We start from the raw sequence: 57671 nt of genomic DNA on the forward strand, positions 1-57671 counted from the left end.
GTGCAGGCCGAGGCCGAGCCGCCGCGCAGCCGCACCGGCGCGACGCTGGTCGCGCTGGCCATCGCGGCGGCGGCGCTGCTGGGCCTGGGCGCGGTCGCGCCGCCGGCCTTCATGGCGCATTTCACGGTGTTCGTGCTGGCGATCTTTGTCGGCTACCAGGTGGTGTGGAACGTCACCGCCGCGCTGCATACACCGCTGATGAGCGTGACCAATGCCATCAGCGGGATCATCGTGGTGGGCGCGCTGGTGCAGCTGGGCAAGCCGTCGCTGGTGACGGCGGTGATTGCCGGCAGCGCGGTGCTGCTGGCCACCATCAATATCGCCGGCGGCTTCCTGGTGACGCAGCGCATGCTCAAGATGTTCCAGCGGGACTAGAGGGGGAGACAAGGATGCCATCCGGAATCAGCAATATCGCTTACCTGGGCGCCAGTGCGCTCTTCATCCTCAGCCTGAGCGGGCTGAGCCACCCCGGCACCGCGCGCCGCGGCAACCTGCTGGGCATCGCTGGCATGGTGATCGCGGTGCTGACCACCGTGCTGGCGGGCAGCCCGGACGGCATCGCCATCATCATCGGCGCAATGCTGGTGGGCGGCATCGCCGGTGCCCTGCTGGCCAGGCGCGTGGAAATGACGCAGATGCCGCAACTGGTGGCGGTGCTGCACAGCTTCGTCGGCCTGGCCGCGGTGCTGGTGGGCTACGCCAACTACCTGGATACCCATGCGCTCACCGGCGCGGAGAAGGCCATCCATGAAGTGGAAACCTACCTTGGCATCCTGATCGGCGCGGTCACGTTCACGGGCTCGATCATCGCCTTCCTGAAGCTGCAGGGCACCATGGGCGGTAAGCCGATGTTGCTGCCGGGCCGGCATGCCTTGAATGCCATCGCGCTGCTGGTTTGCGTGTGGCTGGGCTATGCCTTCCTGAGCGCGCCCGACGCGCAGCAGGGGCTGGTGCCGCTGGCGGCGATGACGGTGATTGCGCTGCTGGTCGGCGCGCACCTGGTGCTGGCCATCGGCGGCGCCGACATGCCGGTGGTGGTGTCGATGCTCAACAGCTACTCCGGCTGGGCCGCGGCGGCCACCGGCTTCATGCTGGGCAACGACCTGCTGATCATCACCGGCGCGCTGGTGGGATCGAGCGGCGCCATCCTCAGCTACATCATGTGCAAGGCGATGAACCGCAAGTTCCTGTCGGTGATCCTGGGCGGCTTCGGCGCAGTGCAGGCACAGGGCGCGGCGACGGAGCAGGGCGAGGTGCTGCCGGTGTCCAGCGAGGAAGTCGGCAACCTGCTCAAGGACGCCAGCGACGTGATCATCGTGCCGGGCTACGGCATGGCGGTGGCGCAGGCGCAGGGCACCATCAGCGAGATCGCGCGGCGGCTGCGGGCGCAGGGGGTCACCGTGCGCTTCGGCATTCACCCGGTGGCGGGCCGCCTGCCCGGGCACATGAACGTGCTGCTGGCCGAGGCGCGCGTGCCGTACGACATCGTGCTGGAGATGGAAGAGATCAACGACGACTTCGAGAAGGCCGACGTGGTGCTGGTGGTGGGCGCCAACGACATCGTCAACCCCGGTGCGCTGGAAGACCCAGGCAGCCCCATTGCCGGCATGCCGGTGCTGGAAGTGTGGAAGGCCCGCACCGTGGTGGTGTCCAAGCGCAGCATGGCGGCCGGCTATGCGGGCGTGGACAACCCGTTGTTCTACAAGGACAACACGCGGATGTGGTTCGGCGACGCCAAGGGCAGTGTCGATGCCCTGCTGAGGCAACTGGAGGAAGCGCCGGCCTGAGTTGCTGAACAGTTCAGGCGGCCGCGAAGCCACCGCCGCCCCGCGTTGGTCGGGGCGGCGGTGGCTTTTGTTGTCTGGATGGGCCCAGCCATAGACAATCTTGGAAGCCCGGCAGGCGATTCATGCCAGCTCCGCGATATATAAACGATCACGAATAGATACGATAAAAAACTTTAAGACTAGTCAAATTAAGCTTCAGGTAGCATCAATCCACGACTTCATGTGCCGCAATGCAGCTCGGGCTATGAAAAGGCCTTCCTGACCTTCGGCATTTTGCAGGGCGTGTGCATTTTCGTGCTGGCACTGCTGCTGGTGAAGCCCAAGGCGCCCAAGGGCGCGGTGGCGGCCAAGGCGGTACTGTGGTGGTGCCGCTGGCATCGGTCCTGTCGGCGCATGGTGGCTGGGGAGCCGTGTTCTCGGTGGCGGCGGTGGTGACGATTGCGGCAGGGATCTTGGCCAAGGTGTTCCTGGCGCCCATGCGCAAGCGCTTTATCATCGGGCATGCCGAGGCAGTGCGCGTGTCCGACGGCGCGTGCCTGGCTGGCATGTCGCCGCGTAGGCGGAAGGGTAGAGGGGGAGCCTCGCGTAGGCTGCCGGGCTTCCGGAGTGGGGGCAGGACATTCCCATAGTGGGTGCGCTGGTGTTCGCGGAGGACGTCAGTGCGCGGCAATGTGTTCCAGAGGGCCACAAAGTCGCTGGAATTTTGGTATGTAGTATATCTTCATGCGTAATTCCGACTAGATTTCCAGGCTTCGACATGGCCCGGAAATCTGTGCCGATTGTGCATAAATGGCGTGCTTTCAGGAATTGGGCTGATTTAGCCGTAGTTGCCTGCAAAATTGCTGCGCCGCATCGACGAAACTTGAAGACCAAGGGGAAATTCTTCTTGCTTCGTTCTGATATATCACATACCGTATGTCATCAAGATCGAATGAAACGATCGGGCGCCGCAAGGCATACGGGTAGCAACAGCGAAGGGCGAGAAGGCGAGAGTGCCCCGCCCCGTAAAGAGTTCAACGAGGAGACCAAGACATGTCCGAAGTCGTCGAAGCCAAGCGGGTCGGGAGCACCACGCGGAAGACACGCTGAATTAGAAGAATTCCAACCCCAGTCAATTTGTATAGAAGGAATCAACCATGGCAGAAGTCGGAAACGAACTGCAGCGTCACGCCACGGAAGAACATCAGGCACAAACCGATGGTTTTCATCTGGTCATCGACGCGCTGAAGCTGAACGGCATCGAAAACATCTACGGCTTGCCCGGCATTCCGGTCACCGATCTGGCCCGTCTGGCGCAGGCCAACGGCATGCGCGTCATCAGCTTCCGTCACGAGCAGAACGCAGGCAACGCAGCAGCGATTGCCGGCTTTCTCACGCAAAAGCCGGGCGTTTGCCTGACCGTTTCTGCGCCGGGCTTCCTGAACGGGCTGACGGCGCTGGCGCATGCGACCACCAACTGCTTCCCGATGATCCTGATCAGCGGCTCGAGCGAGCGCGAGATCGTCGATTTGCAGCAGGGGGACTACGAAGAGATGGACCAGCTGGCCATCGCGCGTCCGCACGCCAAGGCTGCTTTCCGCGTGCTGCACGCTGAAGACATTGGTGTCGGGATCGCGCGTGCCATTCGTGCCGCCGTGTCGGGCCGTCCGGGCGGTGTGTACCTGGACCTGCCGGCCAAGCTGCTGGGCCAGTCGATGGAAGCCGAGAAGGGCCGCAAGTCGCTGATCAAGGTGGTGGATCCGGCCCCGCGCCAACTGCCTGCACCGGACTCGATCGACCGTGCTGTCGCGCTGCTGAAGAGCGCCAAGCGCCCGCTGATCCTGCTGGGCAAGGGTGCCGCGTACGCACGCGCCGAAGCGGATATCCGCACGCTGGTCGAGAAGACGGGCATTCCGTACCTGCCGATGTCGATGGCCAAGGGCCTGCTGCCCGATACGCATCCGCAATCGGCCTCGGCCGCACGCTCGTATGTGCTGGCTGAAGCTGACGTGGTGTTGCTGGTCGGCGCCCGCCTGAACTGGCTGCTGTCGCACGGCAAGGGCAAGACCTGGGGCAAGCCGAAGCAATTCATCCAGATCGACATCGCGGCGACCGAGATGGACAGCAACGTCGCCATCGCCGCGCCGGTAGTGGGTGACATTGGTTCGTGCGTGTCGGCAATCCTCGACAAGGTCGGCAATGACTTTGCCAAGCCGGGCGCCGAGTGGCTGAACGCGGTGGCCGACCGCAGGGACACGAACCTGGCGAAGATGGCCGAGACCCTGGCCAAGTCCAGGGATGTCTCGCCGATGAACTTCCACGGCGCGCTGAGCGTGCTGAAGGATGTGGTCAAGGCCAACCCGGGCATCTCGTTCGTCAACGAAGGCGCCAACACGCTGGACTACGCCCGTGCCGTGATCGACATGTACGAGCCGCGCAAGCGCCTGGACGTAGGCACCTGGGGCGTGATGGGCGTGGGCATGGGCTACGCGGTCGCCGCGGCGGTCGAGACCGGCAAGCCGGTGCTGGCGCTGTGCGGTGACAGTGCGTTCGGTTTCTCGGGCATGGAAGTCGAGACGATCTGCCGTTACAACCTGCCGGTCTGCATCGTCATCTTCAACAACAACGGCGTCTACAAGGGTATCGACGTGAATCCGACCGGCGGCAAGGATCCGGCGGTCACGACGTTCGTCCCGGGCGCGCGCTACGACAAGATGATGGAAGCGTTCGGTGGCGTCGGCCACAACGTCACCACGCCGGCGGAACTCGAGGCTGCGGTGAACGAAGCCCTGCGCTCGGGCAAGCCCACGCTGGTCAACGCTGTCATCGATCCGGCTGCCGGCACGGAAAGCGGTCGTCTGACCAATCTGAATCCGCAAAGCTCGGCCAAGAAGTAATTCACCCGAATTTCACCCCTCTGATCCAATAGGAGAACGAAAGTGAACCTCCCACTCAACGGCATCAAGATCATCGACTTCACGCACGTCCAGGCCGGTCCCGCCTGCACGCAGCTTCTCGCGTGGTTCGGTGCGGACGTGATCAAGGTCGAGCGCCCCGGTTCCGGCGACGTGACGCGCACCCAGCTGCGCGACATCCCGGATGTCGATGCGCTGTACTTCACCATGCTCAACAGCAACAAGCGCAGCCTGACGCTGGACACCAAGAAGCCGGACGGCAAGAAGATCCTGGAGCAGCTGATCCGCGAGTCGGACGTGCTGGTCGAGAACTTCGGCCCGGGCGCGCTGGACCGCATGGGCTTCTCGTGGGAACGCATCAACGAACTGAACCCGAAGATGATCGTGGCTTCGGTCAAGGGCTTCAGCGACGGCCACCACTATGAAGACCTGAAGGTCTATGAGAACGTGGCCCAGTGCGCCGGCGGCGCGGCCTCGACCACCGGCTTCTGGGATGGCCCGCCGACGGTGTCCGCCGCGGCGCTGGGCGATTCCAACACCGGCATGCACCTGGCCATCGGCATCCTCACCGCGCTGATCGGCCGCGACAAGACCGGCAAGGGCCAGAAGGTGGCCGTGTCGATGCAGGATGCGGTGCTGAACCTGTGCCGGGTCAAGCTGCGCGACCAGCAGCGCCTGGACCGCCTGGGCTACCTGGAAGAGTACCCGCAGTATCCGCACGGCAGCTTCAGCGACGTGGTGCCGCGCGGCGGCAACGCGGGCGGCGGCGGCCAGCCGGGCTGGGTGCTGAAGTGCAAGGGCTGGGAAACCGACCCCAACGCCTATATCTACTTCACCATCCAGGGCCATGCCTGGGAGCCGATCTGCAAGGCGCTGGGCAAGCCGGAATGGATTTCCGATCCCAACTACGCCACCGCCAAGGCTCGCCAGCCGCATATCTTCGATATCTTCAACACCATCGAGGAATGGCTCGCCGACAAGACCAAGTACGAGGCCGTGGACATCCTGCGCAAGTTCGACATCCCGTGCTCGCCGGTGCTGTCGATGAAGGAAATCGCCGATGATCCGTCGCTGCGAGCCAGCGGCAGCATCACCGAGGTGCCGCACAAGGAGCGCGGCACCTACCTTACGGTGGGCAGCCCGATCAAGTTCTCCGACCTCAAGCCGGAGATCACCGGGTCGCCGCTGCTGGGCGAGCATAGCGAAGAGGTGCTGGCCGGCCTGGGCTACGGCGCGGACGACATCAAGCGCCTGCGCGAGTCCCAGGTGATCTGACGCTGCCCGCCGGCACTTGTGCCGGAGTGTACGCCGGGGTCTCGCGCATAGCGGGCCCCGGCGTTTTTGCTTGCAGCGTGGCCATGTGGCACGCTACCTTGATGGCCATGACAGGCCGGCGCCGACCGGCCCTGGTAATAACGAGGGAATCCCCATGACAGACCAGATCGATTACGCGCAACTGGTGTCCGCCATCGGCGACGCCATCATCATCTCCGACGCCAAGGGCGCCATCACGCTATGGAATCCCGCGGCCGAGCGCATGTTCGGCTTTACCCAGGCCGAGGCCATGGGCAAGTCGCTCGACCTGATCATCCCTGAGCGCCTGCGCGGGCGGCACTGGGAGGGCTACGACAAGACCATGGCGACCGGCATCACGCGCTACGGCCACGATCTGCTCAAGGTGCCCGCGGTCGACAAGGACGGCAAGGCCATGTCGATCGCCTTCACCGTGGCGCTGCTCAAGGATGATGCGGGCGCTATCACCGGCATCGTCGCCGTGGTCCGCGACGAGACCGTGCGCTTCCAGGAGGAGCGGGCGCTGAAGAAGCGGCTGGTGGAGCTGGAAAACCAGGTCAAGGAACAGGCCTGAGGCGCGTGCCTTTTCCGTGATCCAGGGCCAGCCGCGCAGCGCGTCGGCCCGGTGGCCAGGCCTGGTCCTGGCCGTTTCCTGTTTGCGCGGCGGCCCCGGCCGGGGCCGCCGCGCAGGTTCGTTTGTCCCCCCGAGTTTTCCCGAATAGGTGGCCGGCATGCGCTTCCAGCGCCGCTTTGGCGTAGCCGATCCTGGTCTTTTTGGTACCAAAATCGTTGACTGAGTACCGAATGCCTCCTACATTGGGAGCCCTGACAAAGACAGATCCGAGGAGACAACATGAGCCGTCAAGCTTCGGCCGCTGCGGTAGTCCATGGCGGCGCTACGGTGGGCCAGCTCTATGCGGCCGCGCTGCGTGCCCGGCCCGGCGTGCCCGCCATCGTCGGCGACGACACCACGCTGAGCTATGAGGCGCTCGCGCGGCAGTGCGCGCGCGTCGCGCGGCTGTTTGCCGCCCGCGGCCTGGCGCGCCAGGATGCCGTGGCCTTCCTGGTGGGCAACCGCGCCGAAGCGGTCGCCGCCATCATCGCCGCGCAGCTGGCCGGGCTGAAGAACGTATCGCTGCATCCGATGGCATCGGAAGCGGATCACGCCTTCGTGCTGCAGGATGCCGGGGTGCGGGCGCTGGTGGTGGACAACGCCCGCTTCACCGAGCGCGCGCGCGTGCTGGCAGCTGGCGCCGGCCTGCAGGTCCTGCCGCTGGACGATGGCGAGTTCGGGCCTGGCCTGGCCAATGCGGCGGCTGCGTTCGATGACGCGCCCGTGGTCCCCGGCGACGACCCCACGGAAATCAGCCGGCTGGCCTATACCGGCGGCACCACTGGCCGTTCCAAGGGCATCCTGCATACGCACCGCACCACGGTGACGGTGCTGCAGTACATGCTGGCCAGCTACGAATGGCCGGCGCAGATCCGCTACCTGGTGACCACGCCGATCTCGCACGCGTCCGGCAGCCTGTTCCTGCCGACGCTGCTGCGCGGCGGCACCATCTACCTGTGCGACAAGTTCAGCCCCGCCGATTTCCTGCGCCGCGTGGCCGAACAGCGGATCAACCTGACCTTCCTGGTGCCCACGCAGATCTATGGCCTGCTCGATTGCGACGGGCTGGACGCGGCCGACCTGTCCAGCCTGGAGCTGGTGCTCTACGGCGCCGCGCCGATCGCGCCGGTGCGCCTCGCTGACGCGCTGCGCCGCATCGGCCCGGTGTTCGGGCAGGTCTACGGCCAGGCTGAAGTGCCGATGTGCATCAGCTACCTGAGCCAGCGCGACCACGATCCGGACAACCCCGAGCGCCTGCGCTCGTGCGGCAAGGTGATCCCGGGCAACCAGGTCAAGCTGCTGGACCCCGACCTGCGTGAAGTCGCGCCGGGCGAGGTGGGCGAGCTGTGCGTGCGCGGTCCGCTGGTGATGGAGGGCTACCTGAACCGGCCCGAGGAAGACGCCAAGGTCTTTGCCGGCGACTGGCTGCATACCGGCGACATGGCCCGTTGCGACAGCGAGGGCTTCCTGTACATCGTCGACCGCGCCAAGGACATGATCATCAGCGGCGGCTTCAACGTGTACCCGAGCGAGGTGGAGCATTGCCTGGCGCTGCACCCGGCCATCGCCATGTCCGCGGTGATCGGCATCCCCGACCCCAAGTGGGGCGAGGCGGTCATCGCCGTGGTCGCGGCCCGGCCCGGTGCCGCGCTTACCGAGGCCGACGTGATCGGCCACGTGACGCAGCACAAGGGTGTGGTCAATGCGCCCAAGCAGGTGGTGTTCGTGGATGAGCTGCCGCTGACCGCGCTGGGCAAGATCGACCGCAAGGCCATCCGCGGCCGCTACTGGGGCGGCCAGGAGAGGCAGGTGGCCTGAGCGCGCCCACCGCATGCCGCACGGCCCCGCAAGAGGGCCGGCGGCCTGCCAGACCGACAACAATGGAGGAGACCATCATGGCAATCCGCTCACGTTTCAACGCTATCCGCCCAACCCGGGCGCTCCACGCCGCGCGGGCATGCCTGCTGGCGCTGGGCCTCGCCTGCGCCAGCGTGCACGCCGCCGACACCTACCCGGCCAGGCCGATCCGCTTCGTGGTGCCGTTCGCGCCGGGCGGCGTCACCGACCTGACCGCACGCACCTTCGCCAAATACATGGGCGACGCCCTGGGCCAGCCGCTGGTGGCGGAGAACAAGCCGGGCGCCGGCGCGACCATCGGTGCCAACTTCGTGGCACGATCGGCGCCGGACGGCTACACGCTGCTGCTGGGCACCAACGTCACCCATGCGATCAACCCGCGCCTGATCGCGGCGACGCCCTACGACCCGCTGAAGGACTTCCAGGCGGTGGCCGTGTTCGGACTGAATGGCAATGTGCTGCTGGTGAACAACAACTTCCCGGCCAAGACCTTTGCCGAGTTTCTGGCATACGTCAAGGCCCGGCCCGGCAAGGTGAACTACGCGTCGGGCAGTGTCGGCAGTTCGGCGCACCTGTCGGCGGAGTTGCTCAAGCAGGACGTGAAGGGGCTGGAGTACACGCACGTGCCCTATGGCGGGCCGTCCGAAGCCATGGCCGCGCTGATAGGCGGGCACGTGGACTTCCTGTTCGCCAACATCGGCGCCGCGGTCACGCAGGTGAAATCGGGCAAGGTGCGCGCGCTGGCGGTAACCACCGCGAAACGCGCGCCGCAGTTGCCGGACGTGCCCACTATCGCGGAATCGGGCGTCCCCGGTTTCGAGGTCGTGGGATGGATGGCGGCCTTCGTGCCCAAGGGCACGCCGGCGCCAGTGGTGACGCGGCTGAACGAGGTCATCAACCAGGCCCAGAAGAACCCGGATCTGCGCACCACGCTGGATGCCGCGGCGCTGATCCCGGTAGTGGCGGCGCCCGACCAGGCCAGCCGCTTCGTGCAGGATGAATACGTCAAGTGGGGCCGCGTGATCCGCGCCGCCAACATCCCGCCGCAATAGCAGGGCAGGCGCCGCGATCCGCGGCTAGGACGTGCCGGCGCCGGCTTCGGGCCGGCACAGCAGGCCGTTCAGGATGATCTCGTAGAACTCGCTGAAGGCATCGCCGATCTTCAGGCCGGTTTCCTTCAGGAACTGCTGATTGCGCAGCCGGTACGCCGCGCCCAGGATCGCTTCGGAAACCAGCCGCGGATTGTGCGGCGCCATCAGCCCTTGCCGCATGCCTGCCTCGAGCAGGCTCTCCAGCCCGCGCACGCGCGCCAGCTGGTAGTCGTCGAATATCGCCCGGCCGCTGTCGATCGCATCCAGGTCCGCCAGCGCGGCCTTGCTCAGTCCCGACGTGTTGAGCGCGGCATGCAGGTAGGCGGACACTGCCCGCGCCGCATCGCTTTCGCGGCGCGCCGCGGCAAAGCCCCTTTCCAGGTTGTCAGCGAGCACGTCGCGGCAGATGCCGACGAACAGCGCTTCCTTGGTCGGCGCGATCTCGTACAGGCGCCGCCGCGAGCAGCGCATGCGTCGGGCAATCTCGCCGATGGTCAGCGACGACACGCCTTCGGTGCTCAGCAGCCGGGTCAGTTCGTGGACAAATTCTTCATCGGTGCGTCGAGTCGGCATGAAACGGGTGGCAAGCCGGGCAAGCGCCGGGCGCGTGAGTGTAGATGCCGAATCTTACGACGACTGCGCGGTGCAGGCATGGCGATGGATCGCAAGCAGGCTTCCATCAGGCGAGGCCGCTCGCGCGCCTCGCCGTGAACTGACCGGCCCCCTCAGTTGAGATGACCGACCGCGCGCAGGTATTCGTTCTTCTTCTCGAAGATCAGCGCGCTCAGAAAGGCGGCGTCATAGGCGGCCAGCAGGTGCGCGTGGTGTTCTTCGATATAGCGGGCCACGCGCGCCTTCTCGCATTCGATGCCGCACAGCCATTCATACATCTCGGCGTCCCAGCGGAAGCGCAGGCCCAGCTCGATAAACGCGGCGTTGTAGGCGGCGAGCTGGGTGTCGCGCGGAATGGGTTGGTTATCGGTGCCGACCGTGATGGCAGCCTGGCGGCTTTCCTGCTGGATCTGGTTCATGCTCGTCTCCTGAGATGCGCTGTAGCGGTTGGGTTGAGACAAGCATAGGGACCGCGAATGATTTACGATAATTAAAGTTTCATAGCAAAACCATAATCAATCGTTTATGCATTCTGGCGGATCAAACCTTCCACGCCGGTTATTCGCTCGATCAGTCCCGCGCCTTCCTCCATCAGGAACTGCTTGAACGCCAGCGCCACCGGTGGCAGCCGCTTGTTCTTGCGGTGCACCACATACCAGTTGAGCATCACCGGGAAGCCCTCGATGTCCAGCACGGCGAGCTTGCCGGCCTGCAATTCCAGGCCGACCGTGTGCGCCGACAGGAAGGCGATGCCCATGTTGGCGATCACGGCCTGCTTGATGGTCTCGGTGCTCTTGATCTCCATCGCGATGCGCATGTTCGACAGACGCCCGGCAAAGCCCTCCTGCATCGAATTCCAGGTATCCGAGCCTTTCTCGCGTGAAACGAAGGCTTCATCAGCCAGCTCGGCCAGCGGGATATTGCGCTGGCCGACCAGCGGGTGGGTGGGCGCAGCCACGATGACATAGGGGTGGGGGGCGAAGGCCTCGTTGATGGTGTCCATGCCTTCGGGCGGGCGCACCATCACCGCCAGGTCGGTCAGGTTGCCGGCCAGCTGGTGCAGCAATTCCTCGCGGTTATGCACGGCAAGGTTCAGGGTCACGCCTTCATGGCGGTTCATGAACTCGGCCAACAGGCGCGGAAAGAAATAGTCGCCGGCGCTGATCACCGCCACGTTGAGCCGGCCGCCGGAGATGCCCTTGAGCTGGGACATGGCGTCTTCGGCCTCGCGGAACTGCTGGATGATGCTGCGGCTGTAATGCAGCATCTCGTGGCCCGCCGGGGTCAGGTAGATCTTCTTGCCCAACTGCTCGAACAGGGGCAGCCCCACGTGGTGCTCCAGCTGCCGCACCTGGGTCGATACCGCGGGCTGCGTCAGGTGCAGTTCCTCGGCAGCGCGTGAAAAGCTCATATGGCGGGCAACGGTCTCAAAGACCTTCAACTGCCGCAGTGTGGCGTTCCTCATCCTCGTCCCGTGCAATATATAAACGATTGGCTATATAAACGATAAAAAACTTTATGCAGTGCTGATCTTAGATTCAAGTAGCATCAATCGTCGGATTTGCCTGCCCCGCCCCGAATCCGGCTCTCCGGCTTGCGCCAGGAGCCCGCCAATGGCCACAAGCATGGCCGATAACAACGATGGCTGCCTACAGCCACGACAAAAAATACACAAGGAGACTACCGTGACCGGACTGAATGCAACGGTGCGTGCAACGCGGCACCCCGCCATGGCTGAAGAGACCCGTCGCAGCCACGCCGGTGCCGGGCAGGGGGGCAGGTCGTGAATATCTCGCTCCCCCAACTGAAGGCCTTCGCCGCAGTGGCGCGGCACAAGAGCTTTACGCGTGCCTCGGTTGAGCTCGGCCTGACGCAATCCGCGGTCAGCCGCAGCGTGCGTGAGCTGGAAGATGAGATCGACCAGCGCCTGTTCGACCGTACCACGCGCCAGGTGGAACTGACCGATGCCGGCCAGCACCTGTCGCAGCGCATCTGCCACCTGATCGAAGAGGTCGAGCAGACCCTGCGCGACAGCCAGAGCGCCAGCCGTCCGTGCCAGGGCCTGGTGCAGATCGCTTCGGATCCGGTGCTCAGCTCGATGTCGGTGCCGACGTGGCTGGCCGGCTGCCGGCAAGCGTGGCCGGCAATTGCCATCCACCTGAAGGACCGCTCGCAGGAGTCGGTGCTGCAGAGCGTGCGCAGCGGCGAGGTGGACTTCGGCATTGCCACCGATCCGAAGCCAACCGACGACCTCTATTGTGAACCGCTGTGCGTCGATGCCTACCACGCCGTCCTGCCCGCCCAGCACCCGCTGGCCATGCGCGACGCGGTAGGGTGGGGCGACCTGAGCGATGCCCGCGTGCTGGCCCTGGACCAGCAGTGCGGCATGCAGCCCGCGGTGGAGAAGGCGCTCAGCAGCTATCACGTGCGCGCGGGCTCGCTGCAGTTGCTCGGCCACTTTGCGGCAGTGTTCGGCATGGTGGCGCTGGGCCTTGGCATCGGCGTGGTGCCGTCGCGTGCCCAGGTGGGCGGCATGAACCCGGCGGCGGTGATGCGGCCGCTGCGACCGCAGGTGACTTCCACGGTGATGCTGGTTCGGCGCAAGAGCCGTTCGCTCAAGCCCAATGCCGCGGCAATCTGGGATGCCTTGCGCGGCCAGGAGTATCAGGAGTCGCCGGTGGTGCGTCGTGAAACCACCATGGTGTGAGCTAATCGACTCATCTGAGGGCATGGCGCGGGCATTCGTTGTATTAGTGCAAAACTTCTATTGATATATCACATACAGGATATTTACACATAGTGCAGTGCAGCATATAATGAAAACTCCTGATCACAACGCTATTGGAGTTTTCAAATGGAAGTCGCTCTTCTCTTCGCTCTTGGCCTGGGCCTGATTGCTGCCGGTGTCGGCGTGACCACGCTGCTGGCCACGCGCCTGCCGATGGATGTGCTGGTGACCGCGCAGGAGCACGGTCGCTTCGCCGGCCTGGGCTCGAACCAGGAAGGCGATGGCGTGGGCCGTGCCAGCCCGTCGCGCATCGTTCCCGCTGCCGGTGAGCTGGCCTACGCGTAATGCGCGCCGGCGCCATGCGCCATCGCGCTGAACCGCGCAACCAGCAAGGGTTGTAGCGGCCGGCATCCCTTGTGGCAGTACCTCGGTTGATTCCTGATCTGCGGCATGCGCCGCGAGCCAGGGCAGGGTTCTGCACGAACCTGCGGCCGCCACCATCTTCCTCCCCGATCGCTGCCAGCGATCGCTCTGCACGACCCCTCTTCCTGCGCCCGGTGCCAAGCCGGCAGGCTCGCTGCTGTGTCTTTAACGCCGCTTTCGGCGTCGTTCCCAAGCCATACGCGCGTGACCAGACATTAATGTATGCATCTAGGGACTTTCCCCAATTCATCGTTTTCCCGGTTTTTCCGAGGCGCGATCCCCGGCATTCTTGCAGATGCCATCAGTCGGCTGATTCATGTGCCGATGCATGGCAACTGCTTGATTTCCAAAGACTCCGGATGCTGTCGGACCGGCCATTGATGCAGTATGTGCACCAGTCGCACTGCAGCAACGGCCAACCAGGCGTCGCTCACCGCGGTTCCATGCTGCAGAGCCGCGACGAATACGCTTGACTTACCTGATATATCACATACCGTATAGCACTAGAACGGCTCAGCTGTTCTTTGACTGAGAGTCACGCAGAGGCGTCTACAGGCGCCCATCTTCCACCTTGGCGGCAAGCCGCTATAAGGAGACATCATGGAATTGCAGCAGCAGAGGGAGTCCACGTCGCGCTTTGCGTCGCCGTGGGTGCAACTGGTATTCGGCGTGATCTGCATGGCGATGATCGCCAACATGCAATACGGCTGGACGCTGTTCGTCAACCCGATCGACGACAAGTACCACTGGGGCCGCACCGCGATTCAGGTGGCCTTCACCATCTTCGTCGTGACGGAAACCTGGCTGGTCCCGATTGAAGGCTATCTGGTCGACAAGTACGGCCCGCGTCCGGTAGTGGTGGGCGGCGGCCTGCTGTGCGCCATTGCCTGGGCCCTGAACTCGGTGGCGTCCTCGCTGCCCATGCTTTACTTCGCGGCGGCGATCGGCGGCCTGGGTGCGGGCGCGGTGTATGGCACCTGCGTGGGCAACGCGCTGAAGTGGTTTCCCAATCGCCGGGGGCTGGCAGCGGGGATTACCGCAGCCGGTTTCGGCGCGGGCTCGGCGCTGACCGTGGTGCCCATTGCCAACATGATCAAGACTTCGGGCTATGAGGCTGCGTTCCTGTGGTTCGGTCTTGGCCAGGGCCTGATCGTGTTCGTCCTGGGCATGGCCCTGTACCCGCCGTCGGCCAAGATCCTGAGCGAGGTCAAGTCCACGCTGAAGGCTGCCGCAACCTACAACGCTTCGCCGCGCGAGGTGCTGAAGTCGCCGATCTTCTGGGTCATGTACGCGATGTTCGTGATGATGGCCGCCGGCGGCCTGATGGCAACCGCCCAGCTCGGCCCGATCGCCAAGGACTTCGGCCTGCACGACGCCCCCATCTCGATCCTCGGCCTGACCTTGCCGGCGCTGACCTTCGCACTGACCATCGACCGCGTGCTCAATGGCCTGACGCGCCCGTTCTTCGGCTGGATCTCCGATCATATCGGCCGTGAACGCACCATGTTCTTTGCCTTCGGGGTCGAGGCCATCGGCATCCTGCTGCTGTCCAAGTACGGCCACCATCCGGTTGCCTTCGTGGTGCTGACAGGCGTGGTGTTCTTTGCCTGGGGTGAGATCTACAGCCTGTTCCCTGCCACCTGCGGCGACACCTTCGGGCCGAAGTTTGCCGCCACCAACGCGGGCCTGCTGTACACCGCCAAGGGCACGGCCGCGCTGCTGGTGCCGTTCTCCAGCGTGATCACCACTGCCACCGGCAGCTGGCATGCGGTCTTCATGGTGGCCTCCGGCATGGCGGCATTGACCGCGGTGATGGCGCTGTTCGTGCTCAAGCCGATGCGCGAGGCCCATGCCCGCAAGTATGTGCATGCCAATGCCTCGGCACCGATCGGTTATCGTACCGTGCCGGAAGACCTGACCTGATGAAGAAAGCAGTACGGCGCCTCCGGCGCCGGCAGGACCCGGACGTGGCGGCTGCGATGCCTGCACAGGCGCCGCGCCCGGTAGCACAATACGAAAAATAGAAAGAGCGACAGGGAGGCGGCCCGCCGGGCGCCTTCCTGATCGCACATCGGATACCCACAAACAGAATCCAGGCACGCCATGAACCAGGTTGTCATTCCTCTCGAGGCGACGGGGCTCGGCCGGCAGCGCAAGCGCCGCCAGCCCAAGGGCCGGCAGGTAGACGCGGCCGCACTGGCCGAAGTGCGCGTGGCGCTGGGCGACATGCCCCGCCGGCGCGACTTGCTGATCGAACACCTGCACTGCATCAACGACCGCTACGGCCAGCTGGCGATGCCGCACCTGGTGGCGCTGGCCAGCGAACTGCGGCTGTCGATGACCGAGGTCTATGAAGTCGCCACCTTCTATCACCACTTCGACGTGGTGCGCGAGGACGCCGACGGCCAGATCGCACCGCCGCCGGCGTTGACCGTGCGCGTATGCGAAGGCATTGCCTGCGAGCTGGCGGGCGCACAGGCGCTGATCGACAAGCTGCCCGCGCTGCTCGGCACTGAAGTGCGCGTGGTGGCCGCGCCCTGCATCGGCCGCTGCGAGAAGGCGCCCGCGGCGCTGGTCGGGCAGAATCCGGTCGACACCGCCACGGCCGAGGCCATCGACGCCGCCGTGCAGGCAAAGGCCGTGCGCCATGCGCCCGAGCCCTATATCGGCTACGACGCTTACCGGAAGGACGGCGGCTATGCCTTGCTTAAGTCCCTCGCCAGCGGCGACCTGGACCAGGCCGCCGTGCTGTGCACGATGGAGGACTCCGGCCTGCGCGGCCTGGGCGGCGCAGGCTTCCCGACCGGGCGCAAATGGCGCATCGTGCAGAACGAGCCCGCACCGCGGCTGATGGCCATCAACATCGACGAGGGCGAGCCCGGCACCTTCAAGGACCGCGTCTACCTGGAACGCGATCCGCACCGGTTCCTGGAAGGCATGCTGATCGCGGCAACGGTGGTCAACGTGTCAGCGATCTATATCTACCTGCGCGACGAATACGCCGGCTGCCGCGAGCTGCTGGCGGAAGAACTGCGGCGGCTGCAGCAAGACCCGCCAATCCCCGGCCTGCCGACGATCGAACTGCGCCGCGGCGCGGGCGCCTATATCTGCGGCGAAGAGTCGGCCATGATCGAGTCGATCGAAGGCAAGCGCGGCATGCCGCGGCTGCGCCCGCCCTATGTGGCGCAGGTGGGCCTGTTCGGACGGCCCACGCTGGAGCACAACTTCGAGACCCTGTACTGGGTGCGCGACATCATCGAGAAGGGCGCCGAGTGGTTTGCCTCGCAGGGGCGCAACGGGCGCAAGGGCCTGCGCTCGTTCTCGGTCTCGGGCCGCGTGAAACGCCCTGGCGTGCACCTGGCGCCGGCCGGCATCACCGTGCGCGAGCTGATCGACGAATACTGCGGCGGCATGCTCGACGGCCATGCGTTCTACGGCTACCTGCCGGGTGGCGCCTCGGGCGGCATCCTGCCGGCGTCGATGGGCAATATCCCGCTGGACTTCGACACGCTGCAGCCCTACGGCTGCTTTATCGGCTCGGCCGCGGTGGTGATCCTGTCCGACCAGGACAGCGCCACGCACGCAGCGCGCAACCTGATGCACTTCTTCAAGCACGAGTCCTGCGGGCAATGCACACCGTGCCGCACTGGCACCGCCAAGACGCTCGACCTGATCCGCCAGCCCAAGTGGGACCTGTCGGCGCTGGATGACCTGTCCGCGGTGATGCGCGATGCATCGATCTGCGGGCTGGGGCAGGCCGCGCCCAATCCCGTCGACTGCGTCATCAAGTACTTCCCGCACGAACTGGCCTGAGAGACTGACATGAATGCACTGACCCGCGCCGAACGCGCGCTTGTCGAATCCGCCGAGCCAGCCGTCACCTTCACGCTCAATGGCCGCGAGGTGAGCGCCCAGCCCGGCGAAAGCCTGCTGAAGGTCGCGCAGCGCGAAGGCTTCGACGTGCCGCACCTGTGCTACAAGGACGGCCTGGAGCCGGCCGGCAACTGCCGCGCCTGCATGGTCGAGATCCAGGGCGAGCGCGTGCTGGCCCCGTCCTGCTGCCGCTATCCCGCCGCAGGCATGCAGGTGCAGACCGAATCCGAGCGCGCCCGCCGCGCCCAGCGCACGGTGCTGGAGCTGCTGCAGTCGGACATGCCCGAGACCGACTACACCCGCCACAACGAGCTGGATCAGTGGGCCGCGAAGCTGGAGGTCGGCAAGCCGCGCTTTGCCCCGCGCGAACGCGTGGCGGCGGATTTGTCGCACCCGGCCATCGCCGTCAACCTGGATGCCTGCATCCAGTGCACGCGCTGCCTGCGTGCCTGCCGCGACGAGCAGGTCAACGACGTGATCGGCCTGGCCCTGCGCGGCGACGAAGCCCGCATCGTGTTCGACATGGACGACCCCATGGGCGCGTCGACCTGCGTGGCCTGCGGCGAATGCGTGCAGGCCTGCCCGACCGGCGCGCTGATGCCCGCGCGCGATGCCGCGCTGGCGGTTCCGGACAAGCAGGTGGACTCGGTCTGCCCGTACTGCGGCGTGGGCTGCCAGCTGACCTACAACATCAAGGACAACCGCATCCTGTTCGTGGAAGGGCGCGATGGCCCGGCCAACCACGAGCGGCTGTGCGTGAAGGGCCGCTACGGCTTTGACTACGTGCAGCATCCGCAGCGCCTGACGGTGCCGCTGGTGCGCCGCGAAGGCGTGCCCAAGCAGGGCGATTTCGTCATGGACCCGGACCACGTCATGGACGTGTTCCGCGAGGCCACCTGGGAAGAGGCGCTGGCGCTGGCCGGCGGCAAGCTCGCGCAGATCCGCGACACCCACGGCAAGCGCGCGCTGGCAGGGTTTGGCTCGGCCAAGGGCAGCAATGAAGAGGCCTACCTGTTCCAGAAGCTGGTGCGCACCGGGTTTGGCAGCAACAACGTCGACCACTGCACGCGGCTGTGCCATGCCTCGTCGGTGGCGGCGCTGCTGGAGGGGATCGGCTCGGGCGCGGTATCGAACCCGGTGATGGATGTCGACAAGGCCGAGGTGGTGATCGTGATCGGCGCCAACCCGACCGTGAACCACCCGGTCGCGGCCAGCTGGATCAAGAATGCGGTGAAGAACGGCACCAAGCTGATCGTGGCAGATCCGCGCCGCTCGGACCTGGCGCGCTTTGCCCATCGCTTCATGCAGTTCAAGCCCGATGCCGACGTGGCGCTGCTCAACGCGATGATGCATGTCATCGTCACCGAGGGCCTGGTGGACCAGGACTTCATCGACAGCCGCACCATCGGCTTCGACGAGCTGCAGCGCAATGTCGCGGCGTACAGCCCGGAACTGATGGCGCCGGTGTGCGGCATCGAGGCCGAGGTCATCCGCGAGGTGGCGCGGCTGTATGCCACGTCCAAGGCCTCGATGATCCTGTGGGGCATGGGCGTGTCGCAGCACGTGCACGGCACTGACAACGCGCGCTGCCTGATCGCGCTGGCGCTGATGACCGGCCAGATCGGCCGCCCCGGCACCGGCCTGCATCCGCTGCGCGGCCAGAACAACGTGCAGGGCGCGTCCGATGCCGGCCTGATCCCGATGATGTACCCGGACTACCGCCGCGTGGACGATCCCGTGGCGATCGCCAGCTTCGAGGCGCTGTGGGGCATGCCGCTGGACCGCCAGCCCGGCCTGACCGTGGTCGAGGTGATGCAGGCGATCGAGCGCGGCGAGGTGCGCGGCATGTACATCATGGGTGAGAACCCGGCGATGTCAGACCCCGACGCCGAGCATGCGCGCGAGGCGCTGGCCTCGCTCGACCACCTGGTGGTGCAGGACATCTTCCTGACCGAGACCGCCTATCTGGCCGACGTGGTGCTGCCGGCCTCGGCCTTCCCGGAGAAGACCGGCACCTTCACCAACACCGACCGCACCGTCCAGCTCGGCCGCCAGGCATTGAACCCGCCGGGGCAGGCGCGCCAGGACCTGTGGATCATCCAGCAGATGGCTGCGCAGCTGGGGTTGGACTGGCACTACGACGGCGTGGCCGAGGTCTTCGACGAGATGCGCCAGGCCATGCCCAGCATCGGCGGCGTGACCTGGGAGCGGCTGGAGCGCGAGCACGCCGTGACTTATCCGTGCAAGGAAGAGGGCGACCCGGGCGAACCGGTGATCTTTATCGACAGCTTCCCGACCGCCAGCGGCCGTGGGCGCTTCGTGCCGGCCGACATCATCCCGGCAGCCGAGCGGCCCGATATCGACTACCCGATGGTGCTGATCACCGGCCGCCAGCTCGAGCACTGGCACACCGGCAGCATGACGCGGCGCGCCGGCGTGCTGGATGCGATCGAGCCGGATCCGGTGGCGCTGGTGCACCCGCTGGACCTGGACGCGCTGGGCGGCAAGCCGGGCGACGTGGTCACGCTGGCATCGCGCCGCGGCGAAGTCACGCTGTACGCGCGGGCCGACGCCGGCACGCCGCGCGGGGCGGTGTTCGTGCCGTTCTGCTACTACGAGGCGGCGATCAACAAGCTGACCAATGCGGCATTGGACCCCTTCGGCAAGATCCCGGAGTTCAAGTACTGCGCGGTGAAGATGGCACTGGGCGGCGCGGCGCCGGAGCAGTCGAGCTACGGCGGCGGGCAGATCCTGGCGCCGGTGTAGGGCCGACGGCAAGCCCTGGCGGGGCCGCCTGCGCGGGTAGCGCAGGCGGCCCTTTTTGTTGGGTGATTATCCTGAGTTTCGGGAAATTGATTGCTGTAGCTTCCAGCTAATCAAATCAATCGTGACAGGCTACGCTTCGGTTCATTCCCTACACAACCCGGAGCCCGCCATGAAAGCCATCGGCCTGACCCAGTACCTGCCCATCTCCGACCCGCGTTCGCTGCAAGACGTGGAGATCGACATACCCAGCCCCGGCAGCCGCGACCTGCTGGTGAAGGTTGAGGCCGTCTCGGTCAACCCGGTCGACACCAAGGTGCGCGCGCCCAAGGCGCAGGTAGAGCCCGCGCCGCGCGTGCTGGGCTGGGACGCGGCCGGCACGGTGGTCGCCGTGGGGCCGGAGGTGACCCTGTTCAAGGTCGGCGACCCGGTCTACTACGCGGGCAGCATTACTCGGTCCGGCTCCAACGCCGAGTTCCACCTGGTCGACGAGCGCATCGTCGGCCACAAGCCTGCCTCGCTGGATTTCGCCAACGCGGCGGCGCTGCCGCTGACGGCGATCACCGCCTGGGAGGCTCTGTTCGACCGGCTGGGCATTTCGCCCAACGGGGATCACGCCGGGCGCCCGGTGCTGATCGTCGGCGGCGCGGGCGGCGTGGGCTCGATCGGCATCCAGCTGGCCAAGGTGCTGGCCGGGCTGACCGTGATCGCCACCGCGTCGCGGCCCGAGTCGCAGGAATGGTGCCGCCGCCTTGGCGCCGACCATACGGTTGACCATCGTGGCGACCTGCCGGCGCAGCTGAAGGCGCTGGGATTTGCCGAGGTCGACTACATCCTCTGCTTCAACGATATCGACGGGCATTTCCCGGCGATGGCCGAAGTGGTCGCCCCGCAGGGCAAGATCTGCACGATCGTCGCGAATACGCGGCCGTTGCCGGTGGAATTGCTCAAGAACAAGAGCGCCACCTTCGTCTGGGAATTCATGTTCACGCGCGCCATGTACAGCACGCCCGACATGGTCGCGCAGCATCGTCTGCTTAACGAGGTCACGCGGCTGGTCGATGCCGGGCGCCTGCAGACCACGCTGGGCGAGAACCTGGGGCGCATCAATGCGGAGAACCTGCGGCGCGCGCACGCCATGCTGGAAGGCGGGCGCACTATCGGCAAGCTGGTGCTGGAAGGGTTCTGAGCCGGCGCGCTGCGCCCGGCAAACAACAACGCCCGCCGGCATGGCCCCGGCGGGCGTTGTGCGTTTCCGCGGCAGGGGTCAGCCCATCTTGCCGAGGATGCTCTGCATCTCGTCGCTATTGAAGGCGCGCAGGGTTTGGGTGCGCACGTTGCCGGCCGCGCCGATGGTCAGCCCGAAGCTGGTCATGGTCTCGTCGTCGGGCGCTTCGACGGTGAGCACGATGTCGTATTCGCCCAGCGTCCAGTAGATGTCTTTCATCTGCACGCCCAGGCGTGCCCCCATCTCGCGCACGGCGGCCGCGCGCTTGGTGGTGTCCTTGACGGTGCGGATGCCCTGGTCGGTGAAGCTGGCTAGCACGATGTAGCGGGTCATGGCGGGACCTCCGGTTATGGCTGGATCGGTCGCCGTCCCGGCGGCGTGCATGGGGCAAGCGGCCGGGGCAGTGGTTCAGGGCTTCGGGGCGTGGCGAGGCGCGAATGGCATGGCGCCTCGCCGTTGATGCTCGCGATGTCTGAGCAACTTCATGCCAACGCATATTGCGCGCCAGTCGGCGCGGCAGGCCAGGATGCGGATCGCGGGCGCGCGCTCGGCTGTTCCAGCCGGCCGGTGTGTTTCAGTTGCGATACTGCGTGCGGCTCAGTCCCCTGGGCTGCCACCGTCTGCGCTGTCGGGCGTGTCGAGCGCACGCATGTTGTCCAGCAACTTGAGCAGGTAATGCAGCGTGTGCGTCAGGTCATTGGTAGAAAACCCCGTCAGCGCCTGCTCGTAATAGGCCCGGATCTTCGGCTGCGCCTGGTGCAGCCAGACCTCCCGTCCCGGTTCGCTCATCCGTATCAGCCGTGAGCGGCGGTCGCGGCCGTCCGGGGCCAGCGTGACGTGGCCGTCGCGTTCCATCCGGCTGACCAGTCCTGACAGGTTCTGCCGGCTCACCATCAGGTAGCGGGCCAGGTCGCCCACGCTCATGCCATCGGCGGCTTCCGGACGCGACAGCGCGCCGAGCACGGCCCACTGCTGCGTCGTCAGGCCCTCTGCCTCGACGGCTCGTGATCCCGTTTTATGCAACATATTTGCGCATTGGTATAGCCGGAAGAAAAGCCGGTTGGCCAGTTCCATGCGCGCGTTTGCGGGGAGTTCTGCTTCTACGTCCGGGTTAACCATAGTCTTTTCCACAGTGTTGGCGTCTTGCGCAGGCAATGGCTGCCTCCTATTATAGGTAAATATATTTACCTAATTGGCGGTGCGATGTGGCGGCGTCATGGCCGGCACGATAGCACCGGAATCCTGAAAGGAGAACGCTGTGCAAGGACTTGAAGGCAAGACGGTCATCGTGACCGGTGGTGGCGGTGGTATCGGCGGTGCAACGTGTTTGCGCTTTGCGCGCGCCGGGGCGGCGGTGGGCGTACTCGACCTGAACCCGGAAGCGGCCGAGCGCGTCGCCGGCCAGATCCGCGAGGCTGGCGGGCGGGCGCTGGCGATCCGCTGCGACATCACCGAGCGCGCCAGCGTGGATGCCGCGGTGGCGGCGGTGGAGCAGGGCCTGGGCCCGGTGGACGTGCTGGTCAACAACGCCGGCTGGGATGTGTTCAAGCCGTTCATCAAGACCGAGCCCGCGCAATGGGATCGGCTGATCGCCATCAACCTGACCGGCGCGCTGCACATGCATCACGCGGTGTTGCCCGGCATGGTCGAGCGCAAGCGCGGGCGCATCGTCAATATCGCCTCCGATGCCGCGCGCGTGGGCTCGTCCGGCGAAGCGGTCTACGCCGCGTGCAAGGGCGGGCTGGTGTCGTTCTCCAAGACCATCGCGCGCGAGCATGCGCGCCACGGCATCACCGTCAACGTGGTGTGCCCGGGGCCGACCGAGACCGCGCTGTTCGAAGACTACAAGCAGGGCGCGGGCAACCCCGAGAAGCTGGTGGAAGCCTTTACCCGCTCGATCCCGCTGGGCCGCATCGGCCAGCCCGACGACCTGCCCGGCGCGGTGCTGTTCTTTGCCAGCGACGACGCCGGCTTCATCACCGGCCAGGTGCTGAGCGTGTCGGGCGGCCTGACCATGAACGGCTGAGCAAGCAAACACCAGAAAACGGAGACCACCATGCAATACGAAGACATCCTGTACGAAGTGCGCAACGGCGCCGCCTGGATCATCATCAACCGCCCGGAAAAGATGAACGCCTTCCGCGGCCGCACCTGCGACGAAATGATCCACGCGATCAACCGCGCCGGCTATGACCGCGAGATCGGCGCCATCGTGCTGGCCGGTGCCGGCGAAAGGGCCTTCTGCACCGGCGGTGACCAGTCCGCGCACGAGGGCCAGTACGACGGCCGCGGCACCATCGGCCTGCCGATGGAAGAACTGCACAACGCCATCCGCGACGTGCCCAAGCCGGTGATCGCGCGCGTGCAGGGCTATGCCGTGGGCGGCGGCAACGTGCTGTGCACGATCTGCGATTTCACCATCGCGTCGGACAAGGCCGTATTCGGGCAGGTCGGGCCCAAGGTCGGCTCGGTCGACCCGGGCTACGGCACCGCCTTCCTGGCGCGCGTGGTGGGCGAGAAGAAGGCGCGCGAGATCTGGTACCTGTGCCGCCGCTACCCGGCCGCGGAAGCGCTGGCGATGGGGCTGGTCAATGCGGTGGTGCCGCACGAGCAGCTCGATGCCGAGGTGCAGAAGTGGTGCGACGAGATCATGGAGAAGAGTCCCACCGCGATCGCCATCGCCAAGCGCTCCTTCAATCTCGATACCGCGCACCAGAGCGGCATCGCCGGCATGGGCATGTACGCGCTCAAGCTCTATTACGACACCGAGGAATCGCGCGAAGGCGTGCGCGCTTTCCAGGAAAAGCGCAAGCCCGAGTTCCGCAAGTACGCGAAGTAAGCCGTGCCGTCCGAACCAGCGGAGACCACCATGAATCCCTACCTTGACGAAGACCTGACGGCACTGGCCGAGCACGCGCGCCGCTTTGCCGATGCGCGCGTGGCGCCCGGCTACCTGGAGCGCGACCGCACCCGCGTGCTGGACCGCGCGCTGATGCGCGAAATGGGCGAGATGGGCTTTATCGCGCCCGAACTGCCGGAACAGTATGACGGGCAGGGCATGGGCTCGCTGGCGGCTGGCGTGATCCATGAAGCCGTGGCGCGCGCCGACCTGAGCCTGTCGTACATCAACCTGCTGGCTTCGTTGAACGGCCAGATCCTGGCGCACCATGCGCAGCCGGAAATCGCCGGACCGTGGCTGCAGCGCCTGACGCGCGGCGAGGCGCTGCTGGCAATCGCGCTGACCGAGCCGCGCGGCGGCTCCGACGCGGCCAGCCTGCGCCTGCGCATGGAGCGCGATGGCGACGTCTACGTGCTCAACGGCGAGAAGACCTCGATCTCCGCCGCCGACCAGGCCGATGCCGCGGTGGTCTTTGCCCGCAGCGGCACCGTCGAGTCCGGCGCGCGCGGCGTGTCTGCGCTGCTGGTGCCGATGGACCTGCCGGGCATCACGCGCAACCGCTTCGACTGCCACGGCCAGCGCGCCATCGGGCGCGGCTCGATTTTCTTCGAGAACGTGCGCGTGCCCGCCAGCCACCTGCTCGGCAAGGAGGGGGAGGGGTTCGTGCAGGTGATGCAGGGCTTCGACTTCTCGCGCGCGCTGATCGGCCTGCAGGTGCTGGCGGTGGCGCAGGCCGCGCTGGACGAGACCTGGGCCTACGTGGCCGAGCGCCAGGCCTTCGGCAAGCCGCTGTCGGCCTTCCAGGGCGTGTCGCATCCGCTCGCCGACTTCGAGACCCAGGTGCAGGGCGCGCGCCTGCTGTGCCTGCAGACGCTGTGGCTCAAGGACCGTGGCCTGCCGCACACCGCAGAGGCGGCGATGTGCAAGTGGTGGGCGCCCAAGCTGGCGTACGACGTGGTGCACCAGTGCCTGCTGTCGTTCGGCCACGGCGGTTATGACCGCGGCGTGATGGAGCAGCGCCTGCGCGATGTGCTGGGCTTCCAGATCGGCGACGGCACGGCACAGATCATGAAGACCATCATTGCCCGCACGCGCGCGGGGCGCGAAGCCGTACCGGCCTGAAGCGGCGCCACGACCGCCGAGCCATCCGATAAAGAGGAGACACCCATGGATTTCGACGCCGTACTGATCGCGCCGCGCCGTGCCGCCAGCATTGCCGCCGGGCATTGGCATGACCGCACCGTCAACGACTACCTGGCCGCCTGCGTGCGCGACCGGCCCGACGCCCCAGCGCTGATGGCGCTGAGCCTCGACAGCGGCAGCGTGACAAGCTTCACCTGGCGCGAACTGGCCCGGATGGCGGACCGGGTAGCGGTGGGGCTCAGCCGCCTCGGCATCGGCGCGCAGGATGTGGTGTCATGCCAGCTCCCGAACGGCTGGCACCTGACTGTGCTGTATCTCGCCTGCTCGCGGCTGGGCGCGGTGCTCAACCCGCTGATGCCGATCTTCCGCGAGCGCGAGCTGTCGTTCATGCTGGCGCATGCGCAATGCAAGGTGGCGGTGGTGCCGCAGCTGTTCCGTGGCTTCGGCCATGCCCAGATGCTGCAGGGTTTGCGCGAGGCATTGCCGGCGCTGCGCCACATCGTTGTTGCCGGCGGTGATGGCCCGGACAGCTTTGACGCGCTGCTGAGCGGGCCGGCATGGGAAGAACAGCCCGATGCCGCCAACATCCTGCTGCACAGCCGCCCCGGCCCGGACGACGTCACCCAGCTGATCTACACCTCCGGCACCACCGGCGAGCCCAAGGGCGTGATGCACACGGCCAACACGCTGTTCTCCAACATCGTCGCCTATGCCGAACGGCTGCGCCTGACCGGCGACGATGTGGTGCTGATGGCCTCGCCGATGGCGCACCAGACCGGCTTTATGTACGGGCTGCTGATGCCGGTGGTGCTGGGCGCGCATGCGGTGCTGCAGGACATCTGGGACCCCGCGCGCGCCGCCGCCCTGATTCGCGACGAGCGCGTGACCTTCACCATGGGCTCGACGCCGTTCCTGACCGATCTGGCGCGTGTGGTGGCGGAGTCCGGCACGCCGGTCCCCAGCCTGCGCATCTTCCTGTGCGCGGGTGCGCCGATTCCCGGCGCGCTGGTCGAGCGCGCCCGCGAGGCGCTCGGCGCGAAGATCGTGTCGGCCTGGGGCATGACAGAGAACGGCGCGGTCACCACCACGCTGCCGGATGACAGCGACGAACTCGCGTCGACCACCGACGGCTGCCCGCTGCCAGGCGTCGAAATACGCATCGTGGACGGCACCGACGCCGACGTGCCGCCGGGGGAAACCGGCCGCCTGCTGGTGCGCGCCTGTTCCAACTTCGGCGGCTACCTGAAGCGTCCGCAGCTCAACGGCACCGATGCCGACGGCTGGTTCGACACCGGCGACCTCGCACGGCTGGATGCCAGCGGCTACCTGCGCATCGCGGGGCGCAGCAAGGACGTGATCATCCGCGGCGGCGAGAACATCCCCGTGCTGGAGGTCGAGACCCTGCTGTACCGCCATCCCGCGGTCTCGCAGGTGGCCATCGTCGCCTATCCCGACGAGCGCCTGGGCGAGCGCGCCTGCGCCTTCGTCGTACCGCGCGCCGGCCAGCCTTTCGACCAGGCGGCGATGGTGGACTGGCTCAAGGCGCAGAAGATGGCGCTGCAGTACATCCCCGAGAAGCTCGTGGTGCGGGACGCCCTGCCGGCCACGCCCGCCGGGAAAATCCAGAAATTCCGTCTGCGCGAGATGCTGCGCGGCGACGCGTCCTGAAGCTGGTTCCGCGGTGGCCCCGGCCACCGCGGAACGGCGCGCAAGCGCTCAGCGGCATTGCTTGTGCGCCGCGCTGACTGCGTCGCCAAACAACTCGGCCACCAGGTCGATCTCGGTCTCGCCGATGACCAGCGGCGGCAGGAAGCGCACCGTGGCGCCGTGGCGTCCGCCCAGTTCGACGATCAGCCCGCGCTGCAGGCATTCACGCTGCACCGTGCGCGCGAAGGTGCCGTCGGCCGGGTAGGCGCCCACCGCATCGGGCTCGGCACGTTCGTCGACCAGTTCCACGCCGATCATCAGGCCGCGTCCGCGCACTTCGCCGATCGCGGGGCACGCGGTATGCAACTGCCGCAGCCGCGTGGCGAGGCGCTGGCCCATGGTCTCGGCATGGGCGACGATGCCCTGCGCGACCAGGGTGCGGATGGTGGCGGAACCCGCCGCCATTGCCAGCTGGTTGCCGCGGAAGGTGCCGGCGTGCGCGCCCGGCTGCCACGCATCGAGTGCGTTGTCGTAGATCACCACCGACATCGGCAAGCCGCCGCCGATCGCCTTGGACAGCACCAGCACGTCCGGCACGATGCCGGCATGCTCGAACGCGAACATGCGCCCGGTGCGGCCCAGTCCGGTCTGCACTTCGTCGAGCACCAGCGCGATGCCGTGCTCGCGCGTGATGCGGCGCAGTTCGCGCAGCCAGCGCGCGGGCGCGGGGATCACGCCGCCTTCGCCCTGTACCGCTTCCACCACCACCGCCGCCGGCGGCAGCACGCCGGACTCCGGGTCGGCCAGCATCTGCTCGATATAGCGCAGGCCCGCGTCGATGCCGGCGTCGCCGCGCAGGCCGAACGGGCAGCGGTAGTCATACGGGTAGGGCAGGAACTGCACGCTGCCGCCGAGCGCACCCAGCGGCGCCTTGGGGCCGAGATTGCCCATCAGCGCCAGCGTGCCGTGCGTCATGCCGTGGTAGCCGCCGGCAAAGCTCAGCACCGTATGGCGGCCGGTGGCGGTCTTGGCCAGCTTGAGCGCCGCCTCGATGCCGTCGGCGCCGGTCGGGCCGCAGAACTGGATGCGGGCGCGCGCGGCGAACTCGGGCGGCAGCAGGCCGAACAGGTCGTCGACAAAGCGGTCCTTGACCGGCGTGGCCAGGTCCAGCGTATGCAGCGGCAGGCCGCTGTCGAGCGTGTCGCGCAGCGCGCGCACCACCGCCGGGTGGTTGTGGCCGAGCGCCAGCGTGCCGGCGCCGGCCAGGCAGTCGATGAAGAGCTGGCCGCTGGTATCGCGCAAATACACGCCATAGCCCTGTTCCAGCGCCAGCGGGATGCGGCGCGGATAGGAGCGGGCGTTGGACTCGCGCGCGCACTGGCGCTGCAGGTAGGGGTTGTCGTCGAGCCGGATGGGCGCTTGCCGGACGAAGGCGCCGGCCGAGAACGGCGCTGGTTGGCCGTGGGCATGCGTGGCGAGCGAGGGAGGCGTCATGGTTTCGTTCCTAACGGGGGCGTTGAACAGGGACGTTGACTGCGGGGCCCGGCATCGAGACCGGGCAAGATGGGTTGGCCGCGCGTGGGGGCAGCTCGCGCGGCGGATACTGCCGGTGCACGACGCGCGCGGCGGCCAGTGGCGTGGCCAGGCTCGCGACGTAGCGGGTGTCGTGATCGGGCTGGCCACATGCATCGTGGATATGCCAGACGCGCAGGTCGGCCCCGGCGCGCGCCAGCGGCGGCACGCAGGCAGCGCACGCCGGCAGCGCCACGCGCACCGACTGCGGCGCAGCCGACAGCCCGGTGCCGACGGCCTTGCTGCACGCTTCCTTGGCGGTCCACAGGCGCAGGAAGGCGAGCATGGCGTCCCGCGGCCGGCGCTGCGCCAGCGCGCCAAGCCAGCGCATTTCGTCGGGGGCGCAGGCCACGGCCGCGCTGTCGTGCCAGGCAGCCCACGACATGTCCGCGCGCCAGGCTTCGATGTCGATCCCGACCGGCGCGCATGACAAGGCGATTGCGGCGCGTGCGTCGCTGTGGCTGACGTTGAACTGCAAGGCTGTGGTGCAAGGGCCGCCAAGCGTGGGTTTGCCGAACGCGTTGGCGACCAGCGGCACGGCGTCGGGCGACACGCCCAGGTATAGGCCCAGCAGTGTCCGCAATGCCGAGCGGGCCGCGGTGAAGCGGGCGCGGTCGCCGGGTTGCCGGAACGTGGCGGCGCGCGCGCGTTCGCTTGCCGACAGCGCCGACAGGTCTGCCGCAGCGTCGACTGCCACGTGCCAGACGTGGATCTGGCCGTGCGCGGGCGCGGCCATGTCAGGCGAGCGCATGGCCGTGGTCTCTGGTGGCGCTCAACGTGGAACCGAGCACGGCATCCGTGACCGCATCCAGCACGTCCTGCGCCGCCTCGTGCAGGAAGAAATGCCCGCCCGCGAACAGCCGGTGGCTGCAGTCGTGCAGGGTCTCGTCGCGCCACGCGGCCAGCATCGCGGGCGGGGCGTGGACGTCGTCCCTGCCGCCGAGCACGGTGACCGGACAGCCCAGCCGCGGCCCGGGACGGTAGCGCCAGGCCTCGCACAGCGCGATATCCGCGCGCAGCACGGGCAGGAAGAAGGCGAGCGCTTCCGGCGTTTCGCGGATCTCGGCCGGCATGCCGCCCATGGCGGCGATGACGTCGGCAAAGGCGCCGTCCGGCAGGCTGCTGAACGGCGGCCGAGCCGACGGCAGCGCGGGCGCGCCGCGCCCGGACACCACCAGCGCGGCGGGGGAGAGGCCATGCACGGTCTCAAGCACGCGCGCGGTTTCGAACCCCAGCAGCGCACCCATGCTGTGGCCGAACAGCGCAAAGCGCGGCGCTTCGGCTCGGGCCGCGCGCGCGATCGACGCGGCCAGCGCGCTGGCCAGCGCATGGATCGATGCGCCATGCGCTTCGGCCGTGCGCGTGCCGCGTCCGGGCAGGCATACCGGCGCCAGCTCGATCGCGGCGGGCAGCGCGGCGCGCCAGCCGTGGTACGCAGTATGGCCGGCGCCGGCGTAGGGCAGGCAATAGAGGCGCACGCGATCGCCGGCAGCCGGGCCGCCGCGGCCCGGCATCACGGCGTACCAGGGATCGCGCATCGGCTGCGCGGGGCTCATGCGCCGGCCAGCGCGCGCTGCAGGCTCAGCGGACGCATATCGGTCCAGACCGTCTCGATATGGGCCAGGCACTCGTCGCGGCTGCCCTGGAAGCCCACGCTGGTCCATCCTGCCGGTACGGGCTTGTAGTCGGGCCAGATCGAATACTGGCCTTCATCGTTGCGGACGACGTGGAAACGCGTGTCGGGATGATCCCAGCTCATGGCTGTGCTCCTTCAGGTAGTAAGACGTCGAAGGCTATATCGTAAATGATAATGATTTGTATTTCCATTCGTAAATATTTCCGGTAGACTCGCTTTCCATCCAATGTGCAGACATTGTTCGCGTGGCCGCGCCCCTCCCGCCCCTGGCCCCGCTGCAACGCCTTCCGGCGCCGTGCGGCAAGCGCGAACGAACCCAGCGAGGCAACAGGGATATGGATTTGGACACGACCGCTACCATCGCCGACCTCCATGCGGACTGTCGCGCCGGCTCCGCCGCAACTGCCACCGCATCGACAGCGAGGGCGGGCGCGCTGCGCGCCGCGCCGATGTTTGAGCACAGCGCGCTGCCGCTGGTGGTCACCCCCGACGGCGACACCGACTGGCGCCGCCAGTTCGGCGCCATGGCCGCGATTGCCGCGGAACAGTTGCCGCGCGTCGGCGGCGTGCTGTTCCGCGGCTTCCGTTTTGACGATGACTCGGATTTCCGCGCCTTCGCCAGCGCCTTCGGCCATCCGCTGCTGAGCTATGAGTTCGGCTCGACGCCGCGCTCGCAGGTGAAGGAGGGCGTCTATACCTCCACCGAATACCCGGCGCACCAGGTCATCCCGCTGCATAACGAGCAGTCGTACACGCTGCAGTGGCCGATGAAGATCTGGTTCCATTGCGTGCAGCCGAGCGAATCGGGCGGCGAGACGCCCATCGCCGACAGCCGGCTGGTCTACCAGCGCCTGGACCCAGTCATCCGCGAGCGCTTTGCCGCGCGCCGCCTGATGTACGTGCGCAACTACGGCAACGGCCTCGACCTGAGCTGGCAACGCGCCTTCAACACCGATGACCGCGCGCAGGTGGAGCGCTTCTGCCGCGCCCAGCAGATCGATTTCGAATGGAAGGCCGACGGCGAACTGCGCACGCGCCAGCTATGCCAGGCCGTCGCGCGGCATCCGGTGACCGGCGAGATGGTGTGGTTCAACCAGGCCCACCTGTTCCATGTCTCGGGGCTCGCGCCCCACGTGCGCGAGGCCCTGCTCGCCGTGGTCGGCAGCGTCAACGAACTGCCGCGCAATGTCGTCTACGGCGACGGCGCGCCGCTGGAGGACGACGCCCTTGCCGCCATCCGCGCCACGCTCGACGACTGCACCGTGCGCTTTCCCTGGCAGCAGGGCGATGTGCTGATGCTCGACAACATGCTGGCCGCCCACGGGCGCGGCACCTTCAGCGGCCCGCGCCGCGTGATCGTCGCCATGGCCGAGCCCGCGCCGCCCGGCCTGGGCTGATCCCGCCGCCGTCCCGATGCCCACTGGCCGCCCTGCGGGCCAGGGCCTTGCCATCTCCAACGTTTTCGCCATGTCGTCTTCCGTAGCTTCCCTGCCGGCAGAAACCGGCGCCCTGATGCGAACCTTGCGCGCCGATGGCGTGCGCCTGCGCCTGCTGGACGGGCGCTGGCGCGTGGCCGATGGCTGCGCCGCCAGCGCTGAGGCGCTGGACGCCGCGGCCGCGCTGCTCGCCACGCGCGCCGCCGAGGCCGATGCCTGGCTGGCCGCGCATCCCGGCTATTTCGACCGCTATCCCGCCGGCCCCGGCCAGCTGGCGCTGCTGGCCTTCCATCGCCGCCATCCGCACAGCGCCGCGTACAACATGGTCTTCACGATCGAGCTGGCGCCGGGGCTGCGCTTCGACCTGCTGGAGCAGGCCGCGCGCCATGTAGTGGATTGCCACGAGGCGCTGCACAGCGCCTACCTGGACGAGGACGGCGAGATCGTGATGGCGCGGCCGGCCGGCTTTGAAGCCGAGGTTTCGCTGACGCGCGTCGACGGCCTTGCCGAGGCCGATCTGATGGCCTGGTTCGAGCGCGAAGCGGACGAGCCGTTCGACCCCGACGCGGGCCAGGTCTGCCGCTTCCGCTTCCTGGTCTCGCGCCAGGCCGACGGCACCGATCGCATGTGGATGTGTGCCGGCATGCACCATATCGCCGGCGACTACCTCGGCTTCGAGACGGTTTGCGACCAGATCCTTGCGACCTACGAAGCGCTGCGTGCCAAGGACCCGGCCAGTCCGCCGATGGCGTCGCAGGTGGGCCGCTACCGCGACTGGCTGGTGCGCCAGCGCCAGTTGCTGGCGGGGCCGCGTGGTGCATCGCTGCGCGCCTACTGGGACAGCGTACTCGAGGACGCGCCCGCGGCGCCGGCCCTGGCCGGCGAGCGCGCCGTCGAGCCCCGCCTGCGCGGCGCCGAGATTGAATTCCACCTGACGGCGCAACAGACGCAGGGGCTGCGCGACCTGGCCGCGCGGCTCGAGGTCAGCGTCTTCGTGGTGATGCTGGCGCTGTTCAAGACCGTGCTGCACCGGGCCAGCGGCGAGGACGGCTTCCTCATCGGCACGCCTACGGCCGGACGCTCCGGCGCGCAGCATGCCGACCTGATCGGCTATACGCTCAACGCCGTGCCGTTGCGCGCGGAATTCTCCGCCAACCCGGCCTTTGCCGCGGTGGTGCGCGACTGCGCCCGCCAGATGCGTGGCGCCTTGCGCCACCAGCAATATCCGCTGGTGCGCATGGGCGGCGCGGATCGCACCTCGGGACCCTTGTTCCGGCATATGACGACCTTCGTGCCGGTGGGCCCGCGCAAGGTGCTGGGCCGCTACCTGGTGCGCGAATACCTGGCCACGCAGCGCGGCGCGGCCAACGACATGAACCTGCGCTGGCAGGACGAAGGCGAACGCCTGCGCGGCCAGTGGCGCTACGACGCTGACCGCTTTGCCCCGGAGGCAGTGCTGCGGCTGATTGCGGCGCTGGGGGTTGCGGTGGATGCGGTGCTTGACGATGCGGAAGTGCGTGTCGGCGATCTGTCCTTGTTCGATGTGGCGATGCTTTCGCATGGGCAGGCCAGCGGCGCCGCAACGCAGGCCCACGCCACCGCGCTGGTGGCCTTCGAGGCCGGCGTGCGCGAGCATCCGGAGCGCCTCGCGGTAGACGCTGCCGATGCGCAGTTGTCCTACGGTGCGCTCGACGCTGTCGCCTCCGCGCTCGCTGCGCGATTGCAGCACGGCGGCGCGCGCGCCGGCGACGTGGTCGGCCTGCTGCTGCCGCGCGGCGCCGGCATGGCCGTGGCCATGCTCGCCTCGTGGAAAGCGGGCGCCGCGTTCCTGTGCCTCGACGCAGCCCTGCCCGCCGCGCGGCTGGCACAACTGGCGGCAGATGCGGACCTGAAAGCGGTAGTGGGCGAGGGTGGCCGGCCGCAGTGGCTGGCGGACGCGCTGCCCGCTGCCGGCTGGCATGCCGCCTCCCTGCAAGCCGATGCCGCAACCCGCCCGGCTACATGGCCCGCTGCCGTGCCCGCCCAGCCGGCCTACCTGATCTACACCTCCGGCTCGACCGGCACGCCCAAGGCCGTGGTGGTGACGCAAGGCAACCTTGCGCACTACGCCGCTGGCGTGCTGCACGCGCTGGCCCTGCCGGCGGGATCGTCGATGGCGTCGCTGTCCTCCGTGACCGCGGACCTGGGCCACACCGCCTGGTTCGGCGCGCTGCTGGGCGGCCACACGCTGCGCGTGCTGGACGATGCGCTGGGCGAAGACCCCGAGGCCCTCGCCAGCGCGCTGGCGGCGCGGCCGGTCGATTGCCTGAAGATCGTGCCCTCGCACCTGCGCGCACTGCTGGCCGTCGCCGATCCGGCGCGGCTGGTGCCGCGGCAATGCCTGGTGTTCGGTGGCGAGGCGCTGGATGCGGCGCTGGTGGCGCGCGTGCAGGCGCTGCATCCGGCCTGCCGCGTGGTCAACCACTACGGGCCCACCGAAACCACGGTTGGCTGCCTGACGCACGCGGTGCCATCGGGCGGAGCGCAGGGTGCGATTCCGGTCGGCCGCCCGCTGCCCGGCGTCAGCGCCCACGTGCTGGATCGGCACCTGAATCCCGTGCCGCGCGGCGCGGCAGGCGAGCTCTACGTCGGCGGGGCCGGCGTCGCGAGCGGCTACCTGCGCCGCCCGGCGCTGAGCGCCGAACGCTTCGTGCCGGATCCGTTCCAGCCCGGCGGCCGCCTGTACCGCACCGGCGACCGCGTGCGCATGACTGATGACGGCGCCATCGTCTTCCTCGGCCGTGCCGATGCCCAGGTCAAGATCCGTGGCTTCCGCGTCGAACCCGGCGAAGTCGAAGCCTGGCTGCGCCAGGCGCCGCACGTGCGTGATGCGGTGGTACTGGCGCAGCCCTCGCCCGCAGGCGAAGGGCTGCGGCTGGTCGCCTATCTCGTGCCCGCCGACGGATTCGACCTGGCCGCACTGCGCACCGCCATGGCTGCCGCACTGCCGGCGCCGATGCTGCCGGCGGCCTTCGTGCAGTGCGACGCCTTCGCGCGACTGCGCAACGGGAAGGTCGATCGCAAGGCATTGCCGCCGGTGCCCGATGAAGGCGTCGCGCCCGTCCGCGCTGCACCGCAGGACGAAACCGAGGCGACGTTGGCGCGCCTGTGGGCCAACGTGCTCGGGCGCGATGCCGTCAGCGCCGACGACAACTTCTTCGCCCTCGGCGGCGACTCGATCCTCGGGCTGCAGCTGGTCGCGCAAGCGCGCCAGGCCGGTCTGGCGTTGACCCCCAAGCTGCTGTTCTCCCATCCCACGCCCTCGGCATTGGCCGCCGCGCTGCGCGCATGCGCCGCACCGGCTGACGCAAGCGCTGCCATCGAGCAGACGCTGCGCACGCTCTGGCGCGAGATCCTGCGGCGCGACGAGGTCGACCGCGACGCCGACTTCTTCGCGCTCGGCGGCGATTCCATCCTGGCGCTGCAGATCGTGGCCAAGGCCCGCGCGCAACAACTGATGCTGGCGCCCAGGGACCTGTTCGCGCACCCGACGCTGGCGCGCCTGTCGGCGCATCTCGCCGCGCGCGCGCAACCTGCCGCCGCTCCCGCTGCGACGCCGGCCGTGGCACAGCCATTTGCGCTGAGCGGTTGCGACGCGCCAGCACTGGAGCGCCTGCGCATCGCGCAGGGCGGCATCGAGGATGCCTATCCGCTGTCGCCGCTGCAGGAAGGGCTGCTGTTCCACCACCTGCGCGACGGCGGCAACGGCGCCTATGTCAACCAACTGGTGCTGGAAATCGACGGGCCGCTCGACCCGACGCGCATGGCTGCCGCGTGGCAGGGGCTGCTCGACGCCCATCCGATCCTGCGCACCACCTTTGTCGCGCCAGGCGAAGGCGGTTGCGGCGACCGCGCGCTGCAATGCGTGCATGCCCGCACCACGTTGCCCGTGGCCGTAGAGGACTGGCGCGGCGAGGACAGTCCAGCGCTGGCCGAGCGTCTGGCGGCCTGGTGCCGCGCCGACCGCGCGCGTGGTTTCGACCCGGCTGCGCTGCCGCTGATGCGGCTGGCACTGCTGCGCACCGGCGAGCAGGGATGGTGGCTGGTCTGGAGCCGGCACCACCTGATCGTCGACGGCTGGGGCTCGGTGCAACTGCTCGACGACGCGCTGGCCCGCTACGCCGATCCGGCCCACGCCCCGGCGCCGCGCCGGCCGTACCGCGACTATATCGCCTGGCTTGCCGCGCAGCCCGCGACGGCGCGGCAGGCTTTCTGGCGCGAGGCCTTCGCCGGCCTGCCCGGTCCCACCGTGCTGCCGGGCATCGCGCCGGCGGCCGCGCACACCAATGCGGTGCCGCTGTGCCGCGACCTGGTGCTGCCGGCCGGACTCGACGCCAGCCTGCGCGCGCTGGCGGCCGCGCATCGCGTCACGCTCAATACCGTGATGCAGGCGGCGTGGGGTATCGTGCTGGCGCGCCATTGCGGCAGCGACGATATCGTCTTCGGCGTGACCTCGGCCGGCCGGCCAACGGGCCTCGACGGCGCCGAGCGCATGCTGGGCGTGTTTATCAACACACTGCCGCTGCGTCTGCGTCCGCGCGGCCCGCTGACGGTGACGGACTATCTGCAGGCTACCCAGCAAGCCGGCGTCGCCATGCGCGAGTTCGAACATGCCGCGCTGGCCGAGATCCAGGCGCAGGCCGGTACCGGTGGCGCGCTGTTCGACACGCTGATGGTGTTCCAGAACCTGCCCGACCTGAACGACCGGGCGCGCGAGGTGGCGGGCCTGCGCCTGCGCCAGCACGACAACATCGAGCAGACCCACTACGGCCTGACGCTGGAAGTGATGCCCGATCGTCGCTTCACCGTCCGCTTCACCTGCGATGCCGGCCGCGTTGAGGCGAAACGCCTCGCGCAATGGATGGACGCGTACGCGGCCGCGCTGGCATCGCTGGCCGAGGGCGCGGCGCATGTCGGTGCCGTCGATCTGCTTGACCCGGCCACGCGCACGCGGCTGCAGGCTTGGGGCGCCAGCGATGACACCAGCGTCTCGCAGGCAGCCCTGCACGACGACTACGTACAGCGCGTGGCGCGCCGCGTCGCCGCGCATCCGGAGCGCGTGCTGGCGCGCTGCGGCGACGCCGCACTGACCTACGGCGACTGGTGGCAACGTGCCGGCCGGCTTGCCGGGGGCCTGCGTTCCGCGGGCGTGACGCAGGATGACGTCGTCGCAGTGCTGCTGCCGCGCGGGCTCGACTGGCTGGTCGCGCTGGCCGGAATACTGCGCGCCGGCGCGGCCTGGGTGCCGCTCGACGTCAGCCATCCCCCGGCGCGCTGGCTGCAGGTGCTGGCGCAGACGCGCCCCGCGCAGGTGCTGACGGATGCTGCAGGCGTTGCTGCGATTGCCGAGGCGGGGATCGCAGACGCCCGGACGCTGGCCGCCGTCGAGGCCACCGCTGCGGGATCGACGGCACTGCCGGCATCCTCGCACCCCGCCCAGCTCGCCTACGTGCTGTTCACCTCCGGCTCGACCGGCGTGCCCAAGGGCGCGATGGTCACGCGCGCCGGCATGCTCAACAACATGCTGGCCAAGGTGGTGCCATTGGGGCTGGGCGAGGGCGATGTGATCGCCCAGACCGCGCCGCCGTGCTTCGACATCTCGGTATGGCAGGCGCTCGCCGCGCCGCTGTTCGGCGCGCGCATGGAGATCGTCGCCGACGAGGTGGTGCGCGATCCTTCGGCGCTGACGGCGCTGCTGGCGCAGCGCGGCGTGACGCTGTTCGAACCGGTGCCGTCGCTGCTGCAGGCCATGCTCGACTGCCAGGCCGCCGAGGGCCGCGACGCGCCGCTGCCGGCGCTGCGCTGGGTGCTGCCCACTGGCGAGGCGCTGCCGCCCGCCACCGCGCGCGCCTGGTTCGGGCGCTACCCGGCGGTGCCGCTGATGAACGCCTACGGTCCCGCGGAATGCTCGGACGACGTGGCCTTCCACCCCTTGTCTGCCGATAGGCTGGAGCAGGGCAGCGACACCGTGCCGATCGGCCGTCCCACCGCCAATGCGGTGCTGCAGGTGCTCGATGCCGATGGCAACCTGGCCGCACCCGGCGTGATCGGCGAGATCGCGGTGGCCGGCGCCGGCGTGGGCCGGGGCTACCTGGCCGACCCGCGCCGCACCGCCGCCGCCTTCGTGCCCGATCCGACCGGCGCCCCGGGCAGCCGCCGCTACCTGACCGGCGACCTCGGCCGCTGGCAGGCCGACGGCGTGCTGGAGTACGTGGGTCGCAAGGACTTCCAGGTCAAGCTGCGCGGCTACCGCATCGAGCTGGGCGAGATCGAGGCCGTGCTGGCCGCGCATCCCGCCGTGCGTCAGGCGCTGGTGACGGTGTACCAGGCCGCCGGCAGCGAATGGCTGACGGCCTACTGGCAGCCAGAAGCCGGCGCGGAAGCCGTATTGGAAGCCGAGCTTGCCGCCAGCGTCGCGGCGCGGTTGCCGGCCTACATGGTGCCGGCCGCGTGGGTGCGCATGCCGGTCTGGCCGCTCAACGCCAACGGCAAGATCGACCGCAAGGCGCTGCCCGCGCCGCAGGTGGCAGCCGCCGGCGAGGAGGGCGATCCCCCGGCCAACCCGGTCGAGCAAGCCGTGGCGGAAATCTGGGAGGCACTGCTGCCCGGTGTGCGGGTTGGCCGCGACAGCCATTTCTTCCGTCTCGGCGGCCATTCGCTGATCGCCACCCGCGTGGTGGCGCGCTTGCGCGCCGCCGGCCACGCACAGGCCGCGCTGCGCGATGTGTTCGAAGCCCCGGTGCTGCGCGACTTTGCCGCGCGCCTGGCCACGGCGGCGCCCGCGGCGGCGATCCCCGCGCTGGTGCCCGTGCCTCGCGTTGCGCGCATGCCGGTATCACTGGCGCAGCAACGGCTGTGGCTGGTCGAGCGCCTGCAGGGCAATGCCGGTGCCGCCTACAACATGGCCGGCGCGCTGCGCCTGCGCGGGCCGCTGGATGTCGCCGCGCTGCGCCAGGCCCTGGCCGCCGTGGCCGCTCGCCACGAGGTCCTGCGCACCGCCTATCCCGACGACGACGGCGAGCCGTTCGCCCGCATCGATGCCGCCGCCGGCATCGGCCTGCCAATGGCCGACCTCCAGGCGCTGGCGCCCGAGGCCCGCGACGCGGCGCTGCGCGAAGCCATGCGTGAGCACGCGTCACGACCCTTTGCGCTCGGCGAGGCGCCGCTGTGGCGCGCCACGCTGCTGCGCTGCGCCCCGCAGGAACACGTGCTGCTGGTCGCGATGCACCACCTGGTGTCCGACGGCTGGTCGGTCGGGCTGCTGGTCGACGAGATCACCCACGGCTACCGCCGCGCACTGGCGCCGGACCAGGTCGCACCGCTGCCGCCCCTGGCCTTGCAATACGCCGACTATGCCGCCTGGCAACGCGACTGGCTGCGCGGCGCCGCGCTCGACCAGTTGACCGCCTACTGGCGCGGCGCGCTCGCCGGCGCGCCGGCGGCACTGGTCTTGCCGGCCGACCGCGCGCGCCCGCCGGTGGCGCGCATGGAAGGCGATGCCGTGGCGCTGCACGTCGACGCCGCGCGCATGGCGCAGGTGCATGCGCTGGCCCGCGCCGAGCAGGTCACGCCGTTTGTCGTGCTGCTGGCCAGCTTCCAGTGCTGGCTGCACCGCGCCACCGGCATGGACGACCTGGTGCTCGGCACCGACGTCGCCGGCCGCCACGACGCGGCGCTGGAGCCGCTGATCGGCTTCTTCGTCAACGTGCTGCCGCTGCGCTCCCGGCGCGTTGCCGGCGCCAGCTTCCGCGACACCCTCGCCGCCTGCCGGCGCGGCGTGCTGGCCGCGTTCGAGCATGACGGCCTGCCGTTCGACCGCATCGTGGAGGCCGCGGGCATGCCGCGCGACCGCAGCCGCAACCCGCTGGTGCAGGCGCTGTTCGTGCTGCAGAACACGCCGGCCGGGCAGTTCGCCATGCCCGGCGTGCAGGCCGAGATGCTGCCGCCGGTGGAGCGCAATTCCAAGTTCGACATGGCGCTGTTCCTCGAGCCCGAGGGCGGGCAGGAAGCCGCGGCGCTGCGCGGCGACTGGGTGTTCGCCACAGCGTTGTTCGAGCGGACCACGGTGGCGCGCTTTGCCAGCGACTGGCTGGCCACGCTGGACGCGCTGCTGCGCGCGCCGGACCAGCCCGTCGGCCACGTCACCGAACTTGTCCCGGGCGCCGCGCGCCCGACCCAACCGAAACCCGAGGAGTCCCGAAACATGGAAACCAGCCAACGCATGGCGGCCAAGCTCGACCAGCTCAAATCGCTGGCGCGGCCGCGCCCGGCCACCCTCGCTCCCGCCACTCCGGTTCCGTCCGCCGCCGACCCGGCCAGCCAGGTGCGGCTGCACCCGCTGCGGGCCGGTGAGGTCTTTCCCATCGTGATCGAGCCGGCGGCGCCCGGCCTCGATCCCGTCGCCTGGGCCGCCCGGGCGCGCGGGCTGATCATCGACACCCTGCATAAACACGCGGGCATCGTCTTCCGCGGCTTCGACCTGCCCACGCCGCAGGCCTTCGAGGCCTTTGCCGAAGCGATGCATCCGGGCCTGTACGGCAGCTATGGCGACCTGCCCAAGAAGGAGGGCGGCCGCAACACCTACCGCTCCACGCCGTACCCCGAGCGCCAGATGATCCTGTACCACAACGAAAGCGCGCACCTGGAGCGCTGGCCGCGCAAGCAGTGGTTCTATTGCGAACTGCCCTCCGCCATCGGTGGCGCCACCCCCATCGTCGACTGCCGCGAACTGTTGCGCCGCCTGCCGCCCGCGCTGGCCGCCGAGTTCGCCAGCCGGCAACTTATGTACGTGCGCACCTTCACGCCGCGGCTGGACGTGGACTGGCGCGACTTCTACAAGACCGAGGACCGCGCTGAAGTGGAAGCGCGCTGCCGCGCCGCCGGCATCGACTGCCGCTGGCTGGACGGCGACATCCTGCAGACCCGCACCGTGTGCCCGGCCATCGTCAGCCACCCGGTCACCGGCGAGCGCAGCTTCTTCAACCAGGTGCAGCTGCACCACGTGTCGTGCCTGGAGGAAGACGTGCGTGAAGACCTGCTCGAGATGGTGGGGCTGGAACGCATGCCGCGCCATGTGATGTTCGGCGACGGCACACCGATCCCCGACGAGGCGATGAAGCTGATAGGCGAACTGTACGAGGCCTGCGCCGTGCGCTTCGACTGGCAACGCGGCGACGTGGTGATGCTCGACAACATGCTGGCCGCGCACGCCCGCGACCCCTATGAAGGCCCGCGCAAGATCGTCGTCGCGATGGGCGATATGTTTGACCGCACCCGGCTCGACGGCAATGCCGCCGCGGTGCCGCAGGAGAACGCCGATGCCTGAACTGCAGTCCGCCTGGACCCCGACACCCGAACAACAGGCCACATGGCAGCAATGGCGCGACACGCCGGCGCCGCGCGCGCATGTGGCGCGGATCGCTCTGCACGGGCAGCCCGACCCTGCCGCAGTGGATGCCGCGCTGGCGGCGCTGCGTGTGCGGCACGAATCGCTGCGTACCGCATATATCGACGATGGCAACGAGCTGGTGGCCTGCGTGCCACAGGCGGGCACCAACGGTGCCGCCACGGCCATCGCCGCGCCCGGCGATGCGCCGTCGCTGCCTGCGCTCGACCCGGCCACCGGCGACGTACTGCGCGCCTGCATCAGCCCTCTGCCCGCGGGCGGCGCCACCCTGTGGCTGCTGGTTAGTCCGCTGGCGGCAGACCGCGGCACCGTGCTGAAGCTTGCCGAAAACATGCGCGATGCATTGGATGCGCGGGCACGGATCGATGGCGATGAGGAATTGCCGCTGCAATACGCGCAATACGCCGACTGGCAGCAAGACGCGCGCCTGGGCGAAGACGGCACCGGCAGCGCCGGCCGCGCGTACTGGCAGGCGCAGGCCGCCGGCCTGGCGGCTCCGTTGCGCATCCCCGATGCGCTGGGCGAAACCGCGGCGGCGCAAGGTAGCGACACCTGGCGCCACACGCTGCATGGCGCGCACCGGCAGGCGCTGGCCGCATCGGCGCGACAGTTCGGCACCACGCCTGAGCGCGTGGTGCAGGCGGCCTGGTGGACCGTGCTGGCGCGCCTGTGCGCGCAGCCGGTGTTCAGCGGTGCCTGGCTGCATGATTGCCGCCGCGACTACGACGTGATGGCCGATGCCGCCGGCGTATTTGTCAAGGCGCTGCCGGTCAGCGTGGCTTGGGACGCGCAGCGCAGCGTGGCCGAGCACTGGCGCGCCTGGCTGCCCGCGCTCGACAGCCACGCCGCGTGGCAGGAAGCCTGGCAGCCCGGGGATGCCGCGCCCCGTATCGGGTTTGCGGTAGCGCCGCTGCCGCCCGCCGGCGTGGCGATGGCCAGCCCGGCATGGCCCGGCTTCGACCTGGTGTGTGAGGCACTCGATGACGGGCAGGGCATGGCGGCGCTCGCGCTGCATGCGCGCGCAGGCGTCCTGCATCCGCGCGTCGCGCAGTGGGTGCTGGCGCATCTGGCGGCACTGATCGGCACATTGCCTGTGGCGCTCGACACGCCGCTGGAATCGCTGTCGTGGCCTGCGGACGATACCTTGCGCGTGCCGCAGTGCTGGACGGGCGAAACGCCCGTGGATGCGGGGCAGACCCTGCTCGCACGCATCGCGCAGCATGCCCGGCAGACGCCGGATGCGCCCGCGCTCGAGGCCGCGGACCTGGTGCTCGACTACGCCGGCCTGCAGCGCACCGTGCGAGGCGCTGCGCAACGGCTGCGCGCGCTCGGCGTGGGCCCCGGCACGCGCGTGGCGCTGGCGCTGCCGCGCAGCGGCGCGCTGGTGGCGAGCCTGCTGACGGTATGGGCCGCGGGCGGCGCCTATGTGCCGCTCGACCCGGCGTGGCCGCAGGCGCGCCGCCGCAGCGTGCTGGCGCAGTCGGCGCCGGTGCTGACCATCGCGCAGCAGGCTGCCCACGATGACGCCACGGTGATCTGTGCCGATGCGCTGCTGGCCGAGGCCGCACAGGTTGATGGCGAATTTGCCAGCGCACAGGAAGACGCCGCCTACGTGCTCTTCACCTCCGGCTCCACCGGCGAGCCCAAGGGCGTGGTGGTCGGCCACCGGCAGATCAGCCATTACACCGCGGCGGTGTGCGAGGCGCTGTCGCTGGCGTCGTGCCGGCGGCTCGGCCTGACGTCGTCGGTCGCGGCCGACCTCGGCAACACCACGCTGTTCGCAGCACTGTGGCAGGGGGCGTGCCTGGCGGTGGCCAGCGATGACGACATGGCGCATCCCGCCGCCTTCTCCCGTTACCTGCGTGGACGCGAGGTCGACGCCATCAAGATCGTGCCGTCGCACCTGGCGGCGCTGCTGGAAACGGATGCACCGGCCGTGCCCGCCACCGTGATCCTGGGCGGCGAGCCCTTGCCCGCCAGCCTGGTGCAGGGGCTGCGCCGCCACGCACCGGACTGCCGGATCTTCAACCACTATGGCCCGACCGAAACCACCATCGGCGTCATGGTCCACGCCGTCGGCGCGGAGGATCCGGGATGGCCCGCCGGCACGGCGCCGCTCAGCCGGGCGCTGGGCGCGACGCGCGTGCGGCTGCTGGACGATGCCTTGCGCCCGGTCCCGGCCGGCGTGGCCGGGCAGCTCTACGTCGGCGGTCCGCAACTGGCGCATGGCTACCTCGGCCGCCCGGACCTGGACGCCGCCGCGTTTGTCGGCGACCCGTTCGCGGCAGGGCAGCGCCTCTACTGCACCGGAGACCTGGCGCGCGCCACCCCCGCCGGCCTGCAACTGCTGGGCCGCGCCGACCAGCAGGTCAAGATCCGCGGCATCCGCGTCGAGCCGGCGGAAGTCGAGGCAGCGCTGCTGGCCCAACCGGCGGTGGCGCAGGCTGCGGTCTGTGCCGCGCCCGGCCCCGGCGGCGCAGCCGTGCTGTGCGCGTTCATCGTGCCGGCATCGGCCGGCTCCGCCGACACGGATGCGCTGCGGCGCGCGCTTGCCGCCATGCTGCCCGACGCCATGGTCCCGTCGCGCTTGATCGCGCTGCCTGCGCTGCCGCGGCTGCCGAACGGCAAGACCGACCGCACGGCGCTGCGCACGCTGGCCGCATCGCCGGACGACATTGCCGCAGCGGCGCCGCAAGCTGCCACGGCATCCGCGGATGCCGTGGAGACCCTGGTCTGCGCGCTGATGGCCGAACTGCTGGAGCAGGAGCGGGTCGACCCGCACGCCGACTTCTTCGCGCTCGGCGGCCATTCGCTGCTGGTGATCAAGCTGGTGGCGCGGCTGCGCCGGCGCCTGCAGGTGGAGATCGCACCGGGCGTGGTGTTCGACCACCCGACCGCCCACGCGCTGGCCGCGGCCGTGCGTGAACACGGCGAGACGGCGGGCGAACTCGACGCGCGCGCGCTCACCGCGCTGAGTGCGGCGCCCCAGGCTGCCGTGGCCGCCTGAGCGCTCCCCGATATCCATTGACCGTGATACCGCTCCCATGTCAGATGCATTGAATACCGCGCACGCGCAGGTCGCCGCGCGCTTTGCCCGGCTGGCGCCAGCGCAGCGCGCGGCGTTCCTGGCCGCGCTGCACGACAAAGGCGTGGCCTTCTCCACGCTGCCGATCGTGCCGGCGCCGCGCAGCGAAGCGCTGCCGCTGTCGTACGCGCAGCAACGCCTGTGGTTCCTGCAGCAGCTCGATCCGGCCGGCACCGCCTATCACATGCCGGGCGCATACCGGCTCGAAGGGGCGCTCGACGTCGCAGCACTGCGCCGTGCGTTCGATCGCATCGGTGCGCGCCATGAGGTGCTGCGCACCACCTATCCGACCGACGCGGCCGGCGTGGCGAGCCAGCACGTGCACGGGAGCCTGCCGCCGGCCTTCGTCGAGATGGAGGCCGATCCCGCCGGCCTGGACGCCGCCATCGACGGCATTGTCCACGCGCCGTTCGATCTCGCCGCAGGACCGCTGTGGCGCGTCGCGCTGATCCGCGAGAGCGTCCAGTCCCATGTGCTGGTAGTAGTGCTGCACCACATCGTCGCCGATGGCGCCTCGATCGTGCGCCTGGTCGCCGAGCTGGCCGCCTGCTACGCGGCCGAAGCCGCCGGCACGCCGGCCGAACTGCCGCAGCTGCCGGTGCAGTACGCCGACTTTGCCGCGTGGCAGCGCAACTGGATGGACGCCGGCGAAGCCGAGCGCCAGCTCGGCTACTGGCGCGAACGCCTGGGCGATGCGCCCGGCGCCGCACTCGATCTGCCGGCGGACCGGCCACGCCGCGCGGCGCGTACCGGCGCGGGCGCCGAGCACACCTTCGTCATTCCGGCCGACGTGGCCGCGGCGCTGCGCACGCTCGCCGGCGCGCATCAGGCCACGCTCAACATGGCGCTGCTGGCCGCCTATGCGGTCTTGCTGAACCGCTACACCGGACAGGCCGACGTCTGCATCGGCGTGCCGGTGGCCAACCGGCAACGCAGCGAAACCGAGGCGCTGGTCGGCTGCTTCGTCAACATGCAGGTGATGCGCGCCGAGGTGGCGCCAGACGAGCCGTTTGCCGAGCTGCTGTCCCGGCTGGCACGGCAGGCGGCGGCGGACCAGGAGCACCAGGCGCTGCCGTTCGACCTGCTGGTGGAGGCGCTTCAGCCCGGCCGCAGCCTGGCGCAGCCGGCGCTGTTCAACGTCACCTTCGACCATCGCACCGCTGGCGCGGCGGCGGTGCCGCAACTGAAGGGGCTGCGCGTCACGCCGCTGGAATTGCCGGTGACGACCGCGCGTTTCGAACTCAGCCTGGCCACCACCGAGCTGCCCGATGGCAGCCTTTGCGGCCGGATCGCCTATGCCGCCGATCTGTTCGATGCCGCCACCGTGGCGCGCATGGCGGGGCACTATGCGCGCCTGCTGCAGGCGTTCGCCACCGATCCCGCCACGACACCCGCCGCGGCTGTGTTACTGGGCGACGCCGAGCGCGACGCGCTGGCGCGCTGGAGCGAACCTGGCTGCGTAGCACCACTGTTCGTGCCGGTGCACGCACAGGTGGCGGCCCACGCCCGCCGCGCGCCCGAGGCCCCGGCCGTGCTGTTCGGCGATGCCACGCTCAGCTACGGCGAGTTGGATCGCCAGGCCAACCGGCTCGCGCACCGGCTGATCGCGCAGGGCATTGGCGCCGAGAGCCGCGTCGGCGTGGCGCTGGGCCGTTCGCCGCGCATGATCGTGGCGCTGCTGGCGGTGCTGAAGGCTGGCGGCTGCTTCGTGCCCTTCGATCCCACCTATCCGGCGCGGCGCCTGCTGGACATGCAGGAGGACGCCGCGCCGCAGTTGTTGCTCACCGAGCGCGCGCTGCGCGATGCCTTCCCGGTAGCCGAAGGCATGACAGTGCTGCTGGTCGATGACGACGCCGACGCATCCTTCCTCGAACACGATCCCGAAATTGCCGTACACCCGGCGCAGCTTGCCTACGTCATCTACACCTCCGGCTCGACCGGCAAGCCCAAGGGCGTCGCGGTGGCGCACGGCCCGCTGGCAATGCACGTGGTCACCACTGCCGAGTGCTACGACATCACGGCCGCCAGCCGCGAGCTGCATTTCCTGTCGTTCAGCTTCGACGGCGCGCACGAGCGCTGGATGGTGCCGCTGGCCAGCGGCGCCAGCATCGTGCTGCGCGACGACACGCTGTGGAGCGTGGAGCAGACCTACGCGGCGCTGCGACGCCATGCGGTCACGCACGCGGGCTTTCCGCCGCGCTACCTGCACCAGCTCGCCGCCTGGGCCGAATCGCAGGGCGATCCGCCGCCGCTGTGGCTTTATTCCTTCGGTGGCGAAGCCATGCCCCGCGCGGGCGTGGCCCGCCTGACGCAGGCGCTGCGGCCGCAGCACATCATCAACGGCTATGGCCCGACCGAAACGGTGATGACACCGCTGGTGTGGAAGGCAAGGGCCGCCGACGCGGAAGCTCAGGTCACCGGCGCCTATGCGCCGATCGGCCGGCCGGTCGGCGCGCGCAGCGCGTACGTGCTGGACAGCCGGCTCGAACCGGTGCCGGTAGGTGTGCCGGGCGAACTCTATCTCGGCGGCGAAGGGCTGGCACGCGGCTACCTGGGCCGGGCGGGCATGACGGCCGACCGCTTCATTCCCGATCCGTTTGGCGCGCCCGGTGGACGGCTCTACCGCACCGGCGACCTGGTGCGCTGGCAGCCCGAAGGCTGCATCGAATACCTCGGCCGGCAGGACCACCAGGTGAAGATCCGCGGCTTCCGCATCGAACTGGGCGAGATCGAGGCGCACCTGTTGGCGCAGCCCGGCGTTCGGCAAGTGGTGGTGCTGCCGCACCAGACGTCCGCCGGCACGCGGCTGGTCGGCTACGTCGTGGCGCAGCAGCGCGCGGTATCGTGCGAGGCCCTGCGCGCGGCGCTCGCGGCGGCCTTGCCCGATTACATGGTGCCGGCCGCGATCCTGCAGCTCGACAGCCTCCCGGTCACGCCCAACGGCAAACTGGACCGGCGCGCGCTGCCGGAACCGCAGTGGCAGGCCGAGACCGCCTACACCGCGCCGGTGTCAGCGGCGGAGCGGATGCTGGCGGCCGTCTGGGCAGACGTGCTCGGCATCGCGCAGGTGGGCCTGCATGACAACTTCTTCTCGCTCGGCGGCGATTCCATCCTGAGCCTGCAGATCGTCGCGCGCGCCCGTTTGCAGGGCTGGCGGCTGACGCCGCGCCAGGTATTCGAGCACCAGACGGTGGCCGCGCTGGCGCGGGTGGCGGAGCGCGTGGGTGGCACGGCGCAGGATGCGGCCAACGATGACGCTGGCGCGGCGCCGCTGACGCCGGTGCAGGCGGCCTTTCTCGGGCAGCCGCTGGCCGAGGCCAGCCGCAACCGCTTCAACCAGTCGGTGCTGCTGCGCCCGCAGTCGGCCATCGACGCACCGGCATTGCAGGCCGCGCTGCAGGACGTCATCGGCCACCATGCCGCACTGCGCTACCACTTCACACGCACCGACGAAGGCTGGCGCCAGCAGGCCGCCGCTGAAGCCCGGGACGCGGTCGCACTGACGGCCATCGACGTGCCGGACGCCGCGGCAATCACCGCTGTCTGCGATGCAGAGCAGGACCGGCTGGACATCGCCCGCGGGCCGCTGCTGCGTGCGCTGCACCTGCGCGTCGCCAATGGCAGCGAGCGGCTGTTCTTGGTCTGCCACCATCTGGTGGTCGACGGCGTGTCCTGGCGCATCGTGCTGGAAGACCTGCAAGCCGCCTACGCCGCACGGCTGGCGGGACAGGTGGCAGCGCTGGCGCCCGTGGGCGCCAGCTATGCCGCATGGAGCCGCACGCTCGCAGGGCCGGCGCGCGACGTGTTCGCGCCCGAGGCCGAATACTGGCGCACCGTCACGCGCGACCAGATGTCATTGCCATGCGATGGTCCGGGCGGTGAACCGGCGCGCCCGCGCACGGCAAGCTTTGCTTTGGACGTGGCCACGACCGACGCCTTGCTGCGGCGGGCGCATGCCGCCTACCGCACCGGCGTCAACGACCTGCTGCTGGCGGGATTCGCGCGCGCGCTGTGCGCCTTTGCTGGCCGCGACGACATCCGCATCCACGTGGAAGGCCACGGCCGCGAAGCCGAGGCGGCCGGCAGCGCGCTCGATCTCAGCCGCACGGTGGGCTGGTTCACCAGCGTCTGGCCGGTCCGGCTGGCGAGCGTTGCGGACGTCGGCGACACCATCGCCGGGGTCAAGGAAGCGCTGCGCGCGGTGCCGCGCCAAGGGCTTGGGTACGGCGTGCTCAGCGCTCTCGCGCCAGCGGCGCTGCCGCCGTGCGCGCCGCAGGTGCTGTTCAACTACCTCGGCCAGTTCGACAGCAGCCTTGGGGAACGCGGCTGGCAGGCCGCCGCGGAGGATACCGGCTGCGGCGTCTCCGACGACATCCCCTTGCCGGCGCCGCTGGCGTTCGATGGCCGGGTCCAGGGCGGCCGCCTGCAGTTCCGCTGCACCTACAGCGGCGCACAGTTCCGCGAGGCCACCATCGAAGCGCTGATGGCGCGCATCGCGCAGTCGCTGCGCGAGGTGGTCGGGCATTGCGTGGCGCAGTCCGTGGCCCGGCTGACGCCCTCCGATGTGCCGGCCAGCGGGCTGTTGCAGCAGCAACTGGATGCGCTCGCGCTGCGTGCCGACGAGATCGAGGACATCTGGCGGCCCACGCCGATGCAGCGCGGCATGATCCGGCACGGCGCGCGGCATCCCGGCTCGCCGGCCTACACCGTGCAGGTGCAGGCCACCATGGACGGGCTCGACGTGGAGCGCATGGTCGCGGCATGGCAGGACGCGGTGCGGCGGCATCCGGTGCTGCGGGCCCGGGTGGCGTGGCTGCAAGCGGGCGCGGGCATGGAGGCCGAGCCGCTGCTGGTGGTGCCCACGCAGGCCACGCTGCCGGTCAGGCACCACGACTGGCGCGAACGCAGCCATCGCCCTGCCGCGGCCGCCGACGATGCCCAATGGCAGGCGCTGTGCGAGGCCGAGTTCCGCGAGGGCTTCGACCTGGGCCAGGCGCCGCTGATGCGGCTGACGCTGGTGCGCATCGGCGACCACAGCTGGCGCTTCCTCTGGACCTGGCATCACCTGCTGCTGGACGGCTGGAGCATGTCGCGCCTGCTGGGCGAGGTGCTGCGCGGCTACGACGGCGAGCAGCCGGCCCAGCCCGCGGTGTCGCTGCGCCGCTACGTGGCGTGGCAGCAGGCGCAGTCGGGCGCCGATCCTGAACAACGCTGGCGCGAGCGTCTGGCGCCGCTGGCACGCCAACCGGTGCGCATCACGCGCGAGGTTGCGCCGGCACAGCGCGGTCAGCAGATCCGCGCGGTGGAACACGTGGTGCAGGCCGATGCGCTGCGCACGCTGGCCGCTTTCGCCAGCCGCCAGCACGTCACCGTCAACACGCTGGTGCAGGCAGCATGGATGCTGGCGCTGCGCCAGGCCACCGGTGCGCGCACGGTGGGGATGGCCGTGGTGGGCTCGGGCCGTTCGGCGGAGCTGCCCGGCATCGAAGACATCATGGGCTTGCTCGCGAGTACCTTGCCGCTGGTGCAGGCGCTGCCCGACTCGCTGCGCGTGGCCGACTGGCTGCCGGCGCTGCAGGCCGACAACCTGGCGCTGCGCGAGACCGAGCATGCGCCGCCGGCGTGGCTGCAGAGCTGGGCGGCCGGCAGCGACGATGCCGCGCACGCGCCGTTCGACACCATGCTGATCTACGAGAACTACCCGGTCGACAGCACGCTGCGGGAAACCCAGCGCGGCGCGCTGCGCTTCAGCGATGTCGATAACCGCGGACAGATGAGCTATCCGGTAACGGCCATCGTGATCCCGCGTGAAACGCTGACGCTGCGCGTGGAGTACGACACGGCGGCGCTCGACGACAGCGCGGCGGAGGAACTGACCCGGCAGTGCGTGGCGATCCTGCTGGCGCTGCCGGCGCTGGCCGGCGCCACGCTGGGCGAAGTGCCGGTGCGCGTCGAGCACGGCAGCGCCAGCGAGCTGGCGGCCTAGGTGCCGACGGCTTTACCGCAGCAGGCGGCGCGGGCAGTCGCCGCACAGCGTGAAGGCCGGCAAGCGGTAGCGCAGGCAACACAGCCGGCGCAGCCACAGCGTGGTGGTGGTGCCGTCCTGCGTCACGCGGTGCGCGCGCATCGGCGCATGCAGCGGGTTGTCGCGGCCGTCTGGGCGGGTGCGGGTGTCCATCAGCCAGGCGGCGTCGGCCGCCAGCGTGGCGTCCGTGGCCGGCATGCCCGGCTGCAGCAGGGCGGGCGCGTGGCGCAATACCTCGGCGACGACAGCGCCGGCATTGGCCCACAGCAGGCGCGGCGACGCGCCGCTGGCCGCTGCCAGCGCATCGACCAGCGGCGCCAGCAGATCGTCCAGCAGGGCGCCGTAGCGCTGCTGCGGCGGCGCGCCGGGCAACGTCTGGCCGAAATGTGGCAGCAGCAGCGTCACGGCGCGGCCATGCCGATCGGGCCGGACGGCCGCGTCGCGCAAGGGCAGTACGTGGTGCGCCAGCGCAGCGGCGGCCACCGTGCCGGGCAGCAGCGCGGAGAAGCAATGCCGCGCCCAGACCGAGCCGGCCACGCGCGCATCGTCGCCACCGTAGTGGACGGCCATGGCGTGAAGCGCCTGCCGCAGTGGGGCGCGGCCCGCCGGCGCGGACATGAGCGCGGCGGGCATGACGTCATCGGACGTCGTGGGGCCGATGCGTATGGCCTCGGCGTAGTGACGCAGCGGCTCGGGAAACAGTGCAAGCAGGATCGGTAACGGAAACAAGAGGCAGCCCCGTACGGCGTTGCGGATATGCAGTCAACGCCTTTTCTTGGTTGAAAATGAGAATGATTATCAGGTATATTCGCAATTCGCTTTGTAAAGACAATGTCGCACCCGGGCGCCCCCTTGCCAGTCAGTCGCGGCATGGCCGCGGCTGCGGGGCGATCCTGGCCTTGCCGTTCGCGCGGCAAGGCCGTGCGCGCGGTGGCAGCCAGGCCAGCAATGACTGCCTCGCGGCTCCCGAGGAGACCCAATGACGCAGCCTATGCCCGACCTGACGATCCGCGTGCGCGCCTCGCAAGGCCCCGCGCCGCTGTCGTTCGCGCAGCAGCGCCTGTGGTTCCTGCAGCGCTACGCGCCGGACAGCATCGCGTACAACCTGGTGCGCGCCTGGCGCCTGCAGGGCCCGCTGTCGGCCCCGGCGCTGGAGCACGCGCTGGCGCAGGTGACCGCGCGCCATGCGGTACTGCGTACCCGTTTCTCGACCGGTGACGGCGAGCCCCGGCAGATCGTCGACGACGCGCCGCCGGCCGTGCAATGGATCGACTTGCCCGCAGGCGAGCTCGATGGGCTGCTGCGCCGCGAGTCGGCGCGTGTATTCGACCTGCACGCCGCCGCGCCTTTCCACGTCACCGTCGCCCGGCTGGAGGATGGCGCCCACGTGCTGGTGCTGGCCATGCACCACATCGTCTCGGACGGCTGGTCCAACCCGATCCTGGCGCGCGACCTCGCGCGGGCCTATGGCGCGGCCGCCAATGGCAGCGAGCCGGGCTGGACGCCGCTGCCGGTGCAGTATGCCGACTACGCGGCCTGGCAGCGCGAGCGTCTCGATGGCCCTGCGCTCGATGCCGCGCTGGCACGCTGCGCGGACCGCCTGGGCACTGGCATTCCCGCGCTGGAACTGCCGCTCGATGCCCCGCGCCCGGCGCGGCCGGCAGGCAAGGGCGGGCGCATCCGCTGGACGCTGTCGGACGACGTGGTGGCAGCGCTGCGCAGCTACTGCGCTGGTGGCACGGGTCGGGGTGGCCGGCTCACGCCGTTCGCCGTGCTGCTGGCCGCATGGCAGGCGCTGCTGGCGCGCTACAGCGGCCAGTCCGACTTTGCCGTGGGCGTGCCCAACGCAGCCCGCACGCATGAAGAGCTGGACGAACTGGTCGGCTGCTTCATCAATACCCAGGTCTATCGCGCCCGGCTGACGCCCGGCCTGAGCGGCCACGCGCTGTGCCAGCAGGTCCGCGACGATGCCCGCGCCGCGCTGGACCACGCCGACCTGCCGTTCGAACTGCTGGTCGACAGGCTGGCGCCGTCGCGCGACCCCAGCCGCACGCCGGTGTTCCAGGCGATGTTCAACCTGCAGATGGGCGAGCCCGCCGCCTTCACGCTGCCCGGCCTGCAGGCGAGCGCACTGCCGGTGCCCGACGACAGCGCCAAGTTCGACGTCACGCTCGACCTGCACGCCAGCGCCACGCGCGTGTCCGCCACGCTGGAATACGACGCCACGCTATTCACCGCGGCCACGGCACAGCGGATGGCGCGGCACTATGAACACCTGCTCGGCGCGATGCTGGCCGCGCCCGAGACACCGCTCGAAGCACTGTCCCTGATGGATGAAAGCGAGCAGGCCCGGACGCTGGCCGACGGCAACGACACCGGCCTCGCACTCGGCCCGGCCGACGACGTAGTCGCACGGATCGCGCGCGCCGCCGCGGCCACGCCCGATGCCATCGCGGTGACGGACGGCGAATCGAGCCTGACCTATGCCGGGCTGGAAGCGACCGCCAACCGCATCGCGAACTGGCTGGCCGCGCAGGATGTCGGCGCCGAGGCGCTGGTCGGCGTGTGCCTGCCGCGCACGCCCGCGCTGGTGGCGGTGCTGCTCGGCATCGTGAAGGCGGGCGCCGCCTACCTGCCGGTCGACGCCCACCATCCGCCCGCGCGCAATGCCCACATCCTCGGCCATGCCCGTGCGCGCCTGATCCTGGCGAGCGCCGCTACACGCGCCGAGCTCGGCGACAGCGGCGCGGTGGTGCTGGTCGACGGTGACACGCCGCCCTGGAACACCGCTCCCGATACGCAGCCGGCTGCGCAATGCCATCCGGCACAACTGGCCTACACCCTCTACACCTCCGGCTCGACCGGCACGCCCAAGGGCGTGCAGATTTCGCGCGGCGCGTTTGCCAACTTCCTGCGGGCGATGACGCCGGTGGTGCCGATGGATGGAAGCGACCGGCTGCTGGCGGTGACCACGCTCGGCTTCGATATCGCGGGGCTGGAGCTGTTCCTGCCGCTGGCCAGCGGCGCCCGCGTGGTGATCGCCACGCGCGACGATGCGCGCGACCCGGCGCGGCTGGCGGCGCTGATGTCCGCACACGGCATCACCGTGATGCAGGCCACGCCCGCGACCTGGCAGATGCTGGTGACGCAAGCCTCGCCGGCATGGCAGGGGCTGCGCGTGCTGTGCGGCGGCGAGGCGCTGGGGCGCGAGCTGGCCGCGGCCCTGCTGGCCAGGGGCGCGCAGGTCTGCAACGTCTATGGTCCCACCGAGACCACGGTCTGGTCCGCGGCGCATGCGCTGGCGGGCGAGGGCGCTCTCGCGTGGGCGGTCGCGCCGGTCGGCCTGCCGATCGCCAACAACCAGCTCTACGTGCTGGACGCGCGGCTCGAGCCGGTGCCCCCGGGCGTGGCCGGCGAGCTCTACATCGGCGGCGCCGGGCTGGCGCGCGGCTATGCCGGGGATCCGGCCCGCACCGGCGCGGCCTTCGTGCCCAACCCGTTTGCGCCCGGCACGCCGGGCGCCATGGCGGGCGACCGGCTGTACCGGACCGGCGACCTGGCGCGCAAGCGTGCTGACGGCATCGTCGAGTTCCTCGGCCGGCGCGACCACCAGGTCAAGGTGCGCGGCTTCCGCGTCGAACCGGGCGAGGTCGAGGCGGCGCTGAGCGCGTGCCCGCAGGTGAGCCAGGCAGTCTGTGTGGCCCGGCAGGGTCCCGACGGGATGGCGCGGCTGTGCGCGTATTACGTGGCCGCCACGGCTGGCGATGACTCGGACGACGCCATCCTCGCGCGCTTGCGCGAGCAGTTGCCCGGCTACATGGTGCCGTCCAGCCTGACGCGGCTCGACGCGCTGCCGCTCAACGCCAACGGCAAGGTCGACCGCCAGGCGCTGCCCGAGCCGGCCGCGCCGCGCGCTCCGGCGGCGCTATCGACGCCAACCGAGCACGAACTGGCGGCGCTGTGGTGCGCGGTGCTGGACGTGGCCCAGGCCGGGGCCGACGACGACTTCTTCCTGCTGGGCGGCCATTCGCTGCTGCTGGTGCGGCTGCAGACCCGCATCCGCGAGCAGATGGCCTGCGAACTGGCGCTGCCGGCGCTGTTCGCTGCGCCCGTGCTGCGCGACATGGCCGCGGCGATCGACCAGGCCGGCCGGCGCGATGCCGACGCCGACCTGGCCTTCATGAACGACCTGCTGGAGGCCCTGTGAATCTGTTCCTCTCATTGCGCCGCCGCTTCGGCGGCCTGCTGCTGCTGGCGCTGGCCGCGGGCACCTGCAGCGCGCTCGCCGGCATCGCGCTGATTGCCGAGATCAACCGCATGATCGCCGCGCCGGCGGCGCTCGAAGCGGGGCGCATCGGCGTGCTGCTGGGCCTGCTGGCAGTGCTGTTCGGCTGCGGCTTCGGCTCGCAGGCGCTGCTGACCGCGCTCGGCCACCGCGTGGTGTACGACATGCGCCTGCGCATGCTCAAGCGCGTGCTCGATACCGACGTGGAGCGCCTGGAAGCGATCGGCGGCCCGACCGTCTATGCCACGCTGACCAAGGACATCGCCTCGATCGGCATGGCCTTCAACCGCGTGCCGTTCGTGTTCTACAACGGCGTGCTGGTGCTGGGCGGGCTGCTGTACCTGGGCTGGCTGTCGTGGCAGCTGTTCGTGCTCGGTGCCGCGGTGCTGGGCGCAGGCGTGCTGCTGGCGCAGCGCTGGGTGCTGCGCATGCGCACCCTGATGAAGGCGGTGCGCGACACCGACGACCGGCTCTACGCCGGCTACCAGGGCGCGATTGATGGCCGCTATGAACTGGCGCTCAATGCCTGGCGCAAGCAGAGCTTCTACCAGCGCGACTTCGAGCCCGCCGCGGAATTTGCGCGCGCACATGAGGTGCGCGCCGACCGCTACTGGGTGCTGAGCCTGTCGTTCACCGCGACGCTGATCCTGGGGCTGGCGTGCGCGATCTTTATCGCCGGCGATGCGCTGGGTATTGGGCGCGAGCGCATCACCGCCTTCGTGCTGGTGCTGATGTTCCTGCGCATGCCGCTGAACGACCTGGTCGGCACGCTGCCGATCCTGATGACCGGCAACGTCGCGCTGCGCAAGATCGAGACGCTGCGCCTGGCGCCTTACACGGGGGATTTCGCGCTGCATTCGGCCAATACCGCCGCTGCACCGCCCGCGCCGGGCACGCCGCTGATCACGCTGCAGGACGTGCGCTACGACTATCCAGGCCAGGGCGACGAGCGCGGCTTCCGCCTCGGCCCCGTGTCGCTGACGCTGTCCGCCGGCGAGACCGTCTTTATCGTCGGCGGCAACGGCAGCGGCAAGTCGACGCTGATGAAGCTGCTGGCGGGCCTGTACCAGCCGAGCGCCGGCAGCATAGCGCTCGGCGACAAGCCGGTGAGTACCGCCGAGCTGCCCTGGTATCGCAGCCATTTCGCCACGGTGTTCTCCAACGCCCATCTGTTCGCGCGGCTGGTCGGCCCGGACGGGCGCTTCGACGCCGCGGTGGCCAATGCCTTCCTGAAACGGCTGCACATGGACCACAAGGTCGCCATCCGCGACGAGCTGCTGTCGACCACGCAGCTGTCGCAGGGGCAACGCAAGCGGCTGGCGCTGCTGGCGGCTTATGTCGAGGCGCGCCCGGTGCTGCTGCTCGATGAATGGGCGGCCGACCAGGATCCCGTGTTCCGCGCCTACTTCTATGAATCGCTGCTGCCGGAGCTCAAGCGCAGCGGCAAGACCATTGTCGCGGTCAGCCATGACGACCGCTATTTCCACGTGGCCGACCGCGTGATCCGCGCCGACAGCGGCGTGATCCGCGCCGACAGCGCCACTGACAGCGCGGCCGCCCCCGCCGCGGCCGGCCAGACCGACCATCAGGCCGCCGCATGACGCGCGCCACCAAAGACAGGGAGTCAGTTCACATGCAAAGCAATGCCGCGCCTTTGATGACCCACGCGATCGCGAGCCAGCCCTGGTTGTCCGCGACGATCCCCATGCTGCAGAGCCGCTGGCAAGGCTCCGCGCTGCAGCTAAGCCTGGATGGCACGCCGCTGCAGGCCTGGCAGTTCACGCCCGGCACCCAGCCGCGGCTGGCGCTTGCCGACGCCGACCCGGCCCACCCGCTGGCGCGCGCCGCCACTTTTGCCGCCTGCGAGGCGGTGCTGGCGCGCGCCCCCGCGACGCAGGCCATCGCGCTGGACCTGCCCGAAGCCATCGCCAACGCAATGCTGCGCGAGGGCAGCGCCACGCGCGCGGCCGGCGGCGAGCTGGTGACGCGCGTCGAGCAGCTCTGGCAACTGCCGGCGCTGTGGCACACCGGCACCTCGGGCCGCGACTATCCGCTGCAATACGCGATGACCCAGGGCCGGCGCCATCCGCTGCGCGCGCCCAAGCCGTCGGGCCAGGTCTATGCACGCCATATCCCGTGGCTCGGCCAGGTGTTCTCGATGCGGGTGGCCGATCTCGATGCCGACCTGGCGTGCTTCCACGGCTGGATGAACGATCCGCGCGTGGCGGCGTTCTGGGAGGAAGAAGGCGATCTGGCAAAGCATCGCGATTACCTGTCGGCGCAGCTGGCCGACCCGCACACCATCCCGCTGATCGGCTGCCTGGACGGCAAGCCGTTCGCGTACTTCGAGGTGTACTGGGCCAAGGAGAACCGCATCGGCCCGTACTACGACGCCGGCGACTTTGACCGCGGCTGGCATGTGCTGATCGGCGACGGCGAGATCCGTGGCAAGGCTTATATCAGCGCCTGGCTGCCGTCGCTGATGCACTACATGTTCCTGGATGACCCGCGCACGCAGCGCATCGTGGGCGAGCCGCGCATCGACCACGTGCAGCAGATCCGCAACCTGGACCGTTCCGGGTTTGCCAAGGTCAAGGCCTTCGACTTCCCGCACAAGCGCGCCATGCTGGTCATGCTGCTGCGCGAACGCTTCTTCGGCGAGCGCCTGTGGGTGCCGCAGGAAGACGGGCAGGCGCAGCTGTCCAGTGCAGAACCGACCGCGCTGGCGGCCTGAGCCAGCCGCGCAAGGAGAGACCATGCTCTATTCCGCTTCCAACTTCGCCGCCCACGGCACCGATGCCGGTGCAGGGCCCGTGCTCGACCTGCTGGGCATCGGCTTCGGCCCTTCCAACCTCGCGCTGGCAGTGGCCCTGCGCGAGATGCTGCCGCAGCAGGCGCCGTTCCGCTTCGGCTTTATCGAGAAGAAGCCGGGCTTCGTCTGGCACGGCAATATGCTGCTCGACAACAGCCGCATGCAGATCTCGTTCCTGAAGGACCTGGTCACGATGCGCAATCCGGCCAGCCGCTATACCTTCATCAACTACCTGCACGAGCGCGAGCGGCTGCTGGACTTCATCAACACCCGCACCTTCTATCCCAGCCGCTACGAGTTCAACGACTACCTGTCCTGGGTGGCGGGCGATTTTGCCGACGCCTGCCACTACGGCGAGGAAGTGGTCTCGGTCGCGCCCGAGCCCGCCGGGGGCAATGGCGAGCTGGCCTGCCTGCGCGTGACCTCGCGCACGGCGCAAGGGGCGCTGACCGAGCGCCGCGCGCGCAACGTGGTGGTCAGCGTCGGCGGCGCGCCCAGCATTCCGGACGCCTTCGTGCCGCTGC

General features: G+C 69.3%; 35 protein-coding genes (1 of these 35 running past the window's edge). 25 read left to right on the forward strand and 10 right to left on the reverse strand.

Translation table 11 applies throughout. From position 1 onward, the window contains the following. From AC3WLF_RS25780 to AC3WLF_RS25810, 7 genes are all read left to right on the forward strand, one after another. Positions 1-375: proton-translocating transhydrogenase family protein (locus AC3WLF_RS25780; protein WP_492359007.1), on the forward strand; the 375-nt coding region annotated here is incomplete at its 5' end. Positions 376-389: 14 nt separating this feature from the next. Beyond that, positions 390-1787, forward strand: a complete 1398-nt coding sequence (gene pntB / locus AC3WLF_RS25785; protein ID WP_492319549.1) for a Re/Si-specific NAD(P)(+) transhydrogenase subunit beta — start codon at positions 390-392, stop codon at positions 1785-1787. A 1136-nt stretch (positions 1788-2923) separates the two neighbouring features. Next, complete coding sequence (gene oxc / locus AC3WLF_RS25790; RefSeq protein WP_492319550.1) at positions 2924-4663, forward strand: oxalyl-CoA decarboxylase; 1740 nt, start codon at positions 2924-2926, stop codon at positions 4661-4663. Between the two features lie 42 nt (positions 4664-4705). Next, positions 4706-5956: a formyl-CoA transferase gene (gene frc, locus AC3WLF_RS25795; RefSeq protein WP_035818898.1), complete on the forward strand. Its 1251-nt coding sequence runs from the start codon at positions 4706-4708 to the stop codon at positions 5954-5956. 154 nt (positions 5957-6110) lie between these two features. Further along, entirely contained in the window at positions 6111-6548 is a 438-nt protein-coding gene (locus AC3WLF_RS25800; RefSeq protein ID WP_492340420.1) for a PAS domain-containing protein, read from the forward strand. Between the two features lie 279 nt (positions 6549-6827). Beyond that, entirely contained in the window at positions 6828-8405 is a 1578-nt protein-coding gene (locus AC3WLF_RS25805; protein WP_492351334.1) for an AMP-binding protein, read from the forward strand. A gap of 77 nt (positions 8406-8482) precedes the next feature. Then, complete coding sequence (locus AC3WLF_RS25810; protein WP_492319553.1) at positions 8483-9496, forward strand: Bug family tripartite tricarboxylate transporter substrate binding protein; 1014 nt, start codon at positions 8483-8485, stop codon at positions 9494-9496. 24 nt (positions 9497-9520) lie between these two features. Here the strand turns inward: AC3WLF_RS25810 and AC3WLF_RS25815 are convergent, their stop codons facing one another. The 3 genes from AC3WLF_RS25815 to AC3WLF_RS25825 form a co-directional block, all read right to left on the reverse strand. Continuing rightward, on the reverse strand, positions 9521-10108 hold the full coding sequence (locus AC3WLF_RS25815) for a TetR/AcrR family transcriptional regulator (protein WP_492319554.1): 588 nt from the start codon (positions 10106-10108) through the stop codon (positions 9521-9523). A 152-nt stretch (positions 10109-10260) separates the two neighbouring features. Further along, positions 10261-10566: a LysR family transcriptional regulator gene (locus AC3WLF_RS25820; protein ID WP_492319555.1), complete on the reverse strand. Its 306-nt coding sequence runs from the start codon at positions 10564-10566 to the stop codon at positions 10261-10263. 104 nt (positions 10567-10670) lie between these two features. Continuing rightward, positions 10671-11612 (reverse strand): LysR family transcriptional regulator, encoded by a 942-nt coding sequence (locus AC3WLF_RS25825; protein WP_492319556.1) that lies wholly within the window; start codon positions 11610-11612, stop codon positions 10671-10673. Positions 11613-11930: 318 nt separating this feature from the next. Here AC3WLF_RS25825 and AC3WLF_RS25830 point away from each other — a divergent pair, with 318 nt between their 5' ends. The 6 genes from AC3WLF_RS25830 to AC3WLF_RS25855 all read left to right on the forward strand — a co-directional run bounded on the left by AC3WLF_RS25830 (position 11931) and on the right by AC3WLF_RS25855 (position 21123). Beyond that, the gene (locus AC3WLF_RS25830) at positions 11931-12854 is read left to right on the forward strand and encodes a LysR family transcriptional regulator (protein ID WP_492319557.1); all 924 of its coding nucleotides are present in this window, start codon (positions 11931-11933) and stop codon (positions 12852-12854) included. A gap of 147 nt (positions 12855-13001) precedes the next feature. Beyond that, positions 13002-13220, forward strand: coding sequence for a hypothetical protein (locus tag AC3WLF_RS25835; RefSeq protein WP_492359008.1), 219 nt, complete (start codon positions 13002-13004; stop codon positions 13218-13220). 678 nt (positions 13221-13898) lie between these two features. After that, on the forward strand, positions 13899-15221 hold the full coding sequence (gene oxlT, locus AC3WLF_RS25840) for an oxalate/formate MFS antiporter (RefSeq protein WP_492319558.1): 1323 nt from the start codon (positions 13899-13901) through the stop codon (positions 15219-15221). Between the two features lie 180 nt (positions 15222-15401). Further along, complete coding sequence (locus AC3WLF_RS25845; RefSeq protein WP_492319559.1) at positions 15402-17111, forward strand: NADH-ubiquinone oxidoreductase-F iron-sulfur binding region domain-containing protein; 1710 nt, start codon at positions 15402-15404, stop codon at positions 17109-17111. A 9-nt stretch (positions 17112-17120) separates the two neighbouring features. After that, complete coding sequence (gene fdhF / locus AC3WLF_RS25850; protein ID WP_492319560.1) at positions 17121-19937, forward strand: formate dehydrogenase subunit alpha; 2817 nt, start codon at positions 17121-17123, stop codon at positions 19935-19937. 169 nt (positions 19938-20106) lie between these two features. After that, positions 20107-21123 (forward strand): zinc-binding alcohol dehydrogenase family protein, encoded by a 1017-nt coding sequence (locus AC3WLF_RS25855; RefSeq protein ID WP_492319561.1) that lies wholly within the window; start codon positions 20107-20109, stop codon positions 21121-21123. Between the two features lie 78 nt (positions 21124-21201). On the opposite strand, the gene AC3WLF_RS25860 is transcribed toward AC3WLF_RS25855, so the two are convergent. Both AC3WLF_RS25860 and AC3WLF_RS25865 read right to left on the reverse strand, forming a co-directional pair. Further along, on the reverse strand, positions 21202-21495 hold the full coding sequence (locus tag AC3WLF_RS25860) for a GYD domain-containing protein (protein WP_010810201.1): 294 nt from the start codon (positions 21493-21495) through the stop codon (positions 21202-21204). Between the two features lie 264 nt (positions 21496-21759). Beyond that, positions 21760-22281 carry a MarR family winged helix-turn-helix transcriptional regulator gene (locus AC3WLF_RS25865; protein WP_492319562.1) on the reverse strand — a complete coding sequence of 174 codons (522 nt, stop codon included), beginning with the start codon at positions 22279-22281 and terminating at the stop codon, positions 21760-21762. 139 nt (positions 22282-22420) lie between these two features. Between AC3WLF_RS25865 and badH the strand changes: the two genes are divergently transcribed. Genes badH through aliA form a run of 4 tightly spaced genes read left to right on the forward strand, consistent with a single transcriptional unit; the run spans position 22421 to position 26872 of the window. After that, the gene (badH, locus tag AC3WLF_RS25870; RefSeq protein WP_492356004.1) at positions 22421-23188 is read left to right on the forward strand and encodes a 2-hydroxycyclohexanecarboxyl-CoA dehydrogenase; all 768 of its coding nucleotides are present in this window, start codon (positions 22421-22423) and stop codon (positions 23186-23188) included. A 30-nt stretch (positions 23189-23218) separates the two neighbouring features. Beyond that, the gene (badI, locus tag AC3WLF_RS25875; protein WP_492319564.1) at positions 23219-24001 is read left to right on the forward strand and encodes a 2-ketocyclohexanecarboxyl-CoA hydrolase; all 783 of its coding nucleotides are present in this window, start codon (positions 23219-23221) and stop codon (positions 23999-24001) included. A 30-nt stretch (positions 24002-24031) separates the two neighbouring features. After that, positions 24032-25183, forward strand: coding sequence for a cyclohexanecarboxyl-CoA dehydrogenase (gene aliB / locus AC3WLF_RS25880; protein ID WP_492352172.1), 1152 nt, complete (start codon positions 24032-24034; stop codon positions 25181-25183). A 45-nt stretch (positions 25184-25228) separates the two neighbouring features. Next, positions 25229-26872 carry a cyclohexanecarboxylate-CoA ligase gene (gene aliA, locus AC3WLF_RS25885; protein ID WP_492359009.1) on the forward strand — a complete coding sequence of 548 codons (1644 nt, stop codon included), beginning with the start codon at positions 25229-25231 and terminating at the stop codon, positions 26870-26872. Between the two features lie 48 nt (positions 26873-26920). On the opposite strand, the gene AC3WLF_RS25890 is transcribed toward aliA, so the two are convergent. Genes AC3WLF_RS25890 through AC3WLF_RS25905 form a run of 4 tightly spaced genes read right to left on the reverse strand, consistent with a single transcriptional unit; the run spans position 26921 to position 30182 of the window. After that, the gene (locus AC3WLF_RS25890; protein WP_492319567.1) at positions 26921-28345 is read right to left on the reverse strand and encodes a diaminobutyrate--2-oxoglutarate transaminase; all 1425 of its coding nucleotides are present in this window, start codon (positions 28343-28345) and stop codon (positions 26921-26923) included. A gap of 10 nt (positions 28346-28355) precedes the next feature. Continuing rightward, positions 28356-29174: a 4'-phosphopantetheinyl transferase family protein gene (locus AC3WLF_RS25895; RefSeq protein ID WP_492359010.1), complete on the reverse strand. Its 819-nt coding sequence runs from the start codon at positions 29172-29174 to the stop codon at positions 28356-28358. Then, positions 29161-29979, reverse strand: a complete 819-nt coding sequence (locus AC3WLF_RS25900; RefSeq protein WP_492319569.1) for a thioesterase II family protein — start codon at positions 29977-29979, stop codon at positions 29161-29163. Before AC3WLF_RS25900 ends, AC3WLF_RS25895 begins: the two co-directional genes overlap by 14 nt. Then, on the reverse strand, positions 29976-30182 hold the full coding sequence (locus tag AC3WLF_RS25905) for an MbtH family protein (RefSeq protein WP_492352175.1): 207 nt from the start codon (positions 30180-30182) through the stop codon (positions 29976-29978). The genes AC3WLF_RS25900 and AC3WLF_RS25905 overlap by 4 nt, the downstream gene beginning before the upstream one ends. A 326-nt stretch (positions 30183-30508) precedes the next feature. Here AC3WLF_RS25905 and AC3WLF_RS25910 point away from each other — a divergent pair, with 326 nt between their 5' ends. The 4 genes from AC3WLF_RS25910 (at position 30509) to AC3WLF_RS25925 (ending at position 50011) form a co-directional block, all read left to right on the forward strand. Further along, entirely contained in the window at positions 30509-31456 is a 948-nt protein-coding gene (locus AC3WLF_RS25910) for a TauD/TfdA family dioxygenase (protein WP_492319570.1), read from the forward strand. Positions 31457-31571: 115 nt separating this feature from the next. After that, complete coding sequence (locus tag AC3WLF_RS25915; RefSeq protein WP_492359011.1) at positions 31572-40859, forward strand: amino acid adenylation domain-containing protein; 9288 nt, start codon at positions 31572-31574, stop codon at positions 40857-40859. Further along, the gene (locus tag AC3WLF_RS25920; RefSeq protein WP_492359012.1) at positions 40852-43947 is read left to right on the forward strand and encodes an amino acid adenylation domain-containing protein; all 3096 of its coding nucleotides are present in this window, start codon (positions 40852-40854) and stop codon (positions 43945-43947) included. Before AC3WLF_RS25915 ends, AC3WLF_RS25920 begins: the two co-directional genes overlap by 8 nt. A gap of 37 nt (positions 43948-43984) precedes the next feature. After that, a complete protein-coding gene (locus AC3WLF_RS25925) occupies positions 43985-50011 on the forward strand; it encodes an amino acid adenylation domain-containing protein (RefSeq protein ID WP_492359013.1) in 6027 nt (2008 codons plus the stop codon). A 12-nt stretch (positions 50012-50023) separates the two neighbouring features. On the opposite strand, the gene fhuF is transcribed toward AC3WLF_RS25925, so the two are convergent. Next, positions 50024-50620 (reverse strand): siderophore-iron reductase FhuF, encoded by a 597-nt coding sequence (fhuF, locus tag AC3WLF_RS25930; protein ID WP_492352179.1) that lies wholly within the window; start codon positions 50618-50620, stop codon positions 50024-50026. A gap of 409 nt (positions 50621-51029) precedes the next feature. Between fhuF and AC3WLF_RS25935 the strand changes: the two genes are divergently transcribed. The 4 genes in view from AC3WLF_RS25935 to AC3WLF_RS25950 are tightly spaced (at most 32 nt apart) and all read left to right on the forward strand, a layout consistent with a single transcriptional unit that may run on beyond the window. Next, the gene (locus tag AC3WLF_RS25935; RefSeq protein ID WP_492359014.1) at positions 51030-54257 is read left to right on the forward strand and encodes an amino acid adenylation domain-containing protein; all 3228 of its coding nucleotides are present in this window, start codon (positions 51030-51032) and stop codon (positions 54255-54257) included. Then, the gene (locus AC3WLF_RS25940) at positions 54254-55936 is read left to right on the forward strand and encodes a cyclic peptide export ABC transporter (protein ID WP_492319576.1); all 1683 of its coding nucleotides are present in this window, start codon (positions 54254-54256) and stop codon (positions 55934-55936) included. Before AC3WLF_RS25935 ends, AC3WLF_RS25940 begins: the two co-directional genes overlap by 4 nt. A 32-nt stretch (positions 55937-55968) precedes the next feature. Beyond that, on the forward strand, positions 55969-57069 hold the full coding sequence (locus AC3WLF_RS25945; protein ID WP_492319577.1) for a GNAT family N-acetyltransferase: 1101 nt from the start codon (positions 55969-55971) through the stop codon (positions 57067-57069). 22 nt (positions 57070-57091) lie between these two features. After that, a protein-coding gene (locus AC3WLF_RS25950) for a lysine N(6)-hydroxylase/L-ornithine N(5)-oxygenase family protein (RefSeq protein WP_492352182.1) crosses the window boundary here: on the forward strand, positions 57092-57671 show its beginning. Its footprint extends 821 nt past the window's final position; only the first 580 of its 1401 coding nucleotides appear in the window; the start codon lies at positions 57092-57094; its stop codon lies beyond the right edge, outside the window.

The organism is Cupriavidus sp. FW306-01-F10A (genome assembly GCF_058782785.1).

Bases quoted from the DNA above. Each gene is read 5' to 3' on its own strand.
- AC3WLF_RS25935 (WP_492359014.1), top strand. From the start codon at position 51,030: ATGACGCAGCCTATGCCCGACCTGACGATCCGCGTGCGCGCCTCGCAA.
- AC3WLF_RS25800 (WP_492340420.1), top strand. From the start codon at position 6,111: ATGACAGACCAGATCGATTACGCGCAACTGGTGTCCGCCATCGGCGAC.
- AC3WLF_RS25815 (WP_492319554.1), bottom strand. From the start codon at position 10,108: ATGCCGACTCGACGCACCGATGAAGAATTTGTCCACGAACTGACCCGG.
- AC3WLF_RS25860 (WP_010810201.1), bottom strand. From the start codon at position 21,495: ATGACCCGCTACATCGTGCTAGCCAGCTTCACCGACCAGGGCATCCGC.
- AC3WLF_RS25915 (WP_492359011.1), top strand. From the start codon at position 31,572: ATGCGAACCTTGCGCGCCGATGGCGTGCGCCTGCGCCTGCTGGACGGG.
- AC3WLF_RS25900 (WP_492319569.1), bottom strand. From the start codon at position 29,979: ATGAGCCCCGCGCAGCCGATGCGCGATCCCTGGTACGCCGTGATGCCG.
- oxc (WP_492319550.1), top strand. From the start codon at position 2,924: ATGGCAGAAGTCGGAAACGAACTGCAGCGTCACGCCACGGAAGAACAT.
- AC3WLF_RS25820 (WP_492319555.1), bottom strand. From the start codon at position 10,566: ATGAACCAGATCCAGCAGGAAAGCCGCCAGGCTGCCATCACGGTCGGC.
- aliB (WP_492352172.1), top strand. From the start codon at position 24,032: ATGAATCCCTACCTTGACGAAGACCTGACGGCACTGGCCGAGCACGCG.
- AC3WLF_RS25945 (WP_492319577.1), top strand. From the start codon at position 55,969: ATGCAAAGCAATGCCGCGCCTTTGATGACCCACGCGATCGCGAGCCAG.
- AC3WLF_RS25910 (WP_492319570.1), top strand. From the start codon at position 30,509: ATGTTTGAGCACAGCGCGCTGCCGCTGGTGGTCACCCCCGACGGCGAC.
- AC3WLF_RS25905 (WP_492352175.1), bottom strand. From the start codon at position 30,182: ATGAGCTGGGATCATCCCGACACGCGTTTCCACGTCGTCCGCAACGAT.
- oxlT (WP_492319558.1), top strand. From the start codon at position 13,899: ATGGAATTGCAGCAGCAGAGGGAGTCCACGTCGCGCTTTGCGTCGCCG.
- AC3WLF_RS25890 (WP_492319567.1), bottom strand. From the start codon at position 28,345: ATGACGCCTCCCTCGCTCGCCACGCATGCCCACGGCCAACCAGCGCCG.
- AC3WLF_RS25920 (WP_492359012.1), top strand. From the start codon at position 40,852: ATGCCTGAACTGCAGTCCGCCTGGACCCCGACACCCGAACAACAGGCC.
- AC3WLF_RS25845 (WP_492319559.1), top strand. From the start codon at position 15,402: ATGAACCAGGTTGTCATTCCTCTCGAGGCGACGGGGCTCGGCCGGCAG.
- badI (WP_492319564.1), top strand. From the start codon at position 23,219: ATGCAATACGAAGACATCCTGTACGAAGTGCGCAACGGCGCCGCCTGG.
- AC3WLF_RS25825 (WP_492319556.1), bottom strand. From the start codon at position 11,612: ATGAGGAACGCCACACTGCGGCAGTTGAAGGTCTTTGAGACCGTTGCC.
- AC3WLF_RS25865 (WP_492319562.1), bottom strand. From the start codon at position 22,281: ATGGTTAACCCGGACGTAGAAGCAGAACTCCCCGCAAACGCGCGCATG.
- AC3WLF_RS25855 (WP_492319561.1), top strand. From the start codon at position 20,107: ATGAAAGCCATCGGCCTGACCCAGTACCTGCCCATCTCCGACCCGCGT.
- AC3WLF_RS25895 (WP_492359010.1), bottom strand. From the start codon at position 29,174: ATGCGCTCGCCTGACATGGCCGCGCCCGCGCACGGCCAGATCCACGTC.
- aliA (WP_492359009.1), top strand. From the start codon at position 25,229: ATGGATTTCGACGCCGTACTGATCGCGCCGCGCCGTGCCGCCAGCATT.
- pntB (WP_492319549.1), top strand. From the start codon at position 390: ATGCCATCCGGAATCAGCAATATCGCTTACCTGGGCGCCAGTGCGCTC.
- AC3WLF_RS25810 (WP_492319553.1), top strand. From the start codon at position 8,483: ATGGCAATCCGCTCACGTTTCAACGCTATCCGCCCAACCCGGGCGCTC.
- AC3WLF_RS25835 (WP_492359008.1), top strand. From the start codon at position 13,002: ATGGAAGTCGCTCTTCTCTTCGCTCTTGGCCTGGGCCTGATTGCTGCC.
- AC3WLF_RS25925 (WP_492359013.1), top strand. From the start codon at position 43,985: ATGTCAGATGCATTGAATACCGCGCACGCGCAGGTCGCCGCGCGCTTT.
- fdhF (WP_492319560.1), top strand. From the start codon at position 17,121: ATGAATGCACTGACCCGCGCCGAACGCGCGCTTGTCGAATCCGCCGAG.
- fhuF (WP_492352179.1), bottom strand. From the start codon at position 50,620: ATGGCCGTCCACTACGGTGGCGACGATGCGCGCGTGGCCGGCTCGGTC.
- AC3WLF_RS25805 (WP_492351334.1), top strand. From the start codon at position 6,828: ATGAGCCGTCAAGCTTCGGCCGCTGCGGTAGTCCATGGCGGCGCTACG.